Annotated in this window: 52 protein-coding genes (1 of these 52 cut by a window edge); 28 read left to right on the top strand and 24 right to left on the bottom strand. The window is 63.1% G+C overall.

Annotated features, from left to right (window positions below):
- The 5 genes from AC070A_RS28375 to AC070A_RS28355 all read right to left on the bottom strand — a co-directional run.
- A protein-coding gene (locus tag AC070A_RS28375) for an MDR family MFS transporter (protein WP_492383710.1) crosses the window boundary here: on the bottom strand, positions 1–680 show its 5' portion. The gene continues 805 nt to the left of window position 1, outside the view; the window shows 680 of its 1,485 coding nt (coding positions 1–680); it begins with the start codon at positions 678–680; its stop codon lies off the left edge, out of view.
- Positions 681–856: 176 nt separating this feature from the next.
- Positions 857–1,840: an ABC transporter permease gene (locus AC070A_RS28370; RefSeq protein ID WP_492383709.1), complete on the bottom strand. Its 984-nt coding sequence runs from the start codon at positions 1,838–1,840 to the stop codon at positions 857–859.
- 11 nt (positions 1,841–1,851) lie between these two features.
- A complete protein-coding gene (locus AC070A_RS28365) occupies positions 1,852–2,862 on the bottom strand; it encodes an ABC transporter permease (RefSeq protein WP_110880779.1) in 1,011 nt (336 codons plus the stop codon).
- A 1-nt stretch (position 2,863) separates the two neighbouring features.
- A complete protein-coding gene (locus AC070A_RS28360; RefSeq protein ID WP_492383708.1) occupies positions 2,864–4,354 on the bottom strand; it encodes a sugar ABC transporter ATP-binding protein in 1,491 nt (496 codons plus the stop codon).
- 153 nt (positions 4,355–4,507) lie between these two features.
- Positions 4,508–5,488 (bottom strand): ABC transporter substrate-binding protein, encoded by a 981-nt coding sequence (locus tag AC070A_RS28355; protein ID WP_492383707.1) that lies wholly within the window; start codon positions 5,486–5,488, stop codon positions 4,508–4,510.
- A gap of 169 nt (positions 5,489–5,657) precedes the next feature.
- On the opposite strand from AC070A_RS28355, the gene AC070A_RS28350 reads away from it, so the two are divergent.
- A complete protein-coding gene (locus tag AC070A_RS28350) occupies positions 5,658–6,749 on the top strand; it encodes a LacI family DNA-binding transcriptional regulator (protein WP_492383706.1) in 1,092 nt (363 codons plus the stop codon).
- A gap of 39 nt (positions 6,750–6,788) precedes the next feature.
- On the opposite strand, the gene AC070A_RS28345 is transcribed toward AC070A_RS28350, so the two are convergent.
- Positions 6,789–7,520 carry a pyridoxamine 5'-phosphate oxidase family protein gene (locus tag AC070A_RS28345; protein ID WP_492383705.1) on the bottom strand — a complete coding sequence of 244 codons (732 nt, stop codon included), beginning with the start codon at positions 7,518–7,520 and terminating at the stop codon, positions 6,789–6,791.
- Positions 7,521–7,599: 79 nt separating this feature from the next.
- Here AC070A_RS28345 and pdxR point away from each other — a divergent pair, with 79 nt between their 5' ends.
- Entirely contained in the window at positions 7,600–9,033 is a 1,434-nt protein-coding gene (gene pdxR / locus AC070A_RS28340; RefSeq protein ID WP_492383704.1) for a MocR-like pyridoxine biosynthesis transcription factor PdxR, read from the top strand.
- A gap of 18 nt (positions 9,034–9,051) precedes the next feature.
- On the opposite strand, the gene AC070A_RS28335 is transcribed toward pdxR, so the two are convergent.
- On the bottom strand, positions 9,052–9,900 hold the full coding sequence (locus AC070A_RS28335; protein ID WP_492383703.1) for a LysR substrate-binding domain-containing protein: 849 nt from the start codon (positions 9,898–9,900) through the stop codon (positions 9,052–9,054).
- A 97-nt stretch (positions 9,901–9,997) separates the two neighbouring features.
- On the opposite strand from AC070A_RS28335, the gene AC070A_RS28330 reads away from it, so the two are divergent.
- The 6 genes from AC070A_RS28330 to AC070A_RS28305 all read left to right on the top strand — a co-directional run bounded on the left by AC070A_RS28330 (position 9,998) and on the right by AC070A_RS28305 (position 16,360).
- Positions 9,998–11,308 (top strand): aspartate aminotransferase family protein, encoded by a 1,311-nt coding sequence (locus tag AC070A_RS28330; RefSeq protein ID WP_494773610.1) that lies wholly within the window; start codon positions 9,998–10,000, stop codon positions 11,306–11,308.
- 366 nt (positions 11,309–11,674) lie between these two features.
- Positions 11,675–12,847: an ABC transporter substrate-binding protein gene (locus AC070A_RS28325; RefSeq protein WP_057251668.1), complete on the top strand. Its 1,173-nt coding sequence runs from the start codon at positions 11,675–11,677 to the stop codon at positions 12,845–12,847.
- Between the two features lie 184 nt (positions 12,848–13,031).
- Complete coding sequence (locus AC070A_RS28320) at positions 13,032–13,898, top strand: branched-chain amino acid ABC transporter permease (RefSeq protein ID WP_057251667.1); 867 nt, start codon at positions 13,032–13,034, stop codon at positions 13,896–13,898.
- Positions 13,895–14,899, top strand: coding sequence for a branched-chain amino acid ABC transporter permease (locus AC070A_RS28315; RefSeq protein ID WP_492383702.1), 1,005 nt, complete (start codon positions 13,895–13,897; stop codon positions 14,897–14,899). The genes AC070A_RS28320 and AC070A_RS28315 overlap by 4 nt, the downstream gene beginning before the upstream one ends.
- Complete coding sequence (locus tag AC070A_RS28310) at positions 14,899–15,663, top strand: ABC transporter ATP-binding protein (RefSeq protein ID WP_058323238.1); 765 nt, start codon at positions 14,899–14,901, stop codon at positions 15,661–15,663. The genes AC070A_RS28315 and AC070A_RS28310 overlap by 1 nt, the downstream gene beginning before the upstream one ends.
- Positions 15,644–16,360, top strand: a complete 717-nt coding sequence (locus AC070A_RS28305) for an ABC transporter ATP-binding protein (protein ID WP_058323239.1) — start codon at positions 15,644–15,646, stop codon at positions 16,358–16,360. Before AC070A_RS28310 ends, AC070A_RS28305 begins: the two co-directional genes overlap by 20 nt.
- A 24-nt stretch (positions 16,361–16,384) precedes the next feature.
- On the opposite strand, the gene AC070A_RS28300 is transcribed toward AC070A_RS28305, so the two are convergent.
- The 3 genes from AC070A_RS28300 to AC070A_RS28290 form a co-directional block, all read right to left on the bottom strand.
- The gene (locus tag AC070A_RS28300) at positions 16,385–18,358 is read right to left on the bottom strand and encodes a CHASE2 domain-containing protein (RefSeq protein ID WP_492383701.1); all 1,974 of its coding nucleotides are present in this window, start codon (positions 18,356–18,358) and stop codon (positions 16,385–16,387) included.
- Positions 18,359–18,375: 17 nt separating this feature from the next.
- Positions 18,376–21,963, bottom strand: a complete 3,588-nt coding sequence (locus AC070A_RS28295) for a FecR domain-containing protein (protein ID WP_492383700.1) — start codon at positions 21,961–21,963, stop codon at positions 18,376–18,378.
- A 288-nt stretch (positions 21,964–22,251) separates the two neighbouring features.
- Positions 22,252–22,938: a GntR family transcriptional regulator gene (locus AC070A_RS28290; RefSeq protein WP_492383699.1), complete on the bottom strand. Its 687-nt coding sequence runs from the start codon at positions 22,936–22,938 to the stop codon at positions 22,252–22,254.
- 204 nt (positions 22,939–23,142) lie between these two features.
- Between AC070A_RS28290 and AC070A_RS28285 the strand changes: the two genes are divergently transcribed.
- From AC070A_RS28285 to AC070A_RS28250, 8 genes are all read left to right on the top strand, one after another.
- On the top strand, positions 23,143–24,186 hold the full coding sequence (locus AC070A_RS28285) for a 4-hydroxythreonine-4-phosphate dehydrogenase PdxA (protein WP_113133618.1): 1,044 nt from the start codon (positions 23,143–23,145) through the stop codon (positions 24,184–24,186).
- A 76-nt stretch (positions 24,187–24,262) separates the two neighbouring features.
- Positions 24,263–25,249 (top strand): Bug family tripartite tricarboxylate transporter substrate binding protein, encoded by a 987-nt coding sequence (locus AC070A_RS28280; RefSeq protein ID WP_113133617.1) that lies wholly within the window; start codon positions 24,263–24,265, stop codon positions 25,247–25,249.
- Between the two features lie 61 nt (positions 25,250–25,310).
- A complete protein-coding gene (locus tag AC070A_RS28275; protein WP_058323244.1) occupies positions 25,311–25,811 on the top strand; it encodes a tripartite tricarboxylate transporter TctB family protein in 501 nt (166 codons plus the stop codon).
- 34 nt (positions 25,812–25,845) lie between these two features.
- On the top strand, positions 25,846–27,384 hold the full coding sequence (locus tag AC070A_RS28270; protein WP_492383698.1) for a tripartite tricarboxylate transporter permease: 1,539 nt from the start codon (positions 25,846–25,848) through the stop codon (positions 27,382–27,384).
- A 45-nt stretch (positions 27,385–27,429) separates the two neighbouring features.
- The gene (locus tag AC070A_RS28265; RefSeq protein ID WP_492383697.1) at positions 27,430–28,368 is read left to right on the top strand and encodes a sugar phosphate isomerase/epimerase family protein; all 939 of its coding nucleotides are present in this window, start codon (positions 27,430–27,432) and stop codon (positions 28,366–28,368) included.
- Positions 28,369–28,381: 13 nt separating this feature from the next.
- Positions 28,382–30,100, top strand: a complete 1,719-nt coding sequence (locus tag AC070A_RS28260; RefSeq protein WP_492383696.1) for a dihydroxyacetone kinase family protein — start codon at positions 28,382–28,384, stop codon at positions 30,098–30,100.
- A gap of 387 nt (positions 30,101–30,487) precedes the next feature.
- Positions 30,488–31,012, top strand: a complete 525-nt coding sequence (locus AC070A_RS28255; RefSeq protein ID WP_492383695.1) for a DUF992 domain-containing protein — start codon at positions 30,488–30,490, stop codon at positions 31,010–31,012.
- A gap of 185 nt (positions 31,013–31,197) precedes the next feature.
- Positions 31,198–31,794, top strand: coding sequence for a DUF922 domain-containing Zn-dependent protease (locus AC070A_RS28250; RefSeq protein ID WP_492383694.1), 597 nt, complete (start codon positions 31,198–31,200; stop codon positions 31,792–31,794).
- 59 nt (positions 31,795–31,853) lie between these two features.
- Here AC070A_RS28250 and AC070A_RS28245 read toward each other — a convergent pair whose 3' ends face one another.
- The 4 genes from AC070A_RS28245 to AC070A_RS28230 form a co-directional block, all read right to left on the bottom strand.
- Positions 31,854–32,468, bottom strand: coding sequence for a DapH/DapD/GlmU-related protein (locus AC070A_RS28245; RefSeq protein WP_492383693.1), 615 nt, complete (start codon positions 32,466–32,468; stop codon positions 31,854–31,856).
- Positions 32,465–33,172: a phosphonate C-P lyase system protein PhnL gene (gene phnL, locus AC070A_RS28240; protein WP_492383692.1), complete on the bottom strand. Its 708-nt coding sequence runs from the start codon at positions 33,170–33,172 to the stop codon at positions 32,465–32,467. The genes AC070A_RS28245 and phnL overlap by 4 nt, the downstream gene beginning before the upstream one ends.
- A 65-nt stretch (positions 33,173–33,237) precedes the next feature.
- A complete protein-coding gene (gene phnK, locus AC070A_RS28235) occupies positions 33,238–34,014 on the bottom strand; it encodes a phosphonate C-P lyase system protein PhnK (protein ID WP_492383691.1) in 777 nt (258 codons plus the stop codon).
- Positions 34,011–34,889, bottom strand: a complete 879-nt coding sequence (locus tag AC070A_RS28230) for an alpha-D-ribose 1-methylphosphonate 5-phosphate C-P-lyase PhnJ (RefSeq protein ID WP_057251652.1) — start codon at positions 34,887–34,889, stop codon at positions 34,011–34,013. Before AC070A_RS28230 ends, phnK begins: the two co-directional genes overlap by 4 nt.
- 44 nt (positions 34,890–34,933) lie before the next feature.
- Here AC070A_RS28230 and AC070A_RS28225 point away from each other — a divergent pair, with 44 nt between their 5' ends.
- Entirely contained in the window at positions 34,934–35,125 is a 192-nt protein-coding gene (locus AC070A_RS28225; RefSeq protein ID WP_492383690.1) for a hypothetical protein, read from the top strand.
- Between the two features lie 32 nt (positions 35,126–35,157).
- Here the strand turns inward: AC070A_RS28225 and AC070A_RS28220 are convergent, their stop codons facing one another.
- Genes AC070A_RS28220 through phnG form a run of 3 tightly spaced genes read right to left on the bottom strand, consistent with a single transcriptional unit; the run spans position 35,158 to position 37,346 of the window.
- A complete protein-coding gene (locus AC070A_RS28220; protein WP_492383689.1) occupies positions 35,158–36,267 on the bottom strand; it encodes a carbon-phosphorus lyase complex subunit in 1,110 nt (369 codons plus the stop codon).
- A gap of 3 nt (positions 36,268–36,270) precedes the next feature.
- Positions 36,271–36,879: a phosphonate C-P lyase system protein PhnH gene (gene phnH / locus AC070A_RS28215; protein ID WP_492383688.1), complete on the bottom strand. Its 609-nt coding sequence runs from the start codon at positions 36,877–36,879 to the stop codon at positions 36,271–36,273.
- A complete protein-coding gene (gene phnG / locus AC070A_RS28210; protein ID WP_113133626.1) occupies positions 36,879–37,346 on the bottom strand; it encodes a phosphonate C-P lyase system protein PhnG in 468 nt (155 codons plus the stop codon). The genes phnH and phnG overlap by 1 nt, the downstream gene beginning before the upstream one ends.
- Positions 37,347–37,436: 90 nt before the next feature.
- Between phnG and phnF the strand changes: the two genes are divergently transcribed.
- The 3 genes from phnF to AC070A_RS28195 all read left to right on the top strand — a co-directional run bounded on the left by phnF (position 37,437) and on the right by AC070A_RS28195 (position 40,383).
- Positions 37,437–38,168, top strand: a complete 732-nt coding sequence (gene phnF, locus AC070A_RS28205) for a phosphonate metabolism transcriptional regulator PhnF (RefSeq protein WP_058323272.1) — start codon at positions 37,437–37,439, stop codon at positions 38,166–38,168.
- Between the two features lie 160 nt (positions 38,169–38,328).
- Entirely contained in the window at positions 38,329–39,723 is a 1,395-nt protein-coding gene (locus AC070A_RS28200; protein WP_492383687.1) for a selenium-binding family protein, read from the top strand.
- A gap of 33 nt (positions 39,724–39,756) precedes the next feature.
- Entirely contained in the window at positions 39,757–40,383 is a 627-nt protein-coding gene (locus AC070A_RS28195; RefSeq protein WP_058328374.1) for a hypothetical protein, read from the top strand.
- A 28-nt stretch (positions 40,384–40,411) separates the two neighbouring features.
- Here AC070A_RS28195 and AC070A_RS28190 read toward each other — a convergent pair whose 3' ends face one another.
- Both AC070A_RS28190 and AC070A_RS28185 read right to left on the bottom strand, forming a co-directional pair.
- Complete coding sequence (locus tag AC070A_RS28190) at positions 40,412–41,101, bottom strand: glutathione S-transferase family protein (protein ID WP_492383686.1); 690 nt, start codon at positions 41,099–41,101, stop codon at positions 40,412–40,414.
- Positions 41,102–41,194: 93 nt separating this feature from the next.
- On the bottom strand, positions 41,195–41,785 hold the full coding sequence (locus AC070A_RS28185; RefSeq protein WP_057251644.1) for a VOC family protein: 591 nt from the start codon (positions 41,783–41,785) through the stop codon (positions 41,195–41,197).
- 259 nt (positions 41,786–42,044) lie between these two features.
- Here AC070A_RS28185 and AC070A_RS28180 point away from each other — a divergent pair, with 259 nt between their 5' ends.
- From AC070A_RS28180 to AC070A_RS28165, 4 genes are all read left to right on the top strand, one after another.
- Positions 42,045–42,497 carry a hypothetical protein gene (locus AC070A_RS28180; protein WP_156436924.1) on the top strand — a complete coding sequence of 151 codons (453 nt, stop codon included), beginning with the start codon at positions 42,045–42,047 and terminating at the stop codon, positions 42,495–42,497.
- 118 nt (positions 42,498–42,615) lie between these two features.
- Entirely contained in the window at positions 42,616–43,215 is a 600-nt protein-coding gene (locus AC070A_RS28175; RefSeq protein WP_492383685.1) for a hypothetical protein, read from the top strand.
- Positions 43,215–43,805 carry a hypothetical protein gene (locus AC070A_RS28170; protein ID WP_057251641.1) on the top strand — a complete coding sequence of 197 codons (591 nt, stop codon included), beginning with the start codon at positions 43,215–43,217 and terminating at the stop codon, positions 43,803–43,805. The genes AC070A_RS28175 and AC070A_RS28170 overlap by 1 nt, the downstream gene beginning before the upstream one ends.
- A gap of 12 nt (positions 43,806–43,817) precedes the next feature.
- Positions 43,818–44,345 (top strand): hypothetical protein, encoded by a 528-nt coding sequence (locus tag AC070A_RS28165; protein WP_492383684.1) that lies wholly within the window; start codon positions 43,818–43,820, stop codon positions 44,343–44,345.
- Here the strand turns inward: AC070A_RS28165 and AC070A_RS28160 are convergent.
- From AC070A_RS28160 to AC070A_RS28140, 5 genes are all read right to left on the bottom strand, one after another.
- Positions 44,338–45,660, bottom strand: coding sequence for a hypothetical protein (locus AC070A_RS28160; protein WP_244495649.1), 1,323 nt, complete (start codon positions 45,658–45,660; stop codon positions 44,338–44,340). The genes AC070A_RS28165 and AC070A_RS28160 overlap by 8 nt on opposite strands.
- A gap of 20 nt (positions 45,661–45,680) precedes the next feature.
- Positions 45,681–47,819: a methylmalonyl-CoA mutase gene (gene scpA, locus AC070A_RS28155; protein WP_192494922.1), complete on the bottom strand. Its 2,139-nt coding sequence runs from the start codon at positions 47,817–47,819 to the stop codon at positions 45,681–45,683.
- Positions 47,820–47,993: 174 nt separating this feature from the next.
- Positions 47,994–49,997: an acetyl-CoA carboxylase biotin carboxylase subunit gene (locus AC070A_RS28150; RefSeq protein WP_192494921.1), complete on the bottom strand. Its 2,004-nt coding sequence runs from the start codon at positions 49,995–49,997 to the stop codon at positions 47,994–47,996.
- A 42-nt stretch (positions 49,998–50,039) separates the two neighbouring features.
- Positions 50,040–50,330: a hypothetical protein gene (locus AC070A_RS28145; RefSeq protein ID WP_492383683.1), complete on the bottom strand. Its 291-nt coding sequence runs from the start codon at positions 50,328–50,330 to the stop codon at positions 50,040–50,042.
- A gap of 11 nt (positions 50,331–50,341) precedes the next feature.
- Positions 50,342–51,874 carry an acyl-CoA carboxylase subunit beta gene (locus AC070A_RS28140; RefSeq protein WP_492383682.1) on the bottom strand — a complete coding sequence of 511 codons (1,533 nt, stop codon included), beginning with the start codon at positions 51,872–51,874 and terminating at the stop codon, positions 50,342–50,344.
- A 157-nt stretch (positions 51,875–52,031) separates the two neighbouring features.
- Here AC070A_RS28140 and AC070A_RS28135 point away from each other — a divergent pair, with 157 nt between their 5' ends.
- From AC070A_RS28135 to mmsB, 4 genes are all read left to right on the top strand, one after another.
- A complete protein-coding gene (locus AC070A_RS28135) occupies positions 52,032–53,450 on the top strand; it encodes a helix-turn-helix domain-containing protein (RefSeq protein ID WP_057251636.1) in 1,419 nt (472 codons plus the stop codon).
- A 219-nt stretch (positions 53,451–53,669) separates the two neighbouring features.
- Positions 53,670–54,812, top strand: a complete 1,143-nt coding sequence (locus tag AC070A_RS28130; protein WP_492383681.1) for an isobutyryl-CoA dehydrogenase — start codon at positions 53,670–53,672, stop codon at positions 54,810–54,812.
- A gap of 23 nt (positions 54,813–54,835) precedes the next feature.
- Positions 54,836–55,888 (top strand): enoyl-CoA hydratase/isomerase family protein, encoded by a 1,053-nt coding sequence (locus AC070A_RS28125; RefSeq protein WP_492383680.1) that lies wholly within the window; start codon positions 54,836–54,838, stop codon positions 55,886–55,888.
- A 58-nt stretch (positions 55,889–55,946) separates the two neighbouring features.
- Positions 55,947–56,843: a 3-hydroxyisobutyrate dehydrogenase gene (mmsB, locus tag AC070A_RS28120; RefSeq protein WP_492383679.1), complete on the top strand. Its 897-nt coding sequence runs from the start codon at positions 55,947–55,949 to the stop codon at positions 56,841–56,843.
- Positions 56,844–57,052 lie beyond the last annotated feature (209 nt).

Genomic DNA, 57,052 nt, shown 5'->3' with positions numbered 1-57,052 from the left:
AGCAGCAGAAGCGCGGTCGCGGCGACGAGCAATGTGGCGCCTGCTCCATCGATCCGGTGCGCCCTGGTTATAACAGGCAGTTTCTTCAACGGATTGCTGATGATCGCCAGGGCCGCAAGGCCGAGCGGGATGTTGATCCAGAAAATCAACGACCAATGGAGATGTTCGGCGAAGGTGCCGCCCAAAAGCGGCCCGGCGATGCTTGCCACGGCCCATGTTCCGGAAATCCAAGCGGCATAGCGTGCGCGCTCGCGTGGTGGGACGAGGTCGCCGATCACCGTTTGCGAGAGGGCGAAGAGACCGCCGCCACCCAGGCCCTGGACCGCGCGGCCGATGATCAGCGTCAGCATGTTCGGCGCCAGCGCGCTTATCAGCGATCCCGCAAGGAAGATGATCACGGCGGCGAAGATCGTCGGCCGTCGCCCGTGAATATCGGAGATCTTGCCATAAAGGGGAGCCATGGCCGTCGCGGTCAGGAGATAGGCCGTCACGACCCAGGGCAGATAGTCGCTGTGTCCGAGGGTCTTGCCGATCGTAGGCATGGCGGGTGCCACGATCGTCTGGTCGAGTGCGGCCAGAAGCATCGCGAGAAGGACTCCCCCGATGATGACGTTCTTCTCCGACTCCGAGAGAGAGGCCGCCGTCGCGGTCGTTTCATACGGGTGACGTATCTCATTCATGCAGGTGGTCCGATGCAGTCATTTCCACTTTGACGAGAGGCATTCAGAAAGGCTGGACGCGCGATAGTCAACGGTCCCGGCGATCGGGACGTCCAAGCCCTTCGCTCCTTCCTGGGCCGGGGCAAGCTTAGCGGAGGCCGCCGAGCCACGCTGTCGAACAAGTTCTGGTCGCCGGTCTAGGCACTGCGGTGCCGTGCCATCAGCTTGGCCTGAAGCACGACCACGACGAGCAGGAAAGCGCCGCGGATGACCGATTGCCAGTAGGCGGAGAGCGAAATCCAGCCGAGACCGTTTTCGAAGTTCAGGATGTTGAACACCATGGCGAGCAGCAGAGCGCCGGCCAGCGTCGCTCCGACCGAGCCCGAACCGCCTGACAGCAGCGTGCCGCCGACGACGACGGAGGCGATGGCGAAGAGCTCCCAGCCCACGCCTTCGGTCGGTTGGCCCGCGCCGAATTGCGAGGCGAGGATGACGCCGGCAAGACCGGCGAGCGTGCCCGAGGCGAGATAGACACCGGTGAGCGCGCGTTCGACTTTCAGGCCCATCAGGCCGGCCGTCGCTTCACCGTCGCCGATTGCCAGGATATGGCGGCCAATCGGCAGTTTTTCGAGCACGAGCCAACCGAGAACGTAGGCCGCAAGCGCGATCCAGGCGGGGATGGGGAAGCCGAGGAAGTCGTCCTGGCCGATCACGGTGAAGCCGGTGTCGTAGGAAACGGAAACCGACTGGTTGTTGGCCATCAGCAGGCCGGTGCCATAGGCGGCGAGCATCGTCGCAAGCGTGGCGATGAAGGGCTGGATGCGCATCTTGGTGATGATGAAGCCGTTGAGAGCCCCGACGGCGAGACCGGCCGCCATGCCGCCCACAAGCCCCGTTGCCCAATGATAGGGCGAGAGCAGCGCTGCTACCACGCTCGCCATCGCCGCGGTGCCGCCGACCGAGAGATCGATGCCGCCTGTGATGATGACGAAGGCCATGCCGAGTGCAATCAGCGCGAACATCGAGTTGTAGCGAAGGAAACTCAGGATGTTGTAGGGCGAAAGGAAGTTGTCGTAGCGCAGCGCCCCGAAAAGAATGAGGCCGGCAAGCGCCAGGATGACACCGAGCCGGGCGAGATCGCCGGCGTTCTTGACCAGGAAGAGGCGAAGGATCGTTTGCATCAGGGTCGCCTCTAGTGCCTGCCGGCGCGTTGCTGGATGAAGACGGCCGTGATGATCAGCCCGGCCTTGACGATGAGGGCGGCCGCGTCCGGCACGCCATTCGCAAGCAGCGTGTAGCGCACCAGCTGAATGACGAGGGCGCCGAGCACAGTACCGACGATATTGGCCCGCCCGCCGGTCAGCAGCGTCCCGCCGACGGCGACCGCAGCGATGGCATCGAGCTCCATGCCAAGGCCAACGAGGTTCGCGTCGCTTGCGGAATTGCGCGCAACCACGATCAGGCCGGCCACGCCGGCAAGCGCGCCGCTCAGCATGTAGACGAAGAGCTTGACGCGCTTCACCGGTATGCCGGTCAGGCGGGCTGCCTTCTCGTTGCCGCCGACGGCGATGATCTGCCGGCCGATGACGGTGTAGCGGATCATCGCCCAGGCGGCGGCGACAATGACGATCATCAGTACGACCTGGGCCGGGATACCGGCGATCCGGCCGAGTGCGATGAACTGGAAGCCCTCGTTCTTGAAGACCTGCAGATTGCCGTTGGTCATCACCTGGGCGATGCCCCGGCCGGCGATGAAAAGGACGAGGGTCGCGATGATCGGCTGGATCGAAAAGCGTGTGACGAGGAACCCGTTGAATAGGCCGAACAGGCCGGCGACCACGACCGGCAGCAGGAAGGCCAGCGCCACTGCGAACCCCATGCTTTCGACCTGCCAGAACTGGCCCATGAAGATCATCGGTGCCAGCGCCCCGGCGATCGCCATCAGCGAGCCGACGGAAAGGTCGATGCCGCCGGTGGCGATGACGAGCGTCATGCCGGTCGCGACGATGACGATGGTCGCGACCTGGGTCAGATTCACGTTCAGCGTCTGCAAGGAGAGGAAGTTCGGTGTGACGGCGACGTTGAAGAGGATCAGCGCAAGGAAGGCGACGAAGGTGCCGTAGCGGCTTGCCAGCGTCATTAGCCGGCTGCCGGACGAAAGGGCTCCCGATGGCTGTGGGGCAGGGGTCTCGATCGTCGTCATGTCATTCTTCCTGATGGGCCATGGCGGCAAGCAGCGCCGTCTCGCTCAAATCCTTGCGCGGCAGGGTCGCGACCGACGTCCCGTCGCTTAGCACCGTTACGCGGTCGGCGGCGGCGAGAAGCTCTTCGAGTTCGGACGAGATCATCAGCACGCTCAACCCCTCGTCGGCGAGGCTGCGCAAGAGTTTCAGGATTTCCGACTTGGCGCCGATGTCGATGCCGCGCGTCGGTTCGTCGACGATCAGCACCCGCGGATCGGTGGCAAGCCAGCGCGCGAGCAGCACCTTCTGCTGGTTGCCGCCGGAAAGCTCCTTGATCGGCTGATCGGGGGAGGCGCACTTGACGCCGAGGGCGCGGATATAGCGGCTGACGATCTCGTCCTGCCGTGCGCGGTCGACGATGCCTGCCTTCTTGAGCTTCGGCAGCAGGGCAAGCGTCATGTTCTCGCGGATGCTCATATCGGGCACGATGCCGTCGATCTTGCGGTCTTCGGAAACGAGACCGATGCCGTCGGCGATGGCATCCGCCGGTTCGCCGTAGGTGCGATCGTGCCCCTGCATGCGGATCACGCCGCGGTCCATTTTATCGGCGCCGAAAATCAGGCGCGCCGTTTCTGTGCGGCCGGAGCCGAGCAGGCCGGCAAGCCCCGAGATCTCGCCCTCACGTACGGCAAGGCTGACGTCGCGCACGCGCACCCCCGCGCCGGCCTTGTCGAGTTCGAGGCGGACGGGCCGTTCCAGCGCGTTGTCTTCGGGCGCGATTGCCTGGAAGGCGGCAAGTTCTTTGCCAAGCATGTGGCGCACCAGCGCCATTTTCGGCATGTCCGCCATCGGGCTTTTGGCCACGGTCTGCCCGTCGCGCATGATCGTCACGCGGTCACAGATTTCATAGAGTTCGTCGAGCCGGTGGCCGATGAAGATGACGGCGACGCCGGAGCGCTTTAGCGTGCGGATCGTCTCGAAGAGGATGGCGACCTCGCGCTCGTCAAGCGAGGAGGTCGGCTCGTCCATGATGACGAGGCGGGCGCTCTGTGTGACGGCACGAGCAATCGCCACCATCTGCCGTGTCGCGGCATCAAAATGTGCGACGGGACGGTCGACGTCGATCGCAAGGTTGAAGGTCTTCAGCACGGCCTCGGCACCACGCCGCATGGCTGCATGGTCGATCATCCCGAAACGTTTCGGCTCGCGGGAGAGGTAGATGTTCTCCGCCACAGACCGTTGCGGAGCGAGATTGATTTCCTGGTAGATCGTCGCGATGCCGGCTGCCTGCGCCTTTGCCGGCATTGCGAAGTCGACATCGTGGCCGTCGAAAGCGATGCTGCCTTCGTCCCGGCGATAGACGCCAGTCAGGATCTTGATCAGGGTTGATTTGCCCGCGCCGTTCTGGCCGACGAGCGCCATGACCTCCGCCGCTTCGACTTCAAGCGAGGCGGATTTCAGCGCCGGCACTCCGGCGAATGCTTTGGAAATGCCCTGCATGGACAGAAGCATGGGTCTCCTCCCTATCTTCGCCATCCGCCGCCCGAGGGGTGTGCTCTCAGCCTACACGTGAACGGGCCGAAGGTCATGCCTGGCACTGTCGCGGTCAAAAAACCGGCCGATACGGTTGTTCCGATCGGCCGGCATAGGCTCGGGGAGATTGGATTAATAGGCGTTGGCGAGTTCTGCGGCCGCGTTGGAGGCGTCGTAGAACTTGTCGTCGTTGATGATCATCGGGTCGATTTTTTCGCCCTTGGCGTAACGCATCATCGTCTCGAAGGCCTTCGGCCCGAAGCGCGGGTTGCACTCGACGACCGCGGCGATCTTGCCATCGACAACCGCCTGCACCGCTTCCTTGCCGCCGTCGATCGACAAAACAAGAACGTCCTTGCCGGGCACCTTGCCCGCCGCCTCGAGCGCGGCAATCGCGCCGATCGCCATCTCGTCGTTGTGGGCGTAGATCACGTCCGCATCGGGATGGGCCTGAAGCAGGGCTTCGGCCACCTGCCTTCCCTTGTCACGGGCGAAGTCGCCGGTCTGCGAAGCAACGATCTCAAAGCCGCCGGCCGCCTTGATCGCCTCGTCAAAGCCCTTCTTGCGGTCGTTGGCGGGCGACGACCCGGTCGTGCCTTCAAGTTCGATGATCTTCGACTTGCCGTTGGCGTTTTTCGCCAGCCATTCGGCGACGCGCTTGCCTTCCTCGACGAAGTTCGAGCCGATGAAGGTCAGATAGTCCTCGCCGGCCTTGGCAAGCGACGGATCGACGGAACGGTCGAGCAGGATCACCGGGATGCCGGCCTTCTTGGCGGCCATGACGGCGGGGATCAGCGGTTTTTCTTCGCGCGGCGCAAGGAAGATCACGTCGACGCCCTGCGCGATCATCGAATTGACGTCGGCGACCTGTTTGGCGGCGGAGCCGGCGGCATCCGTATAGACGAGCTGGAACCCGAGCTTCTCGGCCTCGGCCTTCATGCTGTTCGTCTGGGCGATGCGCCAGGGATTGTTGGATTCGGTCTGCGCGAAGCCGACCTTGTATTTGTCCTTCTGCGCAAGCTTCGGCACTTCGGCGATCGCGACACCCGCAAGGGCGAGCGCGCCGACGGCCGTTGCCGCAAGCATGAAGGTGCGACGGGAAATCGTGGTCATAATCGGGTTCTCCTCCCAGATTGGCCGGTGCTCCTCTACCGGACGTGAGCATTTTGGGCTTCACATCGTCAAATCTTGCGCTAATAATATTAGCAGTCAAGGCAAAAATTATGAGCACTTGCAATAGCCCGCGTGCAGTGCGATGCACGCTCGAGGGTGGAGAGTACGCATGGCCAAGGGAAACGGGCGGAATCTGGATAAAAAGGGCGAAGGACGCCCGACGATGACGGATGTCGCCAGGATAGCGGGTGTTTCCCAGTCAAGCGTCTCTCTGGTGCTCAATGAAATGTCGGGCTCGCGCATCTCGCCGGAAACGCAACAGAAGGTGCGCGAGGCTGCTCATAAAATCGGTTATAAATTGCCGGCCACCCGCGGCGCGGTTGCAGCGGCCCCCGCCGTCGAAAAAGACACGATCGCCTTCATCGTCGACGAAATCTCGACCAGCCCGCACCCGGTCGTCAGCCTCGACGGCATTCGCGACTATGCCTTCGAGCAGGGCATGCTGGTGTCGGCGCATGTCACTCGCTCCAACCCGGAGCTCGAAGAGGCGGTGCTGCGCTCGGTGCTGAGAGATCCCTCAATCGCCGGCGTCATCTACGCGACGATCTTCACCCGCAAGGTTGCCGTGCCCAAGGCGCTGGCGCCGCTTCCGACCGTTCTTCTCAATTGCTACTGCGATCCGCGCCAACATGTGGCGGTCGTGCCGGGCGAGGTCGCCGGCGGTTTTGCCGCCACGGCGCATCTGACGGCGCTCGGCCACAAGCGCATCGGCTTCATCAATGGTGAAAGCTGGATGGACGCGGCCATGGACCGCCTGAAAGGCTATAAGCAGGCGCTCGCTTCCGCCGACATCGCCTTCGACGAGACGCTTGTGCGCGATGGCGACTGGCTGCCGCTACGCGGTTACGAGGCCGGGCTGGACCTGCTCTCCATGCCGAACCCGCCGACCGCCATCTTCTGCGGCAATGATCTGATGGCGATCGGCGTGATGGAGGCGGCACAGGAGAAGGGGCTTCGTGTGCCCGCCGATCTTTCGGTCATGGGCTACGACGACCAGGAACTGGCGCGCTACACCCATCCGCCGCTCTCGACGCTGGTGCTGCCCAACTACGAGATGGGACAGAGGGCCGCCGAGATCCTGATCGACATGGCGATCCACGGAAAACACATGCGTCCGATGACCATAAAGGTCGACGGGCCTTTGGTGGTTCGCGAAACCACCTCCGGCTGGCCCGCCCGGGCCGCGCAGGCAAAGCGATAGAGCGGCGCAACACTTTCGGGAAACAAGGACAGAGCGTCGTTAGTCGTCTGCTTGGTTGGCATAGGCGGCGATGTAGGCTTCCGTTAGCGCCTCTTCCAGCGGGCGACCCAACCGATACGGAGAAAGCGTCTCCGGCCGCACGACGCCGTGCGGCAAGCGCGAGCAGGGTTCGGGTGTGCCGAGAACGGTGTGCACGGGAAGGCGCTCCGCATAAACAGGCAGATCGTAGTCCTCCTCATCGTCGGCGATACCCTTGGCCCTGATCTTTGCCGAGGCCCGTTCGATTTCCATGACGATGACAGCGGTCGCCTTGATCTCTTGAGCAGTGCTCTGGCGCAGCGTCGCGGTGCGGTCCGGAAAGAGCCGGTCCACCATCATCGTCAGGGCACGCAGTTTCTCCTCCTGGTCCTCGACCAGGCGGGCGGTTCCGAAAGCCATGACCGAGCGGTAATCGGCCGAATGGTTGAAGCCGGAGCGGGCAAGCACGAGGCTGTCGAGGTGTGTGACGGTCAGGCAGGCCGGCTCGCCCGCGGACAGGTTGCGCAGCATGCGGCTGGCGCTGCTGCCGTGCCAGTAGAGGTGCCGCCCTTCACGCCAGAAGAGCGTCGGCGTGCAGAAGGGTTGGCCGTCGATGACATAGGCGACGTGGGCGAGTGCCGCCGCGTCGAGCAGCCTGTGCACCGTCTCGTGGTCGTAGAAACCACGGTCATGGCGGCGCTTGACGCGGTTGACCGTATCGACGGGGTAGGCGGGCGTGGAATGTTCGGTCACGGCTGGTTCCTTTCAGGCTTGCATCCTGAAGGTTCGCATGAGCAGACTGGTTTGAAATAGGTCCACTTTTGTAATCTTCATGCCAACCACTTCTCTTCCAAGACAGGGATCGGCCTTCCCGCCGATCGAACTTGATCGCTCGATCCGCAACCAGGCGCTTCGGGTCCACAGTGGGTTGCGTGCCGCCATCGTCGACGGTTTGCTGGCGCCCGGCTCCCGTCTGCCGTCGAGCCGCGAGCTTTCCGCCCAACTTGGCATAGGCCGCAATATGATCGTTGCGGCCTATGAGCATCTCGCGAGCGACGGGCTGATCGAGGCCCGCCACGGCTCGGGCACCTATGTCTCGTCCAGCCTGCCGACACCGCCATCCACTGCCGCGGCGCCGGATATCCCGCTGGCCTTTGGCGGCCGGCCGCCCTTCGCTCTCGGCCAGACCCATGTGGAGCCGGCTTTTCTTGCACGGCTGGCTGCGGCCACCCGGCGCCATATCGCCGAGGCGAGCGTCGACGACCTTGCCTATGGCGACCCGCGCGGCAGCTTGCATTTGCGCCGACAGATCGCAGACTTCCTGGCCGTCAACCGAGGCATCCGTTGCGATCCAGGCTGCGTCGTCATCGTCAGCGGCACCCAGCACGGGCTGAGGCTCTGCGTCGACGCACTGCTTGCTCCGGGAGATTGTGCCTGGGTCGAGGAGCCCGGCTATGGCGTGTCGCGCTCGACACTGATGGCAGCAGGTGTGCAGCTTGTGCCGGTGCCGGTCGACGGGGCAGGGATCGATGTTGCAGCGGGTCTCGCACGAAACGCTCGCGCCCGGGCTGCCTATGTCACCCCTTCGCACCAGTTTCCGACCGGCGTGAAAATGGCGATGGACCGACGTGTGGCGCTGATCGAATGGGCGGAGGCGGCCGGCGCCTGGATCTTCGAGGACGACTACGACAGCGAGTTCCGGTATTCAGGTCCTCCACTGACGGCGCTGGCGGGGCTTGCGCCGGACCGTGTCGTCTATCTCGGAACCTTCGCCAAGACGCTGTTTCCGGGGTTGCGGCTGGGTTACGTGGTGCTGCCTCCAGAAGCATTGGAGCGGGTCCTCAAGCGGCGCGCCGCCTTCGACCGGTTCATGCCGGTTTTCCTGCAGAACGCCGTGGCCGATCTCCTGGCGGATGGATCGGTCGCGTCCCATTTGCGCAAGAGCCAGAGGCGCTATCGTGTCGCCCGCGATCAACTGGCTGAAATTGTCAACGCCACATCAAGGGGGACACTGTGCCCGGATGTCCCGGAACAGGGCCTTCACATGATCGTACGGCCGCGCGACGGGCTCGCGCCGGGCCTGTCGCAATTGATCCGGGCGGAAGCGAAAATCGAAGCGGTGCTTCTGTCCGAAACCTTCATGGAGCGACGCGACGCCGAAGGCCTCATCCTCGGGTTCTCAGGATATGAAACCGGTGCGCTGCGGGCGGCAGCCACGCGCCTGGGAACCACCGCGCTCAAGCTGGCCGACGATTCTCGGTGGTGACCACCCCACGCGACACCTTCAAATGGTGGGCAACACGGCTCTTATGTGGTCCGCGAGTGCCTTTACCGCGGATGACGGGCGAAGTTCGGCAAATTCGAGCGCAATGCCGATCGTCGGGAGCTTCGGCAATCCGGCCGAAATGATGTGCAGGTCGGAGGGGACGGCGGTTCTCGTTAGAACACTGATCGCATGGCCGGATCGGGCAAATGCGATGAGACCGGCAAGGCTGTTGCTCGCAAAGGCGACGCGGTACCGACGATTGACCGCCTCCATCGCGTCGCAGGCTGCCCGATAGTCGAGCGTCGTCGGGGCAGACAAGGCCAAGGGGAGGGCGATACGGTCGAGGATCTCCGGTTCCGCAGCCTTGCCGACCCACACGAAGTCTTCGGTACGAATGACCTCGCCGTTTGAAACATCGGCGATTGAAACGAGCGCCAGATCGATTTGCCGCCGCAGCAACATTGGGCGCAGTTCCGTGGTCGGTGCGCAGACCATGCGCAATTCGACCTCCGGGTGCTGATCGAGAAAGCGCTCGATGATCCCTGGAAGGAAAGCGATCGAATAGTCATCCGGACAGCCCAGGGTCACGGAACCTTTGAGGCCCTTGCCTTCCATCTCCGCCAGGATCTCATCGTGCCCGGCGAGAAGATGTTCGGCATGGGCCAGCAGCTTTTCACCGGCCGCGGTCAGCCGTACGCCGGATCCGGTGCGATGGAAGAGCGCCTGTTCGAGAAAGTCCTCCAGACGCTGCATCTGCATGCTGAGCGTCGATTGCGTTCGCCCGACCTGAAGGGAGGCAAGGCTGATTGAGCCCGCCCGCGCGATGACGGCGAAATTTCGAAGCAAGGCAAGATCGAGATTTCTCATGATATCAAAATATCCAATATCGGAGCGGAATACTATCAATTTGCCTGAGGCAGAAATGCCCGCTAGCCATTGAGAAAAGCCAACGAGGAGCAATCTGATGTCGCTGAACTCCGACCCTGCCTTCTGGGCCTCCGCCAACAAACACCTCACGCGCTATGGGCCCGGTTTCGAGGCGATCATCGTGGAGCGCGCGGAGGGAAGCTTCGTCTATGATGCGGACGGTCGCGCCGTTCTGGATTTCACCTCCGGACAGATGAGCGGTGTTCTCGGCCACACCCACCCTGACATCGTTGCGACCGTCGACCGGCAAATGCGGACGGTTGCCCATCTCTTCAGCGGCATGCTGTCGAGGCCTGTCGTCGAGCTCGCCACGCGCCTTGCCGCGCTTGCGCCGGGGCTCGACCGGGTTCAGCTTCTGACAACGGGCGCTGAGTCGAACGAGGCGGCCATTCGCATGGCGAAGCTGGTGACCGGCGGCCACGAGGTCGTCGCCTTCGCGCAGAGCTGGCACGGAATGACGGGGGCCGCCGCCTCGGCGACCTACAGCGCCGGCCGAAAGGGATACGGTCCTGCCGCCGCCGGCTCGTTCGTGATCCCGGCGCCGAACGCCTACCGGCCGCGGTTCACCCACCCGGATGGGAGCAATGATTGGCAAACGGAACTCGACGATGCCTTCTCGTTGATCGACCGGCAGTCGACCGGCAGCCTCGCGGCGTTCATCGCAGAACCGATCCTTTCGAGCGGAGGGATCCTCGAACTTCCGCCGGGCTACCTCGCCGCGCTCAAGCGCAAGTGCGAGGAACGGGGCATGCTGCTCATCCTCGATGAGGCCCAGACGGGAGTTGGCCGGACCGGGCATATGTTCGCCTTCCAGCGTGACGGCGTGACGCCCGACATTCTCACCTTGTCGAAGACATTGGGCGCCGGGCTGCCGCTTGCCGCCGTCATGACGACGGCGGAGATCGAGCAAAAGGCCCATGAGAGGGGCTTCCTCTTCTACACCACTCATGTCTCGGATCCGCTGCCCGCGGCGGTCGGCGTCACGGTGCTCGACGTGGTCGAACGTGATGGCTTGGTCGAACAGGCGATCGCGCGCGGCGAGCGACTGCGCAGGGGTCTCCTGTCGCTTCAACAAAGGTTCGAATGCGTCGGCGATATCAGGGGCCGTGGCCTTCTCCTTGGGCTCGAAGTTGTCGCTGATCGGCAGACGAAGGCTCCGGGCTTCGAGCTGGGTGCCAGGGTCATGGAGGAGGCGATGCGGCGCGGTCTCAGCATGAACATCGTCAAGCTTCCCGGGATGGGCGGCGTCTTTCGCATCGCTCCGCCACTGACCGTTTCGGACGGAGAGATCGATCTCGGACTGGAGATCCTGTCGGCTTCCATCGACGCGGCCATGCGTGCCGGCTGAACGCGCTCGCGTGCAGATTTTCGTTTCATCCCAAGATACCGCCAACCCGCATCGGAAACCTGATGCGGGTTGGCCTGTCCCGTTGGCAGGTTGAAGCATTGCGCCAAAGCCATCATGGACGCGACCTTGCAGCCGATAGGGGCGGCGTCGTCATTCTGTTTTCGTCGACGTGGCGCGCATCGCCGTTAAATACGCGCCTGGCGGCTGGACCCGATCTCGCAGGAAACATAACTCCCCGATTATGATTTTGGCCCCATATTTCATTTTTACATCACCGTTTGGCATGGCAAGTTGACGCCTATCAAATCAACGGGGTTTGTGAGGACGATGCGGGTTCGGGAGCGATCGGCGTCGCAGGGAGGAAACATGAAACGGATGATTCTGGCTGCGATCGCGGCTTTGGCAATGAGCGGCGCGGCCTATGCCGACACGATCAAGATAGGTGTTGTCGGGCCATTCTCCGGTCCGTTCGCGCTTCAGGGCAAGAACTTCAAGGCTGGCATCGATGCCTATATGGCGCTGAACGGCAGCAAGGTCGGCGACGACGATATCGAGATCATCTATCGCGACGTGCCGCAGGCTGATCCGGCCCAGGCGAAGGCGCTGGCACAGGAACTGGTGGTCAAGGAAGGCGTGCAATATCTCGCCGGCTTCTATTTCACCCCGGATGCGATGGCGGTAACGCCGCTCCTTACCCAGGCGAACGTGCCGCTCGTCATCATGAACGCGGCAACCTCGGCGATCGTCACGAAGAGCCCGCTCGTCGTGCGCACCTCGTTCACCACATGGCAGACCTCGACGCCGATCGCCAAGGTCGCGAAGGACGCCGGCGTTTCCAAGGTCATCTCGGTCGTCAGCGATTACGGCCCGGGCGTCGATGCCGAGAACGCCTTCAAGGCGGGCTTCGAAGCGGCCGGCGGTCAGGTGGTCGAGGCGATCCGCATGCCGCTCGCAACCAATGATTTCTCGCCGATCATGCAGCGCATCAAGGATTCGGGCGCCGAGGGCGTGTTCGCCTTCCTGCCGTCCGGTCCGACGACGCTCGGTTTCGTCAAGGCCTTCAAGGAGAACGGCCTGAAGGACGGCGGCATCAAGTTCTTCGCCCCCGGCGACCTGACGCAGGAATCCGACCTGCCGGCACTCGGCGAAGCGGCGCTCGGCATCCAGACGACCTTCCACTACGCGGTTTCGCATGACTCGCCTGAGAACAAGGCCTTCGTCGAAGCAGCCGGCAAGGCGATCGGCAACCCGGCCGAACTCTCGTTCCCTTCGGTCGGTGCCTATGACGGCATGCACGTCATCTACAAGATGATCGAGGCGACCGGTGGCGAGCAGGATGCGGCCAAGGCAGTGGAGGCCGTAAAGGGTCTCTCCTGGACAAGCCCGCGCGGCCCCGTGACGATCGATCCGGAATCACGCCACATCACGCAAAACATCTACCTGCGCGAAGTCGCCAAGGCTGATGACGGCACCTACTACAACAAGGAAATCCAGACCTTCGAGAAGCAGGGCGACCCCGGTCTCGCTGCGCTGAAGTAGGCAGGTTGGGGCGGGCGCACAGCGCCCGCCGACACCGATGATGCGCTGATCGGCGGCGCCCATGAACGAAGCCATGTGCCCGCCCCGCGACGTCACAGTGCTGGCGCAGGAGTAGCGCTCCGCGCATATAATGCGCCCCGAATCCGGCGCAGCAAAAACTGGAAGAAAGGGCACGGATAGCCCCATGCAAACCGTCCTCAGCATTGCGATCGATGCCCTTGCCTATGGCATGGTGCTCTTCGTCATCTCCATCGGCCTTTCGGTGACCATGGGCCTGATGCGCGTGGTCAATCTGGCGCACGGCGCCTTTGCCATGATCGGTGGCTACATCGCCTCCTATGCGGCGCGCGATCTTGGTCTTGCCTATGGCTTTGCCGTGCTGCTTGCGATCTTCGGCACCATCGTCATTGCCGTGCCCATCGAACGACTGCTCTACCGGCGCATCTATGGCGCGCCGGAACTGACCCAGGTGCTGATGACCATCGGCATCACCTTCTGCATCATCGGCATCGCCAACTACGTCTTCGGCCCGACGTTGAAGACGGTGCCATTGCCGAGCGAATTGCAGGGATCGGTGGATCTCGGTTTCCGGGCGATCGCCACGCACCGTATCTTCGCAATCGTCTGCGGCCTCGCGGTTGCCGCCGGCCTCTGGTACGCGATCGAAAAGACCGCCTTTGGCGTGAAGCTGCGTGCCTCGGTCGACAATGCAGCGATGGCTGCCGCCCTCGGGGTGCGCACGGAGATCGTCTATGCTGTGAGTTTTGCGGTTGCCGTCGGGCTCGCCGCCTTCGGCGGCGTCGTCGGCGCCGAGTTGCTTCCGGTCGAGCCCTATTATGCGCTGCGCTACATGGTGACTTTCCTCGTCGTCGTCTCCGTCGGCGGTGCCGGGTCGATCCCGGGTGCGCTCGTCGCCTGCCTGCTGCTCGGCGCGATTGATACGACCGGCCGCTATCTCATGCCGGAATTCGGTGAGTTCTTCTTCTATCTGGCCGTGATCGCGATCATCTGCGTCTTTCCGCGCGGGCTCGCCGGGAGGGCCAAGGGATGACCATGACGACGACGAACGACATGATTGCGGCATCCCCAGCGCGCCGGCGTTTCGGCGGTGGAGACGTCATCGGCCTGGCGATCATCCTGCTGGTCGCGGTGATCGGCTATTTCCTCTTTCCCAACAATCTGGCGCTTCTGACCCGGATCATCGCCGCGGCACTTCTGGTGCTGTCGCTGGATCTCGTCACCGGCTATTGCGGCGTCGCGACACTCGGGCACGCTGCCCTCTTCGGCGCCGGCGCCTATGCAGCGGGCATTGCCTCGGCGCATTACGGCATCAACGATCCGCTTGCCATGCTGGCGTTCGGCATCGTGGCCGGTGCGGTTGCGGGGCTTATCTGCGGCGTCGTGATCCTGCGCGCCCACGGTCTTCCGCAATTGGTTTTGTCGATCGCGCTCATCCACCTTTTCCACGAGTTCGCCAACAAGGCATCGTCCTGGACCGGCGGTAGCGACGGCCTTTCCGGGATCGCGCCGACTGCGCTCCTCGGGCTCTATGAGTTCGACCTCTGGGGCCGCACGGCCTACGTCTTCGGCGTCGTGTTGCTCGCCATCGTCTTCGTGCTGTTGCGGCTGATCGTGCGTTCGCCCTTCGGCATGCTGTGTCGTGGCATCAAGGAAGATCCAGTCCGCATCCGCTCAATGGGCGCGTCGCCGAAGATCGCGCTGACGAAAATGTACGTGATATCCGGCGCCGTTGCCGGCGTCGGCGGCGCGCTGAACGCGATCTCGACCCAGGTCGTCGGCCTCGACAGCCTCTCGTTCACCATGTCGGCCGAGAGCCTCGTCATGCTCGTTCTCGGCGGAACCGGTACGCTCTTCGGCGCGCTGACGGGCACGGTGGTCTTCATGTTCTTCGAGGACGTGGTCTCGGCTGCCAACCCCTTCCATTGGTTGACGATGGTGGGTGCGCTGCTGATCGCCGTCGTCTTGTTCGCGCCGAAGGGCCTCTACGGCACCGCGGCCGCCTTCGTTGCCCGCCGCCGGGAGGCCAAGTGATGCAGCCGATCTTCGAAGTCCGCAATTTGAAGCGCGCCTTCGGTGGCCTTGCAGTCACCAACGATGTCAGCCTCAGTATGGCGCCGGGAGACCGGGTGGCGCTGATCGGCCCGAACGGTGCCGGCAAGACGACGTTCGTCAATCTCGTTACCGGCAACCTTCGGCCTGACTCAGGCGAAGTGCGCATCGCCGGCGAGCCCGTGACCGGCGTCGACGCGATTGGCCGCGTTCGGCGCGGGCTTGTGCGCTCGTTCCAGGTGACGCGGCTTTTTGCCGACATGACGCCGGCCGAGCATGTTGCGCTTGCCGTGCTTCAGCGGAGCGGCCGCGCCGGTCGTCTCTTCGGCAATTTTCTCGGCATGTCCGATGTCATGGCCGAGGTTCAGGAACTTCTCGGCAAGCTCGGCCTCAAGGAACTGATGCACCGCAAGGTGAGCGAGATCGCCTATGGCCAGCAGCGACTGCTGGAGATAGCCGTCGCCCTGGCGCTGAAACCGAGGGTGCTGCTGCTCGACGAGCCAGCTGCCGGCGTGCCGCAAAGCGATACCGGCCGCATCGAGCAGGCGCTGGCCGATCTGCCTGCCGACCTCGCCGTGCTGATGATCGAGCACGACATGGATCTCGTCTTCCGCTTTGCCAAGCGCGTGGTGGTGCTGGCTGCGGGCGCGATCATCTTCGACGGTTCGCCGTCGGAGGTCACCAAGGACCCGCGCGTCCGGGAAGCCTATCTGGGGAGCTATGCCAATGCCAGCCACGCCGCTTGAGGTGGAAAACCTGTCCGCGGGCTACGGCCCGACGCGCGTGCTCGAAGGCGTGTCCTTTGCCGTTCCGGCGGGCGCCCGCCTTGCCGTTCTTGGCCGCAATGGCATGGGCAAGACGACCCTGCTTGCGACCCTTGCCGGCCAGACGCGGCGCTATGACGGACGCATCCGCATGGGCGGTACCGATGTGACCGCGCTGCCGAGCGCCTCGCGCGCCATGCAGGGTCTTGGTTTCGTGCCGCAGGCGCGCTGCGTCTTCCCGACGCTGACCGTCGAGGAGAACCTGTTCGTCGGGCTCAAGAACCGTCCGAAGAGCGCCATCCAGGAAGCCTACGACATGTTTCCGCGGCTTCACGAGCGGCGAAGAAACCTCGGCAGCCAGCTTTCCGGCGGCGAGCAGCAGATGTTGTCGACGGCGCGTTCAATCCTCGGGCGGCCCTCGATCCTTCTGCTCGATGAACCGCTGGAGGGGCTGGCACCCGTCATCTGCGAGGAACTGATGAAGGCCTTTGCCGAACTGGCGAAGACCGGCGATATGACCATCCTGCTGGTCGAACAACGGATCCAGAGCGCCCTCGACTTTGCCGATCAGGTGATCGTGCTCGAGCGCGGGCGCATCGCCTGGAGTGGAACGCCGGAAGCGCTCGCCAGAGACCACGATGCCGTCGAACGGCTGCTGGGAGTGGGCGGCCTCCACTGAACCGGAAACGGCTTACTTCGGTCGTTAACGGACAACGAGACGGCTGCGCTCGCGCTCGTAGTAGCGTGCGAGCGGCGGCAGGGCATTCTTCAGTTGGTCGAAGACCGCATCATCCACCAGAAGCGCGCCATCATACTTGGCTTGCACGAAGGACCGGTGCCGCTCAAGCGCTTCCTTCTTAGCGCCGACAGTGACGGTGAAGACGGGCGATACGGTGCTGCGTCCCTTGACGGTAATCCGATCCAGTTCGGCGATAGGGAAGGTTTTTTCCACGAGACGCGCAGTTTCTTCGCCGAGGAGCAGCGAGATGCCGTAGTCCTTGGAAGCCCCTTCGAGACGCGATGCGAGATTGACCGCATCGCCGAGGGCGGAATAGTCGAAGCGCTGGTGCGAACCCATGTTGCCGACAACGCACTCGCCGGTGTTGATGCCGATGCCGATCCGCAGCGTTTGCGCGGGCCGCCGCTCCCGCTTCGCCTCAGCCTCCAATTCCTCGTTGACCCGCGCGAGCGCTGTAAGCATGTCGAGCGCTGCGCGCACCGCGTGAACCGCATGGTCGGGGTCGTCAAGCGGCGCATTCCAGAAGGCCATGAGGCAGTCGCCGATATATTTGTCGATGGTTCCGCCCTGTTTCAGCACCGCATCCGACAGCGGCGTCAGTAGGCGGTTGACGAGTGTCGTCAACCGCTCAGGATCGTCCTTCATCTCCTCAGCGATGGTGGTGAAGCCGCGGATGTCGCAGAAGAGGATCGAAAGCGTGCGTCGTTCGCCGCCGAGCTTCAGATGCGACGGGTCTTTCGCAAGTCGTTCGACAAGGGCGGGGGAAAGGTACTGCTGAAAGGCGCGGGTGATTTCATGGCGCCGTCGGCGCTCTTCGGCATAGTCAAGCCCGGCCTGGCCGGCGGCCACGGTCAGGAAGGCGAGCCCCGGGCCGAGCGGCGAGAGGAAGACATGCCCGAGGCGCATGGCCACATAACTTGCCAGCACAATAAGGCTCAGCGCGACAATGGTGGATCCGAGCGTGCGCCACCCCGTTGTTCTGAGCACCGCGAAGGCGGCGAGGATCGCCGCAAACGCGATCGCCGCGATCACAACGGGTCGTGGAGCCCGCTGGATGTAGAGTTCGTGCGCAAGGTTGTCGTAGATCGTCGCCTGCATCTCTACGCCGGAAACGAGCTTGTTCGAATGGACGGTATCGGACGTCGCGAATGCGTCCGCGCCCCCATCGGCAATCGACGGAGCGTTCTGCAAGCTGAGCCCGACGAGGACCACCCGATCGCGAAAGGTACCTTCCGGCAGGAAATTGGTGGGATCGAGCGCCTGGTAATAGGAGACGGTCGGATAGGTTCGCGCCGGTCCGAAGACCTGGATGAGGGCATCGGTCGGGGGAGGTTGCGTCCGCGTGCCGGCGATCCCGGCCAGAACGGCGGCAAAGCCGTCGGGATAGTCCGGGATGGAGCGTAGCGTGCCGTCGCCACCAAGGTTGACCGAGGCAATCCCGGTTCTTGCTCCCTTGGCGGTGAAGCGGGCAAGGGGCTCGGTGCGCACGAACTGGTCGGCCTGCGGCGCTTCCACCAGCGTCTGGTCGCCGGCAAGTACGACGCCGGTATCAAGAGCTTTTTCCAGCTCTTCGTCGTTCACCGGATCGGCCGACGGCTCGGCGAAAATGACGTCCATGCCGATCGCGCGGGCGCCGGCCTTGCGCAGCGCTTCGATGAGACGGGCGTGCAGCGCGCGTGGCCACGGCCACTGCCGGCCGATCTCGGCCATCGAGGGTTCGTCGATGGCGACGACGACGGGGCTGTTTTCGGGCAGTGGCGGTGTGTCGATGGTCGACAGATAGTCGAAGCTGCGCAATTCGTTGAGCAGCCAGGCATTGGACAAGGTCGCAAGCGAAAGCGCGATGCTGACGAAGGCGGCAAGACCCAGAAGCTTCAGCCGCCGCAACGCGAGGCGACGAGCATCCAACTGTCCGTATCGGCCGCCCGATGCCTGCACGGCGACGTGCTCCTTGATCAGAACCGCACCTTGACTGTGCCCTTGAACGTCGGTCCCCAACCGGGGAGACCGCTTCTGAGCTCGAAGTCCTCGTCAAGCAGATTGAATGCCGCCAGGTCGACTTCAATCTGCTTGTCGAAGGGCTCCCATTGTAGCGATGCGTCGAGCGTCCAGAAGTCATCCAGCGTCACCCCGCCGGCCGGCCGTGAGCCGATGTAATTTGCGGCGATCGTTGCCTTCACGTTTGCGGTATTGACCCAGGTCAGCGCTACCTGGCCGGTGTTATCGGGTACGAACAGTAGCTCGTCCAACTGATTGACGGTGTTTTCCCTGACGTCGGCCTCCGTGTGGGCGGCCGCCAGGGAAAGGCCGAAACCGTGGCCGATTGCAAAGTTCGCGGTCGCCGCGACCCGGTCCAGCCCCACTTTGGCGTAGTCCAGATTAATGGGGGACAGCGGGACATTGAGCGACAGTTCGCGCACCTCCTGGTGCTGGTAGTCGAGCGCGGTGAAAAGCCAGTTGTTCCACTCCGCGTCCCAGCGGAACGCCAGAGTGTCGGCGTAACCTTCTGCACCGAAGCGAAGTTGATTGGGCTGCAGGGCGACGATGCCGATCGGAGCGAGGGTGGCGACATCGAAGTTCAAGCCATCGCGCATGGCGGCGGCCCTCAACCAATGACCCTCCGCGGGCGCCCAGGCGATGCCGAGCTTCGGTTCGAGCCGGATGTTGCCGTCGTTGGCATCCTCGATGTAGCGGGCAAACAGCGCGCCTTCTGCCTTCAGGTCCGGCGTGATTTCGTAGATTGTATCGATATAGGCCTTGGCGACGGTCTGCGCCGCGGATGTCGAGCCGGATCCGATGAAGGGGGTGTTGTTGCTGCCGACCCTCATCGCAAACGGATCGAAGATGTCGAACGAACTGTCGGAGCGAACAACGCCGCCTTCGATCCCGTAGCGCCAGGTGAAGTCGCCGTCTCCGTAGAGGTGATTGATGGCAGCGATATAGGTTTTCTGCTTTTCCTCGCTGCGGCTCGTGGCAAGGTCCGGAAGCCCGACGCGGGAGGCGCTGACCTTCTCGTTTTCCACGACATCCCGATCAGAAAAGAAAAGGGCGGCATTGGCGATGTTGCGGTAGCCGAAGGTGTGGCTCCAGGCGACGCCGGACAAAAGTCTATCGGCCTTGTCATCGAGGAGGTTGTCGAGGCTCGTGGTCGGGTAGTCGAGGACACTCTTGTCGTCATCGAACTTGCCGTAATTGGCATAGGCGACGATCCGGTCGTCCGGTGTCGGCGAGGCGGTCAGATAGCCGTTGCCGCCGAGCAGGCGCGTTTCACGCTCGATCGCCAGACCCTGCCCGAAGTCGATGGTATCGCGCGGCTCCTCCCAATCGAGGTTGCCGTAGACGCTGATCGGGAAGGGCGAGAAAGTGAGCCCGCGTAGTTCCGCCTCGCCGATCCAGCCGGTGTGATCGTTGTCGGCAATGATGCCGCCGCCAAGTGCTGCTTCAAAGAATGGCCGCTGGACGATATTGGCCGTGCGTTCGCGGCTTGCCAGCATATGGGGTTCGATCAGCAGACCCTGGAAGAAGGCGGAGAAGCTCTGCGGGTTGGCGGTGTTGACGACCGGGCTGCCGTCGAAATCATAGTCGTTGAACAGCGGATTGACGCTGCCGTGGATCGCCTGGTCGACATAGCTCGATCCCGTGAACGGATCGAAGACCACATCGCCGTAATATTGCCCCCAGACGTTCAGCCCCTGCAGACGAAAGGCGTCGTTGAGCGTCGAGCCGGCGTCCTGGTTGGCGCCAAGGGCTGCACTTTCGCCGCCGCGCGCCCGGGTTCGGCGCATCAATTCCTGGGCATATCGGATCGCCGCGTCGGAATCATATTCGTCGATCGCAATGGCGGTCCGCATCTGCATGATGACCGGATCGTTCGGATCTAGGCGATCGGCATTGTCGAGCGCTTGCGCGGCGGGGATGCGGTCGCCCTTTTCGTAGTAGGCGCCCGCCAGCAGCAATTGGGCGTTGGAGTAGGCGGGATTGGCGGTCGAACCGGCGAGCAGGTCGTTCAGGGCCTTGTCCAGATCGCCCGTCTGCATGTGGTAGCGCCCGCGTGCGACCAGAGTGATGTCGAAGGACGGGTCGGCGGCCAGGGCCGCGTCGATCTCAGCCTTCGCTTCCTTCATCCGGTTTTCGTCGAGATAGAGGATCGAGAGATTGGCGTGGGGTACCGGGTCGCTGGGATCAAGTGCGATCGCCTGCTTGAAGGCCCTTTCTGCTGCGCGGTTGTCGCCCCTTTGTCCCTGAACCAGGCCAAGCGAGTTCCAGAGAGAGGAGGAGCCCGGAGCCGTCTTCAGCCCAGCCTCCAGGTCTGCCAGCGCGCCATCAAGGTCGTTTTCGTAATGGTAGCGGTAGTCGGAGCGGGCTTCGAGCGCAGTCGGGTCCGCAGGGTCGATGGCAAGCGCCTTCGCGATGCCATCGCGGACCTGTTCCCGGTCGTCGAGCAGCAGCGCAAAGCGGGCGCGGGCGGCCGGCAGGGTAGGATCATCGGGATATTGGCGCTCGGCTTGCTTGAGCGTTTCGATGGCGGCGCGGATATCGTCGCGGAAACCGTTGGTCCAGGCCTTGGCCATCGCGCCATAGGCACCGGTCGTACCCTGCGGCGGTGCCTCGACCCGATCCGGATTGGCAAGCGCCCGGGCGAAATAGCCACCATAGGCAGCGATGGAACGCCGCTTGGCATCAAGTCCGCGGGCAGAGTGTGCAAAAAGCTTTGCCGCATCGTTATAACGCTTTTCCGAGCCGGCGATCAGGGCATCGATGAGATCGGCGCGCGCCTGCTGTGTTGCGCCGAGCCGTCCCCGGCGCGCCTCGGCCAGAGCTGCCTGGGCCTTCTGGCGGCCGTCGAGTGTCAGGTAGATTTCAGAGAGCGTCAGCCAGTCTTCGACCGAGCGCGACTCGGGACGCTTGCCCTCGATGCGTTCGCGTTCCCCACGCATGTCGGGCGCGCGAAGCGGCGTCGCCGGCATCCAGACGAAGGAATCGCGCAGCGACAGATGGAAAAGCATCTGCTCGCGATCCTTCGGATTGACGACCACCACCTTGGACGGCGCCTTACCGATTGCCGCGACGGCGCCTTCGCCTTGGGCAACCGTGACGCTGCCTTGTGCGTTGCTGAGTTCGACGATGCCTTCGAGCACGATCAGCGAGGTCTTGCCGTCAGGGCCAACGGTCAATGTCCAGTCGGTGCCGCGAATGGCGGCCGTTGCGGCCGGCGTATCGATTGCCAGGCCCTGTCCGCCGCGTTCAGCACGTGCCCAGATCGTGCCCGATTGCAGTTCGAGATTGGTGTCGCCATCCGCCCCCATGCGCTTGACGCGCAGGGCCGTATTGCGGCCGAGCCGGATCTGCGTGTGGTCGGAAAAGAGAACCGCAAGCGCGCCGGTTGCGTTGGTGCGCAGCACGTCTCCGGACAGCAAATCCTGGGCGAGATCGACGAAGCGCCAGTTGGAGACATCGACGAAGCGAACTTCCTCACCGGATTTGCGGGCGATTACCGATCCGGCAACGGGCGGCGTCCGCTGAACCGGCTCAGCGAATGCCATGCTTGGACAGAGTAACGCTGCCGTAGCCAGCAGTACCCGAAGTCTTTGCCGCCCCATCTTTGTTCCCGTCTCCACCCCGCCATGGATTCAGTGAATTTCGACTAGGTCAAAGTCAATAGTGTTCGAATATTCTAAGTTGTTTTCCAAGCAATGTGTCTTATTCGGGAAACAGCTTCCGCAACCTATTCGCTCGGTTGCAGCATTTGGCCGCTGAATGACGAAGGGCGCCCATCGGGCGCCCCTCGAATTGCCGTGCGTGGCGAGCGATTCCTGCCCGTCCGGGAAGAATCAAACGGAAGCCTTCACCCGCTCCCAAGCATTCATCAGGTGACGGCCAAGAACCTCCGACAGCTTTGCCTTGTCACGGGCCTCGAGCGCGACGATCATCTCTTCATGTTCGGCAACGGCATCTGCCCATTTCTCCGGTCCCTCGTGGCCGATAAAGCGGATGCGCTTCAACCGCGTCTGGAGCACCGCATGCATGTCGGCCAAGGCGGCGTTTGCCGCGAGTTGGACGATGGCGGAATGGATCTGCTGGTTGAGCTTGTAATACTGCAGCCGGTCGCCGGCCTTGTAGCGCTGGACCATCTCGTCGTGCAGCGCACGCACTTCGGTAATGCCCGCGTCGCTTGCCGCCTCGCAGGCGAGCTTGCCGGCGAGCTCCTCCAGCGTCTGCAGGACCGTCAGCATGTCATGTACGTCCTTGGCGCTGAAACGCTTGACGACGGCGCCCCGGCTCGGGACGAGCTCCACCAGTCCTTCGCTCGCCAGGTACTTGATGGCTTCGCGCAGTGGCGTGCGCGACACGCCCAGTTGTTCGCCGAGCTGGCCTTCGTGCAGGCGGGTGCCGGGCGATAGATCGCCCTCGATGATCATGTCGCGCAGATGGCTGACCAACGTGTCGTGCAGGGCCGTGCGCCTGATCGGGCCAGGGCCGCCATCCGGCCGTCTCTCCAGAGATGTGATTTCGTTCATTGTTTTTGCTTCTGCACCTGGCGACTGGGTGTCGACCGTCTGTTCCCGTTCGTGCCGATTGAATCAGCGCTGTCTCATTAAAGCATGGAGACCGTCTGCCCCATCGTCAACAGAAAATGCTGCATACAGAATACAAAAGACTTGATGCAGAATTTTGAATAACATATGACAGCAACCGAAAGAATGAAGCGGAGGACATCTCACATGACGACCAACGGTGCTGCCGGTAACGGCGCGCGTCCTGTCATCGCGCTCGCCATGGGCGATCCGGCGGGTATCAGCCCGGAACTCACGGCAAAGCTGCTGGCGCTTGCCGATATCCGCGAAGCCGCACACATCATCACGATCGGTGATCGCAGGATTTTGGATGAAGGCGCCAAGGCTGCGGGCGTGACGCTCGATCTCGAGCCGTCGACGCTTGAGGATCTGGAAAAGGCCGGCACGTCGCGCCACGTTTTCGTCGACCTCGCCCACCTCGATCCGGCAGATGTCGTGCGCGGCGAAGCGACGCTTGCGGGCGGAACCTTTGCTACCCGGAACTTCCGCGCCGCGCTCGAACTGGCGCATGCCGGCAAGGCCGACGCCGTCTGCTTCACGCCCTTCAACAAGAAGGCCATGCGCTTTGCCTATCCGGGCTATGACGACGAAATCCGTTTCGTTGCCGATGTTCTCTGCTTCACCGGCAAGGTTCGCGAGTTCAACGTCCTCGAGAAGGTCTGGAACGCGCGCGTCACCTCGCACATTCCACTCAAGGACGTGGCTGACAACCTCTCGGTCGACGGTATCATCGCCGAACTCGAGCTGACCCGGGCCTGCCTCAAGGAGGCGGGTTATGAAGAGGCGAAGATCGCGGTTGCCGGTCTCAACCCGCACGCCGGCGACGGCGGCAGCTTCGGCATGGAAGAGATCGACATCATCGAACCGGCGGTCGAAAAGGCGAAGGCACTCGGCTTCAACGTCGAGGGGCCGTTCCCGGCCGATACCGTTTTCGGTCGCGCTCTCAAGGAAGGCTACAACGCCGTCCTCACCATGTATCACGACCAGGGCCAGATCGCGATGAAGCTGATGGGCTTCGACAAGGGCGTCACCATGATGGGCGGTCTGCCTTTCGCGCTCTGCACGCCGGCCCATGGCACGGCTTATGACATCGCCGGCAAGGGCATTGCCGACGTCGGCGCCAGCCGCCAAGCGCTGCTGCTCGCTGTGCGCATGGCAAAGAAAAAGGCCGCGCTCAAGGCCGCCGCCTGATTTCGCACGCTTTCACGCAATAACGGCGCAAGAGGAGGTCTTGCGCCACAGAACCACAAAAACGGGAGGACCCGACTTGAAGAATACCGTCTCCATCGCATGCATCATGGCAGCCGTCTTCGGCGTTGCTGCTCCGGCCGCAGCCTTCGAACCCGATCGCCCGGTTGAATTCGTCGTCACGGCAGGTCCCGGTGGCGGCACCGACATCTTCGCCCGCACGATCCAGGCGATCATCGGCAAGTACGAGCTGATGAAGGCTCCGGTCGTCGTTACCAACAAGGGCAGCGCCGGCGGCGCCGAAGGTTTCGTCTACACGGCGACCAACAAGGGCGACGCTTACAAACTCGCTTTCGGCACGAACAATGCCTACCTGCTGCCGGTTCGCGCCAAGGTGCCGTACAAGGCTGAAGACCTGACCCCGGTCGCGGCGCTCGCTTCCGATGAATTCGTTCTCTGGGTCAACGGCAAGGCCACCTACAACACGGCGGCTGACTTTGCGGCCGAGGCGAAGGAAGGCGGCCTGAAGATCGGCGGCAGTCAGTCCAAGGACGTCGACCAGATCCTCACCTCGATGATCAACGAGGCGACTGGTGCTACGATCAACTACATCCCGTTCAAGAGCGGCGGTGAAGCCGCCGTCCAGCTTGCCGGCGAACACCTCGACGCCAACGTCAACAACCCGAGCGAAAACCTCGGCCAGTGGCAGGCCGGCATGGTCAAGCCGCTCTGCGTCTTCAAGAGCGTCAAGCTTTCGAACGACGCCAAGGTCGCCGGTGACAAGGGCTGGAGCGATATTCCGACCTGCAAGGAATCGGGCATCGCCATCGACAACTACTCGATGCCGCGCACCGTCTGGCTACCGGCCGGCGTTGACCAGGATGTGGTCAAGTTCTATGCGGACCTGATGCGCAAGGTTTCGGAAACGCCGGAATGGGCGAAGTACCTCGCCGACACCTCGCAGTCTCCGTCCTACATCGCCGGCGACGACTTCAAGGCCGCCATCGAAATGGATGGTGCTGCTGTCGGCGAAGTGCTGAAGCGCGAAGGCTGGCTCGCCAACTAACGGCGGGACATTGAGGCGGGTGCCTTCGGGTACCCGTCATCCGCTTTGAAAGGTCACGATCATGAGCGAGAACGGTGCGAATGGGGTCTCCCGCTTCGCGGTTGAGCTTGGCGTTGCTGCGCTGACCGGCGCCTTCGGCGCGGCGGTCTGCTACGGGTCCCTCGATATCGGTGCGGGATGGACCGAATTCGGGCCGGAAGCCGGTTATTTTCCCTTCTATGTCGGCCTTCTGATCCTTCTCGGAAGCGCTGCGAATGCGATCCACGCTTTCGCCAAGCATCGCGGCACGGGTGAGATCTTCATCGACGGTCACCGCGCCAAGGTGGTCTCGTCGTTTCTGTTGCCGCTGATCGCCTTTGCCGGCGTTTCCGCCTGGCTCGGCCTTTACGTCGGCACGGCGCTCTATATCGCCGGCACAATGCTTTTCCAGGGGCGTTACAAATGGTGGATCGCGTTGCCGTCCGGCGTCGCCGTTTCGCTGTTCTTCTTCATCGTATTCGAGATCGGCTTCAAGGTTCCCCTGCTCAAGGGACCGGTCGAGGCCTGGTTCGGGATCTACTGATCCCGACCGCCCACGCTTTCCCGGGAGGAATGACATGGAAAATATCGGTCTTCTGATCGATGGCTTCGGCCACATCCTCAGCTGGAACCATATCCTGCTGATGATGGTCGGCGTCACGCTCGGCATTCTGGTCGGCGTGCTGCCGGGCCTTGGCGCGCCCAACGGCGTGTCGCTGCTGTTGCCGCTGACCTTCTCGATGGATCCGATCTCCGCCATCATCCTGCTCTCCTGCATGTACTGGGGCGCACTCTTCGGCGGGTCGACCACATCGATCCTCTTCAACATTCCCGGCGAACCTTCGTCGGTGGCGACGACCTTCGACGGATATCCGATGGCGAAAGCCGGCCAGGCGAGCCGAGCGCTGACGCTCGCCTTCGTGTCTGCCGGCATCGGCGCGCTTGCCGGCGTCGTCATGATCACGCTGCTCTCCGGCTGGGTCGCGAACTTTGCGCTGCGCTTCTCGTCGCCGGAATATTTCGCGGTCTATTTCCTGGCCTTCGCCAGCTTCATTTCCATGGGTGCGCAATCGCCGTTCAAGACGCTCGTCTCGATGATGCTCGGCTTTGCGCTTGCCTCCGTCGGCATGGACACGATCTCCGGTGACCTGCGGCTTACCTTCGATATCCCGACCCTGATCAAGGGCGTCAGCTTCCTGATCGCCGTCATGGGCCTCTTCGGCATCGGCGAACTCTTGCTGACCACGGAAGAAGGCTTGCGCTTCGAGGGCATCAAGGCGCGCGTCAAGCTCGTCGAGATCGGCCGCACGCTGATCGAGATCCCGCGCTACTGGTTCACGATCCTGCGCTCGACGATCATCGGCATCTGGATGGGCATCACGCCCGCCGGCCCGACGGCGGCCTCCTTCATGAGCTACGGCGTTGCCCGTCGGTCGGCCCGCGACAAGTCGAAGTTCGGCAAGGGCGATCCGCGTGGCGTTGTGGCACCCGAAACCGCTGACCACTCCGCCGGTACCTCGGCACTGCTTCCGATGCTGGCGCTCGGCGTCCCCGGCTCGGCAACGGCCGCCGTCATGATGGGTGGCCTGATGATTTGGGGTCTGACGCCCGGCCCGATGCTCTTTACCGAGCGGCCGGACTTCGTCTGGGGGCTGATCGCCTCGATGTATCTCGGCAACGTCGTCGCCGTGTTCCTGGTGATCGCCACCGTGCCGCTCTACGCCTCGATCCTGCGCGTGCCCTTTGCGATCATCGGCCCGATTATCGTCGCCGTGATCTTCTCCGGCGCCTACCAGGTGGCAAGCTCGGTCTCCGACATCTTCCTGGTCATCGGCTTCGGCGTGCTCGGCTATGTCTTCAAGAAGCTCGAGTACCCGCTGGCGCCGTTGGTTCTCGCCATGGTGCTTGGCGACAAAGCCGAGGACGCCTTCCGCCAGTCCATGCTGCTTTCAGGCGGCAGCCTCAATATCTTCTGGTCGAACCCGCTGGTTTCCTCTCTGATGGCGTTCGCTCTTGCACTCCTGCTGTCGCCGCTTGTCTTCGGGCTGATCGGCCTGGTTCGCAAGCGCAAGCATAATGCGGATGCCCCGCATGGTGACGGCAGCGCGGCGGCTTGACGGAGCCGCCGCACCCCCCAACATCCAGAAACGACGAGGAAGGTCATGGCGAACACATCGCGCAAATGGACCCGTGAAACCTGGCCGATCGCGGCCGCCATGATCCAATATCCAAACGTGCTGGCCGACGGCAGTTCGGTGCAGGAACAATCGGTCGAGCAATGGGCAGAAACGCTCGCCGATGTGGTCGATGCCGGCTTCACCGAACTCGACCCAACCGACAGCTGGATCCGGCTTGCTGATCTTTCGACCTCGCGGCTCGATGACTTCGTCAAGCTCACGCGCGACCTTGGCTTCACCATGCCGGCGATCTCGACTGCGCGGCGCAGCGTGATCGATCCGGAGCATGGCGACGAGTATCTTGCCTACGGCCACCGGGTCATTGAAACCGCGGCCGCCATCGGTGCGGGCTCCGTTTCCTTCGGCTTTTTTGGCCCGCTGACTGACGCGCAGAAGAAGGCGCTGTGGTTCTGGACGGTCGATGGCGTCAAGAACCCCGACGAGCCCGCCACCTGGCAGAAGGCCGTTCAGCGTATTCGTGAGCTTGGCCGTCATGCCGAGGAACTCGGCATCGAACTGGCGCTCGAAATGTATGAGGATACCTATATCGGCTCGGCGGACAGCGCCGTGCGTTTCGTCACCGATGTCAGCTTGCCGAACGTCGGCATCAATGCCGATCTCGGCAATCTCGTTCGCCTGCACCGTCCGGTCGAGCACTGGCAGCAGATGATGGCCAAGGTTGCTCCCTTCGCGAAGTATTGGCACGTCAAGAACTACTACCGCACCGAGGACGAAACGTCGGGCCTGGTCGTTACCCATCCCGCGCCGCTGGAGTTCGGTGTGATCAACTACCGCGCTGCGATCCGAATGGCGCTTGCCCACGGCTTCAACAGCCCGTTCCTCTGCGAACATTACGGCGGCGACGGCCTCTCCGTCAGCGCTGCCAACCGGGACTATCTGAGGCGCATTCTGCCTCGCGAATAAGGGAAGAGACGCGATGACCACAATCTTTGACGCACCGGAAGAGTTCGCCACGACCGCGCTGGCCGGCTTCAGTTCGATTTACGCGCGCAACGTCCGTCTCGTGAAGGGTGGTGTCGTTCGCTCGACCAAGGTGCCGAAGGGCAAGGTCGCTGTCGTCATCGGCGGCGGCTCCGGGCACTACCCCGCTTTTGCCGGCTATGTCGGCCCGGGCATGGCGGATGCCGCCGTTGCCGGCGATGTCTTCGCTTCTCCCTCGACCGCGGCCGTTGCCCGCGTCTGCCGCCAGGCCGATCAGGGCGGTGGCGTGCTGCTCGGTTTCGGCAACTACGCCGGTGACGTCCTGAACTTCGGCGTCGCTGCCGAGCGCCTGCGCGCTGAAGGCATCGACGTGCGCATCGTGCCGGTGACGGACGACGTAGCCAGCGCTTCCGCCGAAACGCCTGCCAAGCGCCGCGGTATTGCCGGCGATCTCGTGGTCTTCAAGATCGCGGGCGCTGCTGCCGAAGCCGGCCTTAACCTGGATCAGGTCGAGCGCGTCACTCGCCTTGCCAACGACCGCACCGTTTCTTTCGGCGTCGCCTTTGGCGGCTGTACGCTTCCGGGCGCCAAGGCGCCGCTCTTTGCCGTGCCGAAGGGCGAGATGGCGCTTGGCCTCGGCATCCACGGCGAGCCGGGCATCCGCGAAGAAAAGATGGTTTCGGCGAGCGAATTCGCCAAGCTGCTGGTCGGCAAGCTGCTCATTGAGCGCCCGGCCGGTGTTCACAAGGTTGCGCCGGTTCTGAACGGTCTCGGTTCGACGAAGTACGAAGAACTCTTCGTGCTCTGGGTCGCCATCGAAAAGGTACTGAAGGCAGCCGGGCTTGAGATCGTCGATCCCGAATGCGGCGAATTCGTCACCAGCCTGGACATGCAAGGCTGCTCGCTGACGCTGCTGTGGCTGAACGATGAGCTTGAGACCTACTGGCGCGCTGCCTGCGATGCGCCGGTCCTGCGCAAGGGCCCGATCATTGCGACCGAGCCCGCCGCCGATGACCTGAAGGATGAAGACGGCGTGCTCGTGTTCGCTCCCGCATCCGATGCTTCGAAGGAGAGCGGCAAGTGTATTGCGCGGCTGATCAGCGAGATCGCTGAAGCCCTGAAGCAGGCTGAGGACGAACTCGGCCGTATCGACGCCTTCGCCGGTGATGGCGACCACGGTCAGGGCATGCGCCGCGGTTCCGCCGCAGCCGACGAGGCGGCAAAGACTGCGGTCGCTGCCGGAGCCGGCGCTGCAAGCGTCCTGGCGGCTGCGGGCGATGCCTGGGCGGATCGCGCCGGCGGCACGTCGGGTGCGATCTGGGGCCTGCTGCTGCGTTCGTGGAGCAATGCCTTCGACGACGAGACAGCGCCCTCGGACGCCGCCATCGTCGATGGCGCACGCCGCGCCCTCGATGGCGTCACGCGCCTTGGCCGTGCACGCGTCGGCGACAAGACTCTCGTCGATGCGCTGGTGCCCTTTGTCGAAACCCTGGAGCGTGAGTTTGCCGCCGGCAAGCGTCTGATCGAGGCGTGGCAGGCTGCCGCCAAGGCCGCGACCGCCGCCGCAGAGGCGACTTCCAGCCTGACGCCGAAGCTTGGCCGCGCCCGTCCGCTCGCCGAAAAGAGCATCGGTCACCCCGACGCCGGCGCCGTCTCGCTGGCGTTGACGGCGCGAATTGCCGGCGGGTTCCTGCTGCAATCGGCGATGGCCTGAGCCCTCAATCTTCCGATCGGGTGGCCGCAGTGCTGCCCGATCGTCTCTCTCTCTCTCTCTCTCTCTCTCTCTCTCTCTCTCTCTCTCTCTCTCTCTCTCTTTCCTTTCGCGCGCGCGAACCGCCCGTTTTCTCGCCGAATTGCTCCCGTCAGTGCGGTTCTGGCTTCCGGGACGGCGTGCCGATACCGTCGGCCGTGGCTTTTTCAACACAATCTCCGGTCATTGTTGGGGAAACCCCATCAATTTTCTCGGCTAACGAATATCTGCCACGGAATTGCCGGATCGCGGGCTATGCCTCGTCTTTCCTGCAGCGTGCGCTAAGTGCTTGAGTTCGTGTGCCGCCGGTTAACTGCCAATGATTTCTGAAGTTCCGAGAAGGAGACAAGAATGAAAAAGAGTTTTGCCGTGAAGGTGTCCGCAGCGTCTCTGGTTCTCGCTGGTGCGATGGCCGCAAACGCAGCCGATCTCGCGACAATACAACCGCAACCGGAGCCGGACACCAGCAACGGCGTCAAGATCGGCTACCTCGATTGCAACATCGCCGGCGGCGTCGGCTATGTGCTCGGTTCTGCCAAGGAAGTCGATTGCGTCTTCCGCTCGACGATGGGGACTGAGGCTTCCGACCACTACGCCGGCGCCATCCGCAAGATGGGTGTCGATGTCGGCTTCACGACGCAGAGCCGGCTGATCTGGGCGGTGTTTGCACCGACCGCTGGCTACCACCGCGGCTCGCTCGGTGGCCTCTATCAGGGTGCAACCGCCGAAGCGACTGTCGGCGCCGGCATTGGCGCCAACATCCTCGTTGGCGGCACTTCCGGTTCGATCCATCTGCAGACGGTCAGCGTGACCGGGCAGATCGGCCTCAACCTTGCGGCCACCGGCACATCGATGACGCTGACTGCCGTCAACTAAGGTCGTTATCGTCGGCCGTTGACCCCTCCCGCAACTGGCTCGACACGATCGGATAAACGACAAGGGCACCGCGGCTCAGATTGGGCTGCGGTGCCTTTGCATTTGAACTGTTGCCATCCGCCGATTCCCGTTTAAGGAAGGCTGGTAGAGTTGTGCGCCGTAAGGGGCGAACGTCGAGGTTTGGATTGAACAAAAGCCTTTGTCTGGGTGTGGTTGCCCTTTGCCTCGCGTCCACGCCGCGCAGTGCGTTTGCCGAGTGGCAGGCGGTCGAGACGGAAGCGCCCTATGCCATCGAAGGGCAGACGGGCGCGGACCTTTATGCGTCGATCGGCGAGCGCGGGCCGAAGGCCGGACTTGGCCGGGCGATCGCCCATACCAATTTCAAGCTGACCTGGACGCGGAAGTACGAAGAACAGGCAGGCGCCTGCGTGCTGACGACGGCAAAGCCGAAGCTGATCATCACCTATACCCTGCCGAAGCCCGCGAAGCCTCTGCCTGCGGGCACACGCGAAAACTGGGACATCTTCATCGACGGGGTGCGCAAGCACGAACTCGTGCACGGGGATTTCATCAAGGAAATGGTGCGCGCGATCGAGTCTGCGACCCTCGGCCTCACCGTTCCCGACGACCCGAAGTGCCACAAGATCAGGACCGAAATGACCAAGCGCCTCGGCGCCCTCTCGCAAGAACAGCGCCAGCGCAGCCGCGACTTCGACCAGGTTGAGCTGACGGATGGCGGCAATATTCACCAGCTTATCTTGAGGCTTGTGAACGGGCCGTAGCCAGGGATCTTGCGAGGAGGATGCCGAACAACCCGGCATCTCCGGGTTCAATCAAACGCTCACGCATAACGCACAAGGAATTCCTCGGCCGTCAGTTCGCGGAAGTCATCGAGCGCGCGGCGGAGGCGCTGATGATCCCAATCCCACCAGGAAAGCGCGTCCATCCGATCGCCGATACCTTCGTTGAAACGGGCGCGGATGAGCTTTGCGGGGACGCCGCCGACGATGGTGTAGGGCTCGACATCCTTGGAGACGACGGCGCCTGCGCCGATCACCGCGCCATTGCCGACATTGACGCCAGGCAGGATGGTGGCGCCGTGGCCGATCCAGACGTCGTGACCGATCGTCACCCGGTTCGACCGTCGCCAGGCGAAGAGGTCGTGTTCGAGATCGGTGTCGTCCCAATAGTTGGGCGCGCGGTAGGTGAAGTGGTGCAGGGTCGCCCGCCAGGTCGGATGATTGGTGGCGTTGATGCGCACGGCGGCGGCGATGTTGACGAACTTGCCGATCGTCGCGCACCAGATCGAGCCGTCCTGCATGATGTAGGAATAGTCGCCGAACTCGACCTCGTCGAGCCGCGAACGCTCCTGCACTTCAGTATAGCGGCCGAACGTCGAATTGTTGACGCTCGCCGTCGGATGGATGAAGGGCTCGAGCCCAAGCTTCTGGCTCATGCGGCAGCCTTTCGCGGCGAGCAGGCCGAGACGTCGAGAATGCGGTCGGCAACGGCGTCGCGGACCTCCACATCGTGGAAGATGCCGATCAGCGCCGTACCCTTCGCCTTCTTCTCAGCGATCAGTTCGACGACGACGGCCCGGTTCTTGGCGTCGAGCGAAGCGGTCGGCTCATCGAGCAAAAGGATCTTGTGATCGGTGATGAAGCCACGGGCAATGTTGACCCGCTGCTGCTCGCCGCCGGAGAAGGTGGCTGGTGGCAGGCTCCAGAGTTCGCGCGGCAGGTTGAGCTTGCTTAAGAGTTCCGCCGCGTGCGCACGCGCCTCTTCGATCGGGGTGCCGCGGGCCTGCAAGGGTTCCGCGACGATGTCGAGAGCGGAGACACGGGGCACGACACGCAGGAACTGGCTGACATAGCCGAGCGTCGTGCGCCGGACCTCAAGCACGGTGCGCGGATCGGCCGTTGCCAGGTTTACCAGCTTGCCGTCGTGATCCATCAGGATCTGGCCTTCGTCCACGCCGTAATTGCCGTAGAGCATTTTCAGGATCGAGCTCTTGCCGACGCCGGAGGGGCCGCCGAGAACGACGCACTCGCCTGCCTTGACCGAGAAGGAGACGTTGGCGACGACGGGCCGGCGGACGCCGTCGCGCAGGTGCATGGTGAAGCTTTTTGCGACTTCGGAAACAACGAGGGGCGTAGCCATGGTTCTTACTTTCCTTTGCGCATGATCTTGTCCGAAAACCGGACTCCACTTTTCGGGATCATGCGTCACACCTGCAGGATCGAGGAGACGAGGAGCTGGGTATAGGGCTCGCGCGGATCGTCGAGCACCCGGTCGGTCAGTCCCTGTTCGATGACTGCGCCATCCTTCATCACCATCATGCGGTGTGAAAGCAGGCGGGCGACGGCAAGGTCGTGGGTGACGATAACAGCGGCAAGGCCGAGGTCATGCACGAGCCCGCGCACCAGGTCGAGCAAGCGTGCCTGCACCGAGACATCGAGGCCGCCGGTCGGCTCGTCCATGAAGACGAGGCGCGGCGATGTGACGAGGTTGCGGGCGATCTGCAGGCGCTGGCGCATGCCGCCGGAGAAGGCGCGCGGCTGGTCGTCGATGCGATCGACGCCGATTTCCACTCGCTGCAGCCAGTCGCTGGCGGTGGCGCGAATGTTGCCATAGTGACGATCGCCGACGGCCATCAGCCGCTCGCCAACATTGGCGCCGGCCGAGACCGTCATGCGCAGGCCATCGGCCGGGTTCTGATGAACGAAGCCCCAGTCGGTGCGCATCAGGAAGCGGCGCTCGGCTTCGCCCATGCGGGCAAGGTCGCGGTACTGGCCGTCGCGCATGTGGTATTCGACGATTCCGGACGTCGGCATCAGCCGGGTCGACAGGCACGACAGAAGCGTCGTCTTGCCGGAGCCGGATTCGCCGACGATGGCGAGCACTTCGCCCGCATAAAGCTCGAAGGAGACGTTGCGGCAGCCGATGCGGCTTCCGTAGAACTTCGAGACGTCGTTCACTTTGAGAAGCGGTACGGCACTCATTCGGCGGCTTCCTTTCGGGCGAGCATGTGACCTGCATGGCCGCAGGCGCGGCGGTCTTCGCAATGATCGGTATCGGAGCAGACGAACATGCGCCCGCCCTTGTCATCGAGAATGACCTCGTCCAGATAGACGTCCTCCGCACCACAGAGTGCGCAGGGCTTGTCGAAGCTCTGGATCTCGAAGGGATGATCGTCGAAGTCGAGGCTGACGACGTCCGTATAGGGCGGTACGGCATAGATTCGCTTCTCGCGGCCGGCGCCGAAGAGTTGCAGCGCTTCCGACATGTGCATCTTCGGATTGTCGAACTTCGGTGTCGGCGAAGGGTCCATGACGTAACGGCCTTCGACCTTGACCGGATAGGCATAGGTCGTGGCAATATGGCCATTGCGGGCGATGTCCTCGTAGAGCTTCACATGCATCAGCCCGTATTCCTCGAGCGCGTGCATCTTGCGCGTTTCGGTCTCGCGCGGTTCGAGGAAGCGCAAGGGTTCCGGGATCGGCACCTGGTAGACGAGCGTCTGGCCTTCCGAGAGCTTTTCCTCGGGGATGCGGTGGCGCGTCTGGATGATCGTCGCCTCCTTCGTCCGGGTGGTGACGGCGACATTGGCGACCTTCTGGAAAAAGGCGCGGATCGAGACGGCGTTGGTGGTGTCGTCGGCGCCCTGGTCGATGACCTTCAGCACGTCCTCCGGCCCGAGGATCGAAGCGGTGACCTGGACGCCGCCGGTGCCCCAGCCATAGGGCATCGGCATTTCGCGTGAGGCGAAGGGGACCTGGTAGCCGGGGATCGCGATCGCCTTCAGGATGGCGCGGCGGATCATGCGTTTCGTCTGTTCGTCCAGATAGGCGAAATTATAAGTAGCAAGATCGTTCATCGCCGATTACCCTTGAGTGTGTCGACCGCGGATGGGGTCAGGATTTGAGCGAGATAGTTTTCTGGGTGGTTGCGATCGTCGCGGTGGTGGTGGCCGGCCTGTTCTGGGCCGCCCGCAATGCCCGGCGCGAGCCGGACGCCAAGGCGCGCAAGGACGATGGTTCCGGCGATGCCGGCGTCGCCTTTGCCGGTGACAGTGGCGGCGATTGCGGCGGTGGAGATGGCGGCGGCGACTGAACGGTCACCGTGCGTCCATGCGGTTTGCCCGATCATTCGGCCGCCTCCCGTTGTTCCTTCGCCGTGTCGCCGGCGTTGGCCGCCTCGTAGTCGCGGCGCATGCGCCGGACGAGGTCCAGTTCGGCCTGGAAGTCGACATAGTGCGGCAGCTTCAGGTGCTCGACGAAGCCGGTCGCCTGAACGTTGTCGGCGTGTGAGATGACGAATTCTTGGTCCTGTGCCGGGGCGACAATGTCCTCGTTGAACTCGTCCGTACGCAGCGCCCGGTCGACCAGCGACATCGACATAGCCTTGCGTTCACTCTGGCCGAAGACGAGGCCGTACCCGCGGGTGAACTGCGGCGGCTGCTTGGCCGAACCCATGAACTGGTTGACCATCTGGCATTCGGTGACACGGATCGTGCCGAGCGAGACGGCAAAGCCGAGTTCGGGCAGGTCGAGTTCGACCTCCACCTCGCCGATGCGGACTTCGCCGACGAAGGGGTGGGTGCGGCCATAGCCGCGCTGGGTGGAATAGGCGAGCGCCAGGAGGAAGCCTTCGTCGCCGCGGGCGAGCGCCTGCAGGCGCAGGTCGCGGGCCATCGGAAACTCCATCGGCTCGCGGGTAAGGTCGCCCATGACATGACCTTCGGGCATCTGGCCGTCGCCCTCGATCAGGCCCTCGCCGTCGAGAATGTCGGAGACGCGCATCACATGTTCGCCGGGTTCCTTGACCGCCGGCTCTGCGACGGTCTCGTCGGCGATCAGCGAAGGATCGAGCAGGCGGTGGGTGTAGTCGAAGGTCGGCCCAAGCAATTGTCCACCGGGCAGATCCTTGTAGGTCGCCGACACGCGGCGCTCGACCTTCATGTTGGCGGTGTCGACCGGCTCGGAGTAGCCGAAGCGCGGCAGCGTCGTGCGGTAGGCGCGCAGGATGAAGATCGCTTCGATCATATCGCCGCGTGCCTGGCGAACTGCTAGAGCCGCAAGCGCGCGATCGTAGAGCGAGGCTTCCGCCATCACCCGGTCGACGGCAAGCCCGAGTTGCTCGACTACCTGTTCGATGGTGATTGAGGGCAGGCTTCGGTCACCGCGGCGGCGGTCGGCGAGAAGGCGGTGCGCATTGACAATGGCGGCTTCCCCGCCCTTGACGGCTACATACATGGGTCACGCCTCCTTCAGCGAAAGACGGGTTGTGCGCGACAGGCAGAGCAGTTCCTCTCCGGCCGTCAGCACGAGATCGACGCCGCGCGGAAAGATTGCGCGGTTGGCGGTGCAGAATTCGAGGAAGACTTCCGGCAGGCCCTTCACGGCGACTTCCGTCTCGTCCTTGATGCCGGGCCCCTTGGCGATGAGTGCCTGGCCGCCGGTCAGCGCCTCGACTTCAATGACGAGCGTCGTCGAACGATCCGGGTATTCCTGGGTGCCGAGCGAGAACTGGTCGAAACCTGGGAAGGCAGCACCCTTTTCGACGAAGGCGAAGCGGGCTTCGGTCTTGCTGACGGTCACTGCGGCGCCCGTATGGAAAGCGATCCATTGCGGAACGCCCGATTTCCCGAGCGACGGCGTCAGCCAGACGGGCGTGTCATGGTCACAAAGCGTCAATGCCACGGCGCCGGCCGCGGCGCCGAGCGGCGCGGGCGGCGTGCTCTTGGCCGAAAGCTGCTTGATCGCGCCTGGGCGGGCAAAACCGTCCATCAGGTCGCGGAAGACGGATTGGGCGGCAAAGACTGGATCTGCGAAGGCGCCGGCGTAAATCTGCGATTGGCTGGCCATCAGTCGTCTCCCCGGACCATGGTGAAAAAGTCGACGCGGGTTGCTGCAGTCTCTTCGGCCTTGCGGCGTTCTTCCAGCGCCAGCCGGTCCGCCACTTGGTGAAGCAGAGCATCGACGTTCGCGCGACCGTCCTCGCGCTGGGCGAGTGCGTCGAAGATCGCTGCAAGCCGCGCGCGCTGCCGGTCCGCACCGAGCAGCTGCCCGTGGCCGATCTCGCCGCTCGAAAGGCGGATGGTCGCGCGCGAGACCGTCGCCTCGCCGAGGTTGAAGGGATCGCCACCGCCACCGATGCGGCCACGCACCATGACGAGGCCGGTCTCCGGACCGCGAACCGGATGAACGTCCGGCTTGTCGGCGAGCGCTTCCCAGGCAGCATTCAGCTCGTCGAGGGTCGCGCGAGCGAGCAGTCCCATGGCTTTCTTGCGCGCCGGATCCGGCGGGCTTTCCTGTTTCAGCTTCGCATCCATCATTTTCACCTCAAATGTCTATTGATCTAGACAACTGTACATCTTATACTTTTCCATAACGTCCGCAAATGACAGGCTTGTGACATGGCAATGCGAAAAGTGGTGGAGCGCCAGACCGGCGTCGCTCTGTGGCGGCAGATCGCCGACCGGATCCGCCTGGCAATCAGCAATGGCGACTACGATGCGGCCGGCATGGTGCCGCCTGAGACGGTGCTTGCGGGCGAATTCGGCGTCAACCGGCATACGGTCAGAAGCGCGCTTGCGGCTCTTGCCGAAGAGGGACTGGTGCGCGCGGTCCAGGGACGCGGCACGATGATCGAGCGCAAGGAAAGGGTGAGCTACCCGATCTCGAAGCGCACGCGGTTCTCGCAAGGGCTCGGTCGCCAAGTGAAGGAGATCGGCACGAGGCTGCTCGGCCACGCCGAATTGCCGGCAAGCGGCGAGATCGCAAAGGCGCTCGACATTGCGCCGGGCGATACGGTGATCGAGCTCAAGACTGTCAGCAGCGGCGATGGCCGACCGCTGTCGGTATCCTCGAGCTATTATCCTGCGCATCGTTTTCCGCGCATGGCCGAAGAATTCGAACGGTTGCATTCCGTCACCAAGGCTTTCGCCGCCCACGGCTTGGATGACTATGTCCGTGCCTCGACCGAGATCGTCGCCCGGCATGCCGACGCAGAGGAGCTTTCGATGCTGAAGCTCTCGCCGGGTGCGATCGTGCTTGAGGCGCAGTCGCTCAACGCCGATCTCGACGGCTCCCCGGTGGAGTATTCCCGCACCCGTTTCGCCGCTGACCGGATGAAGCTGCGGATTGAGACATAGAACGCGGTCGGCTACCCACGGCGACAGGATCCGCACCCGGCCTCAAGCACTCCATCGGGGAAATGTGGCGGATAGGCCGCATTTCCGACGCGTTTTTGCCGCATGACCGGAACCTGCATCAGGAACCGCGCATTTAGAATTCTCGTAGGGGAGAATGGCAATGGCGACGTGGCGACCCGATCCTTCCTTCTATCCATCACCGCGCATGGCGGCCAAGGCTCCCAAGGAAACGCTCGCCTATGTGGCGGCGTTCGATCCCGAGCGGAAGCGGCCGGATGCGATTGCGGTCGTCGACGTCGATCCGGCGTCGCCAAGCTATTCGCAGATCGTCGGCCAGGTCGACATGCCGAACGTCGGCGACGAGCTGCATCATTTCGGCTGGAATGCCTGCTCTTCCTGTCTTTGCCCCAATGCGCCGCATCCGCATGTCGAGCGCCGCTATCTGGTAGTGCCGGGGTTGAGGTCCTCCCGTCTGCACATCATCGACACCAAGCCGGACCCGCGCAATCCGAAGATCGTGCGGGTGATCGAGCCTTCGGAAATTGCCGAGAAGGCAAATTATTCGCGGCTGCACACCACCCATTGCGGTCCCGAAGGCATCTACATCAACGCGCTCGCGGATCGTGACGGCAAGGCGCCCGGCGGCATCTTCCTGCTGGACCACCAGAGTTTCGATGTGCTCGGCCAATGGGAAATGGATCGTGGGCCGCAGAAGCTTGCCTATGATTTCTGGTGGCATCTCGGCCATGACACGCTGATCACCAGCGAATGGGGCACGCCGGATACGTTCGAAAACGGGCTGGTTCCCGAGGTGCTGCTCGGTTCGAAATATGGCCGCCGGCTGCACTTCTGGGACCTACACAAGCGCAAGCACCTGCAGGAGATCGATTTCGGCGAGGAGCATCAACTCGTCTTCGAACTGCGGCCTGCGCATGATCCGACCAAGGCCTATGGCTTCGTCGGCTGCGTCATCAGCCTCAAGGACCTCTCGGCGTCGATCTGGACCTGGTATCGCGACGGTGACCGATGGGCGGTCAAGAAGGTAATTGAGATACCCGCGGAACCCGCCGATCCCGACCTTTTGCCACACGTGCTCAAGGGCTTCAGCGCTGTCGCGCCGCTCGTCACCGATATCGACCTGTCGATGGACGACCGGTTCCTCTACGTTTCCTGCTGGGGCACCGGCGACATGATCCAGTACGACGTTTCTGACCCCTTTGCGCCGAAGGAGACGGGCCGTGTGCGGATCGGCGGCATCGTTTCGCGTGCATCCCATCCGAAGGCCAAGAACGGAGCGCTGAATGGCGGGCCGCAGATGGTGGAGATCAGCCGGGACGGCAAGCGGGTCTATTTCACCAATTCGCTCTATGGTGCCATCGATCCGCAGTTCTACCCCGAAGGCATCGACGGGTGGATGGTCAAACTGGACGTCGCCGACGGTGGCGGCATCACCTTCGACGAAAACTTCTTCGTCGACTGGCCGAAGGGCCATCGCCCGCATCAGGTCCGTCTCGAAGGCGGTGACTGCTCGTCCGATTCCTATTGCTATCCGTAGGGAGGGGACGATCGTGCAGTCCTGTCGGGGCGAATGACGACGTTCTGGCCGTGGCTTTCGATTGCCGCCCTCGGCGCCTTTCACGGCATCAATCCGGCGATGGGCTGGCTCTTTGCCGTGGCGCTCGGACTTCACCGCCAGGACCGTCGGATCGTGTGGTTGTCACTTGCTCCGATTGCTGCCGGTCATGCCGTCTCCGCCGCGCTGACGCTGGCAGTGGTCGTCACATTCGGCGCGGCGCTGGAGCCGCACAGTTTCAGGCTTGTCGCGGCGCTGCTCATACTCAGCGTCGCCGCCTACGGCGCGCTTTACGGACACCGCCATCGGGTGAGAGTTGGCATGCGCGCCAGCATGGCCGGCCTTGGCCTCTGGTCCTTCCTGATGGCGACGAGCCACGGGGCGGGCCTGATGCTGGTGCCGGCGGTCCTCAGCCTCTGCGTGGCGGATAGTCCCGGGGATCTCGCAATCGCAGGTTCGCTTCCCGTCGCGCTCGCCGCCGTTGCGGTTCATGGCGCAGCAATGCTGGCCGTCGTCGCCGCGGTCGCGCTCGCCGTCTTCGAATGGCTCGGCCTTGCGGCACTCCGCTCGGCGTGGATCAACTTCGATCGCCTCTGGACGCTGGCGCTGGGTGCAACCGGTATCGTGCTTCTCGTTCAATGAGCCTGCTACGTGGCAGCCGGCGGAGCGTCTACCTTTGGGCCTTCACGTAACTGATGTAGCCGCGCACATCGGTCGCCGGTTCGGTGTAGGCATTGCCGAGCGTCTTTTCCATGTTGGCGACGTAGGTCTTCGCCCAGTCCGGCAGCGAGTAGTCGATTGCCGCCAGGAATTCGAGGGTCGCCGCAAGCCTGATGTCAGCGATCGAGGGGATGGAACCACCGATGAAGGGTTTGTCGCCGATATAGAACGCCCGAAAGACGTCGAGCGGCTCGGCAAGCGCTTCGACTGCTGCGCGGCGCGCCTTCTCCTTGGTCTCCGCATCCGCATCGCTGCAACCAACTTCGCCCGGATAGAGCGGGAAGTTCAGTGCCGGATAGGTGGCCCGGGCGAGATAGGGGTAGAAGGTGCCGATCAGATAGAACATCGCGCTATCGATCATGGCGCGGGCCTCGGGGTCCCTCGGATAGAATTCGTCGAGCCCGTGCTTGTTGCAGAGATACTGCATGATCGCGCAACTCTCCCATAGGGCTCCCTTGGGCAGGTCCGCAGTCTCCACCATCGGTGTCAGATGCGACGGTGCCTTCGCCAGGTATTCGGCCGTCCGGGTCTGGCCGTAGACATCCTGTTCGCTGAAGTCGAGCTTGGCTGCCCTCAGGAAGACGCGCGCCGTCATGTTGTTGACGCTGGGCTTGATCACGTTGAGCTTGATTGCAGGCATGTCACTCCTCCCTTTGCTCGCGATCCCGCAGTTCCGGCTCGCTCGCCGGCGCGGTCGCGTGCGTTGAACGACAGGCGTGGACCACGACGCGCTTTATCGCGGCCGATAAGGATCCTTCGGCTCCCGGTCGGACGACAGCGTTGGCCGTGCGCGCTCGATCAGTGTCTCGATCGCATCGGCCAGGTGCACCTCGGCGATATTGTAGTCGCCGCGTGCGACCCTGACCTTGTGTGCTTCCATCAGCACCTCGGCGTGGCTGTGGCCCGGTGGTGGCTCGAAGCGATAGGAGGCAAGCTCGACCAGCAGCCCAAGCGGGTCCTCGAAATAGATCGAGTCCATGAAACCGCGGTCCTTGACGCCGCTGTGCCGGATACTTCGCTCGTCGAGCCGCTCCACCGCCTGGGTGAAGGTCGCGCGCGAAACGGCAAAGGCGATGTGGTGCACACAGCCGATGTCCGTCGGGGTTCGCTCGGGATCGGGCTTGCGGTTCTCGTCGGTGAAGATGGTGATCAGGCGGCCATCGCCCGGGTCGAAATAGAGATGGCTTTCGCTCGCCCGGTCGAGATTCGGCTGCTCGAAAATGAAGGGCATGCCGAGAAGCCCCTCCCAGAAATCGATCGACGTCTGTCGGTCGGCGCCGACGAGCGTGATGTGATGAACCCCTTGCGACTGCAGCTTTCGCATCGAAGGCCTCCCAGGTGAAGCGGAGGACACAGGACGAAACGGGATCTGGTTTCACCCTTTTCCGCTCCACTCGATTGTCGTCCGTCGCGGCAAGAAGGCAAGCGCCAATGCGGGGGCAAGCTGCCCGCAAAGCGGTCGGAAAGCATCCGACATCTCAACTATTTTCTTCTGGGTTGCTGTGTGTGTATTATGCAATCAGTGAATGTGTCGGCAACGCTCCAAACGGCCTGATGGCTGGGAACAATCAGGGAGTTGAAGTGTGAAGTTTCTCCGGGGAGTCGGTGTTGTCTGCCTGTTGTCTTTTTCGCTTGCAGGCGCGGCGCGGGCGGACGGCTCTGCGTTTGCGGGGCAATGGCGGCAACTGACTTCGACGGCCGGCCGTTGCGATCAGTGCTACATCGGCATCGTAAGACATGGCGACCTGCTGACGGTCACGAGCAACAACGGCTGGCAAGCCGTCATGAACGTCGAGAACTTTTTGGACCTCGAGCTTGCCGCAGGGACCGGGCAGTGGAAGTCCACAGTCGCTGGCGCCTATGGCGGCAAGCATTTCGGTATTCAGTTCGTTCGGCGTGGCCCTGAATTGCAGATGTTCATGGTGGTTTCGCAGGCAACAGGCAGGCCATTGTCCATTCGCGCGACCTTCGAAAGAGGGCTGCCTGCTACGAACTGGCGTCATCAGCCGGCGCCGATCGAGATGCAACGGATCTAGGTGCTGATGTCCTGACGCGGGCCGACAAAGACGCTTGCACCGATACGCGTGTTTTGATTTTCCGTGCGAACCTCCCTATCTTCCGGTTGCAACATCCGAAGGGGCGGACGGAGGACAAATGCCGGTCGTGCAACGATCGAAAATCAGGCAGCGTCTTTTGATCATGCTGGTCACCGGTATCGGCGGAATGGCTGCGGCTGCGGTCTCCTTTGCGACCGCAGTCTATGATGCGGCGAATCCGGTGCCTGCCGTCACCGCAGCCAAGGGTGAGGCGATCGATACCGGCCGGTGGCGGGTGACGATCAACGACGCCACCATGGCTTCCGTGCCGCCGACCGGAACCAAGCCGTTCGAGCCGAAGCGATTCCTGATGGTGGATATCGAACTCGACAACCGATCGGTCACCACCAGCAATGCCTTTATGAACCTGATCGCGATCAAGGACGAGCGAGTCATCGCATCGCCGAAGCCGGTCTATTATCTCGCCAGGGACAAATGGATCGCGAGTGCCATCAACCCAAAGATGCCGGAAAAGCTCATCGCGGTCTGGGAATGGCCGGCGGATCGCCCGGAGCCGGAGAAGGTTTCTCTGTCCATCGGCAAACAGATCTACAAGCCGCGTGACAACCTCTACGGCGCGCCCAACTGGTTCGATGATGGCGAGGCCGCGGTGGTCGAATTGGCAGTCACGCAAGATACGGGATCGTCGGAGCAATGATGTCGGCTCTTCGCGCGCTGCTGCTCTCAGTGTCTGCAATCGCAGCGCTGTACGCAATGCGAAGCAGCACGCCTGGCTACGGCGATATCACGGCACCGATTGCCGTTCGTGGTGCAGTCGGCGAGCGGGTCGAGAGCCGGGACTTCGCCTTCGGCGCGGCCAATGTGCACCTGGCACGCCAGGTCAGGGTCGAGAGCTTCGGGCGGATCAAGGAATACTCGACATCCGGCATCTGGCTCATCATCGAAGGCGCGGCCGTCGCGAAAACCGAAACGATGACGCTGACCTCGGCGGAGTGGCTGGCAGGCAACGGTTTGCGCTACGAGCTCAGCCAGCGGTTCTCGACCGTGCCAGGCTATCTGCCGACGGAAAGGCTCGAACCAGGCCTGCCGAGGCCGGTACTTCTTGCCTTCGAACTTCCCGAAGCGGCCGTTGACAAAGGCACGCTGCTCGTCGCCCGCAGCCTGGTGATGCCGCTTGCTGAGGAGCTTTGGATTACGCTCGGCGACAAGCAGCCGACCGATATCAAGCCGTCCGTCACCATTGCGCGCGGCAGCAGCGGCACGCCCTGGACGTTGGCGGCGCGCTGAGGAGACACCGGCATGAGCGAGAAGCGCACGTTCTGGATCTGCCTGCTGGCGCTGGTCGTCGCACTGCCGCTCGCCTTCGTCGTCCGTGCGTGGGAGAGCCTGCGAGAGGGGCATTGGCTTGCCACCCAAAAGGCCGAGATCGTCGTCGAGGATGGAGCGGGGCAGGCCTTTGCCGGTGGACAGTGGAAGCTTCTGGACATGAGGCGGCTGCCGCGCACCAATGACGCGCGCGTCATTCTTGCCGAATTCGAGGCGTCGCCGACCGATCCGGCCGTTCTGTCGCAAGGAGCCTGCCGCGTCCGGCTGATCGACAGTGAGGGGCGCCGTTTTGAGCCCGTCACCCTGACCGAGCCGATCGTCCGGGAGATGTATCCGGAGGTGGCCGAACGCCCGCGCTGCGGTGTGCTCGCCTTTACCGACGCCAAGACTGGCGCCACGGTCCGTATGGCCGAGAGCTTCATCGTTCCCGCGGAGGCGCGGGATCTTTCGCTCAGGATTGATTTTCCGGGCGCAAGCGATGAAACGCTGATCTTCAAGTAGACGCGTAGCTGATTTCGCTCTTCTCAGCCTGGCCGGAAACCGCATGTTCGAGCATCGCCGCCAACAAGGTGATGCGCACGGCGTCGAGCACGATGCCGCCGTCGAGATCGCTAGGGCTGCCGATGAAAAGGCTGAGTGCATCGAAGACAAGCTGCCAACTCGCGAGGTCGCCCATGCCGAGGGTTCGCGTCGCCGCATACCAGATCCAGGCACCAAGCCAGGCGATGGCGCGGTAGGCAATGATGAAGGCAAATAGCGTCGCAAGCCCTGAACCGAGCGTCAGCTTCAGGCAGGTCCATATCGGAGCGTAGCGGGAGCGGTAGTCGCTGACGAAGTGGTCGAGGAAATCGGCAATCCACTTGCGAAAGGTTCTGGCCCGTCGCGGCCGCGGCGAGGATGGCCTGGCGCGCGATTCCGGGCTCGAAAGCTCGTAACCATTGATGATCGCCGCCATGACCAGCCAGATGATCGGTAGAAGCGCATAGAAGAACAGACCCTCGGCCTCAGTGTTCCAATCGGGTCTTCTCAGTTCCACCGGCACGAAGGTCTCGGCGGCATGCGCTACGGCGGTGAAGGTGAAACCGTTCATGCTGAGAAGCCTGCCGGCGCCGAGCCAGGTGATGACCTGGTCTTTCCAGACCGACAGGCCATAAAGCCCAATGAAGATCCAGCTCGCGTCCGCCGCGACGACCAGCAGTCGCCAGAAGGGTGTTTCGCTGCGCTTGCTCATGCGCTTTGCGCCCCACCGCACCAGCCAGCACAACGCGATCGAAATAAAGACGCCGCGCGATTTCAGGATATCGAAGAAGTCACCCTTCTCGCCGAAGGCGACGGCGTCGAGTGCCAAACGCGAATATTCCCGCACCGCCTCGCCGAGGAAACCCCAGGCGGCGTAATAGGCGAAGAACGGCAGGATGGCGGCTGAGGTGACGGCGAGCAGCCTGCGATCGGTTTTCGGCACCGTGGTCTCGACATGCGTGGCCACCGGTTGTTGGCGGAGCGCTTCGAGTGCCGGCAAACCGGGGCGAAGCGCCATGAACATCAAGACGATAACGACGAGCTTCGCCAGCACGACAAAGGAGAGCGTCACCATGCCACCGAGCGGATGCTGCAGCCCGATCCAGACTGCCGCACGCATCAGGAGATCATGCACGATGTAGCCGCAGGTCCCGATCAAGAGGAGCTGCGGCCAGAAGCGAGCGATGAGGCGCCCCATCAGGACAAAGGGTCCGAACACTTCGGCGATCGACGTCATGGCCACAACATAGTTGCGCCAATCGGCGACGACAACCGCACGGGGCAGGTGAAGAGCCAAACACCCTCCGCCTTGCCGTGTCAGATATTGCGGCGTTTGCCTTCGATCAGGTCGAGCACGGCGCGTGCGGCGTCGAGCACATTGGTGCCCGGACCGAAGACGGCCGACACGCCGTTGTCCATCAGGTAGTCATAGTCCTGACGCGGAATGACGCCGCCGCAGATGACGATGACATCCTCGCCGCCGCGCTTCTTCAGGGCTTCTGCAAGCTGCGGCATCAACGTCTTGTGGCCGGCGGCAAGCGAGGAGACGCCGATGACATTGACCTTACTGGCCAGCGCCATGTCGGCGGCCTCTTCCGGGGTCTGGAAAAGAGGGCCGGCAAGCACGTCGAAACCGATATCGCCGAAGGCCGAGGCGATGACTTTGGCGCCGCGGTCGTGGCCGTCCTGGCCGAGCTTTGCGACCATTATTTTTGGTTTGCGGCCGAGCTTTGCTGAGACCTCGTCGAGGCGCCCCGAGAGCACCTCGAGCTCCGGCTCACCTTCATAGGCCTTGCCGTAGATCTTGCTGACGACCTTGGGCGTCGCGGCGTGGTCGCCGAAGGCGCCACGCATCGCATCGGAAATTTCGCCGACGGTGGCGCGGGCACGCGCCGCCTCGACGGCGGCGGCCAGCAGGTTGCCTTCGCCTGTCAATGCGATCTCAGCAAGCGCCGTAAGGGTCTTCTTGACCTCGACGCTGTCGCGCCGACGCTTGGTTTCCTCGATCCGGCGGATCTGCGCGGCGCGCACGGCGCTGTTGTCGATCTCCAGAATGTCGATCGGCTCCTCGTTGTCGAGGCGGTACTTGTTGACCCCAACGATGATCTCCTCGCCCTTGTCGACGGCGGCCTGGCGACGGGTCGCCGCCTCTTCGATCAATCGCTTCGGCAGCCCGGCATTGACCGCACGGGTCATGCCGCCCATCGCCTCGACCTCCTCGATCAGTAGCCAGGCTTTGTCTGCGAGCTCGTTGGTCAGGCTTTCGACATAGTAGGACCCGGCGAGCGGATCGACGACCTTGGTCACGCCGGTCTCGTGCTGCAGGATCAGTTGCGTGTTGCGGGCGATGCGGGCGGAAAACTCCGTCGGCAGCGCGATCGCCTCGTCGAACGAATTGGTGTGCAGCGACTGGGTGCCACCGAGAGCGGCGGACATCGCCTCGAAGGCCGTGCGGACGATGTTGTTGTAGGGATCCTGCTCCTGCAGCGAGACGCCCGAGGTCTGGCAATGGGTGCGCAGCATCAGCGACGACGGCTTCTTCGGCTCGAACTCCTTCATGATCCGGGTCCAGAGCAGGCGCGCAGCGCGAAGCTTCGCGGCTTCCATGAAGAAGTTCATGCCGATGGCAAAGAAGAAGGAAAGCCGCCCGGCGAATTCGTCGACATTCAGCCCCTTGGCAAGCGCCGCCCGTACATATTCGCGCCCGTCGGCGAGCGTGAAGGCAAGCTCCTGCACCAGCGTCGCGCCGGCCTCCTGCATGTGATAGCCGGAGATCGAGATCGAGTTGAATTTCGGCATCTCCCTGGCTGTGTACTCGATGATATCGGCGACGATGCGCATCGAGGGCTCAGGCGGGTAGATATAGGTGTTGCGGACCATGAACTCCTTGAGGATGTCGTTCTGGATCGTGCCTGAAAGCTTGTCGCGCGAAACGCCCTGTTCTTCGCCGGCGACGATGAACGAGGCGAGGATCGGGATGACGGCGCCGTTCATGGTCATCGACACCGACATCTCGTCGAGCGGGATGCCGTCGAACAGGATCTTCATGTCCTCGACCGAGTCGATCGCCACACCCGCCTTGCCGACGTCGCCCTCGACGCGCGGGTGGTCGCTGTCATAGCCGCGATGGGTCGCAAGATCGAAGGCGACCGAGAGGCCTTTCTGGCCCGCAGCCAGGTTTTTCCGGTAGAAGGCGTTCGACGCTTCCGCCGTCGAGAAGCCGGCATATTGCCGGATCGTCCAGGGACGGCCCGCATACATGGTGGCGCGCGGGCCACGCACGAAAGGTTCGAAGCCCGGCAGCGAGGCGAGGTGATCAACACCGTCGAGATCGCCGGACGTATAAAGCGGCTTCACCGCGATGCCCTCGGGCGTGTGCCAGATAAGGCTTTCCGGCGCTGCTTTGAGTTCACGCTCGGCGAGGGTTTCCCAGTCTTTCACGGTCTTTTGGCTCATCGCTAGCTCCTTGCCCAAAAAGGGCGCCTTCCTCGCCTCATCCCTGTGCTTGTCACAGGGATCCAGCCACGCGAAGTCGTTCGCGTGAAAGGGTGAATTCTTCGCGTCGCAGACGCGACGCTGCTGGATTCCTGTGACAAGCACAGGAATGAGGGCCACGGTTGTGAAGGTTCATCACTCGAATTCCATGATCAGCTCGTCGACAGCGAGGCTGGCGCCGGCGGCGACCGCCACGCGCTTCACCACGGCCCGTTTCTCGGCGCGCAGGATGTTCTCCATCTTCATCGCCTCGACGACCGCGAGCGCCTGTCCTGCTTCGACCGTGTCGCCGGCTTTTACCGTGACCGAGGTGATCACCCCGGGCATCGGGCAAAGCAGCATGCGCGACGTGTCCGGCGGCAGCTTCTCCGGCATCAGCCGTGCCAGTTCCGCAACCCGCGGGCTTCTGACATGGGCAACGACATCAATGCCGCGCCAGCGAAGCCGGAGGGCGGTGCCGACCAGATCGACTTTGACGCTCAAGGGCTCATTGTCGATGTTGAACGTGGCAAGCGTACGACCGGGCGTCCAGTCGCCGGCGATGGTGACTGTCGAGCCATCGGCGAAGCTCACATAGGAGCCGTCAGCGGACGAACCGGCAGTCACCGCAATATCGTGATCGCCGAGACCGACCACCCAATCATGGCCGATGATGCGGCGATGATTGCCGATCGTGCCGGAAATCTGGCTGGCCCGTTCCTGTAGGATCTGATTGACCGAGACCGCGACGGCGGCGAGCTTGCGAAGCGACCGCTCATCGGCCGCAACGCCGTGAAAACCGTCGACGAATTCCTCGGCGATATAGGCGGTCGTCAGCCGGCCGTTGCGGAAGCGCTGCTGTTGCATGACAGCCGAAAGGAACGGCAGGTTGTGGCCGATGCCTTCCACTTCGAACTGATCGAGCGCCTCGGCCATAGCCTCGACCGCCGTCCGGCGGTCCGGTGCCCAGGTGCAGAGCTTTGCGATCATCGGATCGTAATACATCGAAATCTCGCCGCCCTCGAAGACGCCGGTGTCGTTGCGCGTCACCGTGCCATCGTCGCGTTTGCCCTCGACCGGCGGCCGATAGCGTGTCAGCCGGCCGATCGACGGCAGGAAGTTGCGATAGGGATCTTCCGCATAAAGCCGGCTTTCAATCGCCCAGCCATTGAGCTTCACATCGTCCTGGCCGAAGGCGAGCTTTTCGCCGCTAGCAACTCGGATCATCTGCTCCACGAGGTCGAGCCCGGTAATGAGCTCGGTCACCGGATGCTCCACCTGCAGGCGGGTGTTCATCTCGAGGAAATAGAAGTTGCGCTTGGCATCGACGATGAATTCGACGGTGCCGGCCGAGTGGTAGCCGACGGCCTTGGCAAGTGCGACCGCCTGTTCGCCCATGGCCTTGCGGGTCTCGGGGTCGAGGAAAGGCGAGGGCGCCTCCTCGATGACCTTCTGGTTGCGGCGCTGGATCGAGCATTCGCGCTCGCCGAGATAGAGCGTGTTGCCGTGCTTGTCGCCAAGCACCTGGATCTCGATGTGGCGCGGCTCGGTCACGAATTTTTCGATGAAGATGCGGTCATCGCCGAAGGCGTTCTTCGCCTCGTTCTTTGAGGACTGGAAGCCTTCGCGCGCCTCTTGGTCGTTCCATGCAATGCGCATGCCCTTGCCGCCGCCGCCGGCAGACGCCTTGATCATCACGGGATAGCCGATCGACGCGGCGATCCGGACCGCTTCGTCTGCATCCTCGATCAGGCCCATATGGCCCGGAACCGTCGAGACGCCGGCCTCGGCCGCGAGCTTCTTGGAGGTGATCTTGTCGCCCATCGCCTGGATGGCGCCGACCGGCGGGCCGATGAAGGCCACGCCTTCCTTCTCCAGCGCTTCGGCAAAGGCGGCGTTTTCCGAGAGGAAACCATAGCCCGGATGGACCGCATCGGCGCCGGTCTTGCGGATCGCCTCGATGATCTTGTCGATGACGATATAGGACTGGGCCGACGGCGAGGGGCCGATATGCACCGCCTCGTCCGCCATGCGCACATGCATGGCCTCGCGGTCGGCGTCGGAGTAGACCGCGACGGTGGCGATGCCGAGCTTCTTTGCGGTCTTGATGACGCGGCAGGCGATTTCACCACGGTTGGCGATGAGGATTTTCTTGAACATTTGTTTCTCTTTCAAATCCTTGGCGAATTCTGGGGCCGGGCGTCAGCGTTTGAACTTGCGGCGGTAGGGCAGAAGCGCGATCGACGATGCGGCGGCAGCACCACCGAAGAGCAGCGCGAAGGGCAGGACAACCATGAGGGTGGCGAGAACCGGGCTCGTCGAGCGGGCGATATGGGTGCCGACAGCGCCGATATTGAGCCCGATCAGCACGCCAGCCGTAACAGCCCCGATCGTAACGCCGATCAACGCGTTGATCGCCATGTAGCGCAGCATCGACCAGTGGTCGCGCCGGGCCTCTTCCGGTGTCATGATGCGCTCCGGCTCACGTTCCATCGTCGCCTCCATCAGAGCGGGATCGTGTCGTGCTTGCGCCAGCGCACGTCGACCTGCTTGTTACGCAGCGATGCGAAGGCGCGGGCGATGCGGCGGCGTGACGAATGCGGAATGATCACCTCGTCAATGAAACCGCGTTCTGCCGCAACGAACGGATTGGCGAAGCGCTCCTCGTATTCCTTCGTGCGCGCCGCGATCTTCTCGGCATCGCCGAGTTCCGAGCGATAAAGGATCTCGGTCGCGCCCTTGGCCCCCATGACGGCGATCTCGGCGGTCGGCCAGGCATAATTGACGTCGGCGCCGATATGTTTCGAGGCCATGACGTCATAGGCGCCGCCATAGGCCTTGCGGGTAATCAGCGTCACCATCGGCACGGTCGCCTGGCTATAGGCAAAGAGCAGCTTGGCGCCGTGCTTGATGACGCCGCCATACTCCTGGGCGGTGCCGGGCAGGAAGCCGGGCACGTCGACGAGCGTCAGGATCGGGATCGAGAAGGCATCGCAGAAGCGCACGAACCGGGCGGCCTTGCGCGAACTGTCGATGTCGAGGCAGCCGGCAAGCACCATCGGCTGGTTGGCGACGACGCCGACCGTCTGGCCTTCCATGCGGATGAAGCCGGTGATGATGTTCCTGGCGAAGTTCTGCTGCAATTCGAAGAAGTCGCCTTCATCCGCAAGCGCCAGGATCAGTTCCTTCATGTCGTAGGGTTTGGCGGCGCTGTCTGGGATCAGGCTGTCAAGGCGCATTTCGAGCCGCGACGGGTCGTCGTGGAAGGGACGGACCGGCGGCTTTTCGCGGTTGTTGAGCGGCAGGAAATCGAAAAGCAGGCGGGTCGCTTCCAGTGCCTCGATGTCGTTTTCATACGCACCGTCGGCGACCGAAGACTTTGACGTATGCGTGCGCGCGCCGCCGAGCTCTTCCGCAGTGACGATCTCGTTCGTCACTGTCTTCACGACATCCGGCCCGGTCACGAACATGTAGGATGAATCGCGAACCATGAAGATGAAGTCGGTCATGGCCGGCGAATAGACCGCGCCGCCGGCGCAGGGACCCATGATGACCGAGATCTGCGGAATGACGCCGGAGGCTTCGGCATTGCGGCGGAAGACCTCGGCGTAACCGGCAAGCGAGGCCACGCCTTCCTGGATGCGGGCGCCGCCACTGTCGTTGAGGCCGATGACTGGTGCCCCGTTGCGTACCGCCATATCCATGATCTTGCAGATCTTCTGCGCGTGGGTTTCCGACAGGGAGCCGCCGAGAACGGTGAAGTCCTGAGAAAAGACATAGACCTGCCGGCCGTTGATCGTGCCCCAACCGGTGACGACGCCATCGCCCGCGACCTTTTGGCTCTCCATGCCGAAATCGACGCAGCGATGCGTGACGTACATGTCGTATTCTTCGAACGAGCCTTCATCGAGCAGCACCTCGATGCGTTCGCGCGCCGTCAGCTTACCCTTGCCGTGCTGGGCGTCGATCCGTCGTTGGCCGCCGCCGGCTCTTGCTTCTGCCCGGCGGGCTTCGACCTGTTCTAGTATGGCGCGCATGGTGCCCTCCCGGTTTTTTCAGTGCCTGTTTTTTCAGCGATTGTGCAGAGGCGCTTCGAGCTTCGCAATAGCGTCGAAGACGGCATGGAAAAACGTCTCTTCATGTGCAAATGTGAAATAGAGAAATTTGTGAAACGTAAATTGCAAAGTTGCAAACATGGCGATCGGCAAACTCTATATCGGCCGCAAGGTCAGGGAACTGCGGGAGGCGAACAAGGCGACGCAAGGCCAATTTGCAGAACGCATCGGCATCTCGACCAGCTACCTCAACCAGATCGAGAACAACCAGCGGCCGGTCTCAGCCGCAGTGCTTTTAGCGCTCGCCGAAAAATTCCAGATCGATATCGCCGAGCTTTCGACCGGGGAGGGCGATCGTCTGCTCTCGGCGCTCTCGGAAGCCCTCAGCGATCCCTTGTTTGAAACCTATTCCGCAAGCCTGCAGGAACTGAAGCTCGTCGCGCAGAATGCCCCGGGACTGGCACATGCGCTGATCACCTGCCACCAGGCCTATCGCCGCAACAGCGAGCAGCTCGCAAGCATTGACGACACCATCGGCCGCGGGGCCTCATTTGTCGAAACCACGCCGTATGAAGAGGTGCGCGACTTCTTTCATTTCGTCGACAACTACATTCACGAGATCGACATGCTTGCCGAGCGGCTGGCGGGCGAGCTCGGGCTCGGCGAAGGCGACAATCATGCGGCGCTGGCAAGCTATCTGGAACAGCGTCACGGCGTTCGGGTCGTGCGCGGAGCGGCCGGCGACGAGGCGATCCGCCGCTTCGATCCGCGCGCCCGCATCCTGACCCTCAATCCCTATGCGCCCGCAGCAACGCGCGACTTCCAGATCGCCCTGCAGATCGCCCAGCTTCATGCCCGCGAAGAGATCGATCGGGTGGCCGGTAGTGCCGGCTTCCGCACCGAAGAGGCCTATGAGATCTGTCGCATCGGCCTGCAGAACTATTTTGCCGGCGCGCTGATCCTGCCCTACCAGGCCTTCTCGAAGGCCGCTCGCGACTTGAGGCACGACATCGAATTGCTCGCCGCCCGCTTCGGCGCGTCTCTGGAGCAGGTCTGCCACCGCCTCTCGACCCTGCAGCGGCCGGGACAGAAAGGCATACCGATCTTCTTTGCCCGCATCGACCGGGCGGGTAATATCACCAAGCGCCACAGCGCCGCGAAGCTGCAATTCGCCCGGTTCGGTGCAGCCTGTCCGCTCTGGAACGTGCACCAGGCCTTCGAGACGCCGGGCCGGATCATCCGGCAACTGGCCGAGACGCCTGACGGCGTGCGCTACCTCTGCCTCGCCACCCAGATCACTAAGGGCGGTGGCGGCTTTCGCGCCGCGCAGCCGCGCTACGCGCTGGCGCTTGGCTGCGAGGTCTCCTATGCCGATGCCTTCGTCTACGCCGACGACATGGACCTCGGCAACCGCGCCGCCTTCGATCCGATCGGCATTTCCTGCCGGATCTGCGAACGCACGAAGTGCGCGAGCCGTGCGGTACCGCCATTGAAACGCCGCCTGATCGTGGACCATGACTTACGCGGCGCTCTGCCGTATCGTCTAAGCGAGAGCTGATTGCGACGGTCTGTTCATTTTTGAACAGCCCCTGTGAGAAGTTGCATCTGGGCCTGGACAAAGTTTGGTGTAACTAGGCCTCCATCGCCTCCAGCGCCGCGCGTCTTGTGAAACGCGCAAAGGTCGCTGTGGCACGTTTGGTTGCTGCAGGTTTTTGCCCTTTTATCGGTTACGATTAAAGGAAACCTGCAGAGGTATGCGGTCAGGGAGGACATGCATATGGATTTTCGCCTGTCGGAGGAGCAGGAGGCCATTCGTCAGATGGCGCTCGATTTCGCCCGCGACGAGATCGCCCCTCACGCGGTCGACTGGGATCAGCAGAAGCATTTTCCGGTTGACACGTTGCGCGGTGCCGCAGCGCTCGGAATGGCCGGCATTTATGTCCGCGACGATGTCGGCGGCACGGGACTGACGCGGCTCGATGCCGCGATCATCATCGAGGCGCTCGCGACCGGCTGCCCGGCCGTCGCCTCCTTCGTCTCGATCCACAACATGTGCGCCGGCATGATCGACCGCTACGGCACGGACGAACAGCGCCAGCGGCTGCTGCCGAGGCTGCTGACCATGGAGGTGCTGGCGAGTTACTGCCTGACCGAGCCAGGCTCGGGCTCGGATGCAGCGGCGCTGAAGACCAAGGCGGTGAGAGACGGCAACGATTATGTCCTGACCGGCCAGAAGCAGTTCATCTCGGGCGCTGGCGAGTCCGGCCTCTACGTGATCATGGCGCGGACCGGCGAGGACGGCCCCAAGGGCATCTCCACCTTCGTGGTCGAGAAGGACGCACCTGGCCTCACATTCGGTGCCAATGAGAAAAAGATGGGCTGGCACGTCCAGCCCACCCGCGCCGTCATGCTCGATGGTGTCCGGGTGCCGGCGGAAAACCGCCTCGGCGCGGAAGGCGATGGTTTCAAGATCGCCATGGGCGGGCTCGATGGCGGGCGATTGAACATTGCCGCCGCGTCTCTCGGTGGCGCCCAGTCCGCCTTCGAAAAGGCGCTGGCTTATGTCCAGGAGCGCCGGGCCTTTGGCAAGGCGATCGGCGAGTTCCAGGCGCTGCAGTTCCGTCTCGCCGACATGGCGACCGACCTCGAAATCGCCCGCACCTTCCTCTGGCGCGCGGCATCTGCGCTTGATGCCGGCGACCCCGAAGCGACAAAACTCTGCGCCATGGCCAAGCGCTTCGTCACCGACCGCTGCTTTGCCGTCGCCAATGACGCGCTGCAGCTTCACGGCGGTTACGGCTATCTCGCAGACTATGGTGTCGAAAAGATTGTCAGGGACCTCCGGGTGCACCAGATCCTCGAGGGCACCAACGAAATCATGCGCCTGATCGTTGCGCGTTCGCTTATCGGCCGGAAATAGGCCAGAAACAGGAAAGATCGTTCATGGACATGCAGGCGCCTGAAGTCATCGTCGAGCGGCGGGGAGCGATCGGCAGAATCCGGCTGAACCGCACGCGGGCATTGAACAGCCTCAACGTGCCGATGATCCGGCTGATCGCCGCGGCTTTGACCGAGTTCGAAAATGATCCGGCCGTCGCCGCCGTGTTGGTGACCGGCGAGGGCGAGCGCGGGCTTTGCGCCGGTGGCGATATTCGCATGATTTACGAGAGTGGCCGCGAACGGCCGGAGGAAGGTGCGCAGTTCTGGCGCGAGGAATTCGTCGTCAACAGCCGCATCTCCGGCTACCGCAAGCCGTACATTGCGATCATGGACGGTATCGTCATGGGCGGCGGTGTCGGGATTTCCGCCCACGGCAGCCACCGCATCGTCACCGAACGCACGCGGCTTGCGATGCCGGAGACCGGGATCGGCTACTTCCCTGACGTTGGCGCCACCTGGCTTCTTCCTAAGGCGCCCGGCGAATTCGGCACCTATCTCGGTCTGACCGGTCGGGACATCGTCGCAGCCGATGCGATCCATGCGCGGCTTGCAGATAGTTTCGTCGCCTGGGATAAGCTGGAAGCACTCGCCGCTGATCTTGCCACGCTGCCGCCGACGGCAGGCAGCGCAGATGTCAACGCGGTGATTGCAAAGCACGCTTCGGAAGCGCCGGCAACGGCGCTTCGAAACCACTTTGCGCTGATCGACCGCTGCTTCGCCTTTGATACGGTTGAAGAGATCGTGGCGGCGCTCGAGGCTGATGGTTCCGATTTCGCCAAGGAAACGCTGGCGCTGCTCAACTCGCGTTCGGCGCTGAGCATGAAGCTGACGCTCGAACTCTTGCGCGCCGGGCGCCGCAGCGCGTCGCTGAACGAATGCCTCGAACGGGAATATTCCGCGACGCTCGGAATGCTTGGTAACCCCGACTTCTACGAAGGTGTGCGTGCTGCGGTGATCGACAAGGACCGCAATCCAAAATGGTCGGTGGCGCTGGCCGGTGTCACACCTGCCTTGCTGTCGCGTTTCGGCAGGAAGGATCACCCGCCACTGTTTTAGCGCCTGAGGATGGGGCGCTGTTCGGTTTTGGCCGAGTTTCAATGGGAGGAGGAATGACATGACGAAGATCGCCTTTATCGGGCTCGGCAATATGGGCGGGCCGATGGCCGCCAATCTGGTGAAGGCGGGGCATGCGGTCAGCGGCTTCGACCTGTCGGAAGCGTCGCGCAACGCTGCGGCGAAAACCGGCGTTTCGGTTGCTGGTTCCATCGCACAGGCGGTGCGCGGTGCCGAATGCGTCGTCACCATGCTGCCGGCCGGCGCCCACGTGCTCTATGTCTGGGACGAACTGCTCGGCTTCGTCGATCCCGGAACGCTTCTGATCGATAGCTCGACGATCGACGTCGACAGCGCCCGTAAGGCGCATGCGCTCGCCGAAAAGATCGGCTGCCCGTCACTCGACGCGCCGGTCTCCGGCGGCACAGGCGGCGCGGCTGCCGGCACGCTCACCTTCATGGTCGGCGGCAGCGACGAGGCTTTTGCCCGCGGCAGGCCGCTGCTCGAGGCGATGGGCAAGAAGATCGTGCATTGCGGCGGTACCGGCGCCGGCCAGGCCGCCAAGATCTGCAACAACATGATCCTCGGGATCTCGATGGCCGGCGTGTGCGAGGCCTTCGTTCTGGCGGAACGGCTAGGCCTGTCGCATCAGGCGTTGTTTGACGTCGCCTCGACCTCGTCCGGCCAGTGCTGGTCGTTGACGAGCTATTGCCCGGTGCCGGGCCCCGTTCCGACGTCCCCTGCCAACAACGATTACAAGCCGGGGTTCGCAGCCAGCCTGATGCTGAAGGACCTGAAGCTGTCGCAGCAGGCCGCAAGCGCTGCTGGTGCGACGACGCCGATGGGCGCGCAGGCGGCCCAGCTCTATTCGATGTTCGAAAAGCTCGGCCATGGCGGCGAGGACTTTTCTTCCCTGATCCGGTTGCTGCGCGGCAACGATGAGGCAAAGGCCGGCTAATCCGTCTGTGATGGATTTTCGCCCGCTTAACCGGGCGAAAATTTGCCGCTTATGCCTGTGAATAGAAATTAATTCGTATTTTCAATGACTTATGAAATTTATATCAAAGCCATGAAACTAGCTGTTGACGTGTTGGAGGCTGGGGGTCTATAAGCCCGATCACTGACGAGGGCGGCGGCGCTGCTGGCGACGACGACCTTCGCTCTAGA

The organism is Ensifer sp. GW101-20A05 (assembly GCF_059424735.1).
The sequence above is the reverse complement of the archived record's forward strand: the minus strand, read 5'-3'. Positions and strand labels throughout refer to the sequence as shown.

Coding starts and splice junctions, on each gene's coding strand:
- AC070A_RS28370 (WP_492383709.1), bottom strand. CDS start 1,840: ATGCAAACGATCCTTCGCCTCTTCCTGGTCAAGAACGCCGGCGATCTC.
- AC070A_RS28365 (WP_110880779.1), bottom strand. CDS start 2,862: ATGACGACGATCGAGACCCCTGCCCCACAGCCATCGGGAGCCCTTTCG.
- AC070A_RS28360 (WP_492383708.1), bottom strand. CDS start 4,354: ATGCTTCTGTCCATGCAGGGCATTTCCAAAGCATTCGCCGGAGTGCCG.
- AC070A_RS28355 (WP_492383707.1), bottom strand. CDS start 5,488: ATGACCACGATTTCCCGTCGCACCTTCATGCTTGCGGCAACGGCCGTC.
- AC070A_RS28350 (WP_492383706.1), top strand. CDS start 5,658: ATGGCCAAGGGAAACGGGCGGAATCTGGATAAAAAGGGCGAAGGACGC.
- pdxR (WP_492383704.1), top strand. CDS start 7,600: ATGCCAACCACTTCTCTTCCAAGACAGGGATCGGCCTTCCCGCCGATC.
- AC070A_RS28335 (WP_492383703.1), bottom strand. CDS start 9,900: ATGAGAAATCTCGATCTTGCCTTGCTTCGAAATTTCGCCGTCATCGCG.
- AC070A_RS28330 (WP_494773610.1), top strand. CDS start 9,998: ATGTCGCTGAACTCCGACCCTGCCTTCTGGGCCTCCGCCAACAAACAC.
- AC070A_RS28325 (WP_057251668.1), top strand. CDS start 11,675: ATGAAACGGATGATTCTGGCTGCGATCGCGGCTTTGGCAATGAGCGGC.
- AC070A_RS28320 (WP_057251667.1), top strand. CDS start 13,032: ATGCAAACCGTCCTCAGCATTGCGATCGATGCCCTTGCCTATGGCATG.
- AC070A_RS28315 (WP_492383702.1), top strand. CDS start 13,895: ATGACCATGACGACGACGAACGACATGATTGCGGCATCCCCAGCGCGC.
- AC070A_RS28310 (WP_058323238.1), top strand. CDS start 14,899: ATGCAGCCGATCTTCGAAGTCCGCAATTTGAAGCGCGCCTTCGGTGGC.
- AC070A_RS28305 (WP_058323239.1), top strand. CDS start 15,644: ATGCCAGCCACGCCGCTTGAGGTGGAAAACCTGTCCGCGGGCTACGGC.
- AC070A_RS28295 (WP_492383700.1), bottom strand. CDS start 21,963: ATGGCATTCGCTGAGCCGGTTCAGCGGACGCCGCCCGTTGCCGGATCG.
- AC070A_RS28290 (WP_492383699.1), bottom strand. CDS start 22,938: ATGAACGAAATCACATCTCTGGAGAGACGGCCGGATGGCGGCCCTGGC.
- AC070A_RS28285 (WP_113133618.1), top strand. CDS start 23,143: ATGACGACCAACGGTGCTGCCGGTAACGGCGCGCGTCCTGTCATCGCG.
- AC070A_RS28275 (WP_058323244.1), top strand. CDS start 25,311: ATGAGCGAGAACGGTGCGAATGGGGTCTCCCGCTTCGCGGTTGAGCTT.
- AC070A_RS28270 (WP_492383698.1), top strand. CDS start 25,846: ATGGAAAATATCGGTCTTCTGATCGATGGCTTCGGCCACATCCTCAGC.
- AC070A_RS28265 (WP_492383697.1), top strand. CDS start 27,430: ATGGCGAACACATCGCGCAAATGGACCCGTGAAACCTGGCCGATCGCG.
- AC070A_RS28260 (WP_492383696.1), top strand. CDS start 28,382: ATGACCACAATCTTTGACGCACCGGAAGAGTTCGCCACGACCGCGCTG.
- AC070A_RS28255 (WP_492383695.1), top strand. CDS start 30,488: ATGAAAAAGAGTTTTGCCGTGAAGGTGTCCGCAGCGTCTCTGGTTCTC.
- AC070A_RS28245 (WP_492383693.1), bottom strand. CDS start 32,468: ATGAGCCAGAAGCTTGGGCTCGAGCCCTTCATCCATCCGACGGCGAGC.
- phnL (WP_492383692.1), bottom strand. CDS start 33,172: ATGGCTACGCCCCTCGTTGTTTCCGAAGTCGCAAAAAGCTTCACCATG.
- phnK (WP_492383691.1), bottom strand. CDS start 34,014: ATGAGTGCCGTACCGCTTCTCAAAGTGAACGACGTCTCGAAGTTCTAC.
- AC070A_RS28230 (WP_057251652.1), bottom strand. CDS start 34,889: ATGAACGATCTTGCTACTTATAATTTCGCCTATCTGGACGAACAGACG.
- AC070A_RS28220 (WP_492383689.1), bottom strand. CDS start 36,267: ATGTATGTAGCCGTCAAGGGCGGGGAAGCCGCCATTGTCAATGCGCAC.
- phnH (WP_492383688.1), bottom strand. CDS start 36,879: ATGGCCAGCCAATCGCAGATTTACGCCGGCGCCTTCGCAGATCCAGTC.
- phnG (WP_113133626.1), bottom strand. CDS start 37,346: ATGGATGCGAAGCTGAAACAGGAAAGCCCGCCGGATCCGGCGCGCAAG.
- phnF (WP_058323272.1), top strand. CDS start 37,437: ATGCGAAAAGTGGTGGAGCGCCAGACCGGCGTCGCTCTGTGGCGGCAG.
- AC070A_RS28200 (WP_492383687.1), top strand. CDS start 38,329: ATGGCGACGTGGCGACCCGATCCTTCCTTCTATCCATCACCGCGCATG.
- AC070A_RS28195 (WP_058328374.1), top strand. CDS start 39,757: ATGACGACGTTCTGGCCGTGGCTTTCGATTGCCGCCCTCGGCGCCTTT.
- AC070A_RS28190 (WP_492383686.1), bottom strand. CDS start 41,101: ATGCCTGCAATCAAGCTCAACGTGATCAAGCCCAGCGTCAACAACATG.
- AC070A_RS28185 (WP_057251644.1), bottom strand. CDS start 41,785: ATGCGAAAGCTGCAGTCGCAAGGGGTTCATCACATCACGCTCGTCGGC.
- AC070A_RS28175 (WP_492383685.1), top strand. CDS start 42,616: ATGCCGGTCGTGCAACGATCGAAAATCAGGCAGCGTCTTTTGATCATG.
- AC070A_RS28170 (WP_057251641.1), top strand. CDS start 43,215: ATGTCGGCTCTTCGCGCGCTGCTGCTCTCAGTGTCTGCAATCGCAGCG.
- AC070A_RS28165 (WP_492383684.1), top strand. CDS start 43,818: ATGAGCGAGAAGCGCACGTTCTGGATCTGCCTGCTGGCGCTGGTCGTC.
- scpA (WP_192494922.1), bottom strand. CDS start 47,819: ATGAGCCAAAAGACCGTGAAAGACTGGGAAACCCTCGCCGAGCGTGAA.
- AC070A_RS28150 (WP_192494921.1), bottom strand. CDS start 49,997: ATGTTCAAGAAAATCCTCATCGCCAACCGTGGTGAAATCGCCTGCCGC.
- AC070A_RS28145 (WP_492383683.1), bottom strand. CDS start 50,330: ATGGAACGTGAGCCGGAGCGCATCATGACACCGGAAGAGGCCCGGCGC.
- AC070A_RS28140 (WP_492383682.1), bottom strand. CDS start 51,874: ATGCGCGCCATACTAGAACAGGTCGAAGCCCGCCGGGCAGAAGCAAGA.
- AC070A_RS28135 (WP_057251636.1), top strand. CDS start 52,032: ATGGCGATCGGCAAACTCTATATCGGCCGCAAGGTCAGGGAACTGCGG.
- AC070A_RS28130 (WP_492383681.1), top strand. CDS start 53,670: ATGGATTTTCGCCTGTCGGAGGAGCAGGAGGCCATTCGTCAGATGGCG.
- AC070A_RS28125 (WP_492383680.1), top strand. CDS start 54,836: ATGGACATGCAGGCGCCTGAAGTCATCGTCGAGCGGCGGGGAGCGATC.
- mmsB (WP_492383679.1), top strand. CDS start 55,947: ATGACGAAGATCGCCTTTATCGGGCTCGGCAATATGGGCGGGCCGATG.